Annotated in this window: 46 protein-coding genes, 1 tRNA gene and 1 pseudogene (2 of these 48 cut by a window edge); 21 read left to right on the forward strand and 27 right to left on the reverse strand. The window is 70.5% G+C overall.

Annotated features, from left to right (window positions below; all coding sequences use genetic code 11):
- On the reverse strand, positions 1-49 hold the start of the coding sequence (locus AB0C87_RS05105; protein ID WP_185029805.1) for a hypothetical protein. 185 nt of this gene lie to the left of the window's left edge; 49 of the gene's 234 nt are visible here — the first part of the coding sequence; it begins with the start codon at positions 47-49; the stop codon falls past the left edge of the window.
- A gap of 557 nt (positions 50-606) precedes the next feature.
- Here AB0C87_RS05105 and AB0C87_RS05110 point away from each other — a divergent pair.
- Positions 607-1,113 carry a transcriptional regulator gene (locus AB0C87_RS05110; protein ID WP_353832193.1) on the forward strand — a complete coding sequence of 169 codons (507 nt, stop codon included), beginning with the start codon at positions 607-609 and terminating at the stop codon, positions 1,111-1,113.
- A 688-nt stretch (positions 1,114-1,801) separates the two neighbouring features.
- Here the strand turns inward: AB0C87_RS05110 and AB0C87_RS05115 are convergent.
- On the reverse strand, positions 1,802-2,539 hold the full coding sequence (locus AB0C87_RS05115; protein ID WP_345182830.1) for a VOC family protein: 738 nt from the start codon (positions 2,537-2,539) through the stop codon (positions 1,802-1,804).
- 282 nt (positions 2,540-2,821) lie between these two features.
- Here AB0C87_RS05115 and AB0C87_RS05120 point away from each other — a divergent pair, with 282 nt between their 5' ends.
- From AB0C87_RS05120 to AB0C87_RS05145, 6 genes are all read left to right on the forward strand, one after another.
- A complete protein-coding gene (locus AB0C87_RS05120; protein WP_360576612.1) occupies positions 2,822-3,682 on the forward strand; it encodes a dioxygenase in 861 nt (286 codons plus the stop codon).
- Positions 3,683-4,233: 551 nt separating this feature from the next.
- The gene (locus tag AB0C87_RS05125; RefSeq protein WP_345182827.1) at positions 4,234-4,737 is read left to right on the forward strand and encodes a DUF1269 domain-containing protein; all 504 of its coding nucleotides are present in this window, start codon (positions 4,234-4,236) and stop codon (positions 4,735-4,737) included.
- A gap of 321 nt (positions 4,738-5,058) precedes the next feature.
- Entirely contained in the window at positions 5,059-5,484 is a 426-nt protein-coding gene (locus tag AB0C87_RS05130) for a VOC family protein (protein ID WP_360576676.1), read from the forward strand.
- Positions 5,485-5,634: 150 nt separating this feature from the next.
- A complete protein-coding gene (locus AB0C87_RS05135) occupies positions 5,635-6,042 on the forward strand; it encodes a YciI family protein (RefSeq protein WP_360576613.1) in 408 nt (135 codons plus the stop codon).
- Positions 6,039-7,184 (forward strand): DUF6596 domain-containing protein, encoded by a 1,146-nt coding sequence (locus tag AB0C87_RS05140; RefSeq protein WP_360576614.1) that lies wholly within the window; start codon positions 6,039-6,041, stop codon positions 7,182-7,184. Before AB0C87_RS05135 ends, AB0C87_RS05140 begins: the two co-directional genes overlap by 4 nt.
- Before the next feature lie 100 nt (positions 7,185-7,284).
- Positions 7,285-7,641: a hypothetical protein gene (locus AB0C87_RS05145; RefSeq protein WP_353832199.1), complete on the forward strand. Its 357-nt coding sequence runs from the start codon at positions 7,285-7,287 to the stop codon at positions 7,639-7,641.
- Here AB0C87_RS05145 and AB0C87_RS05150 read toward each other — a convergent pair.
- From AB0C87_RS05150 to dnaA, 10 genes and pseudogenes are all read right to left on the reverse strand, one after another.
- Positions 7,631-7,894: a hypothetical protein gene (locus AB0C87_RS05150; RefSeq protein WP_345182822.1), complete on the reverse strand. Its 264-nt coding sequence runs from the start codon at positions 7,892-7,894 to the stop codon at positions 7,631-7,633. The genes AB0C87_RS05145 and AB0C87_RS05150 overlap by 11 nt on opposite strands.
- A gap of 374 nt (positions 7,895-8,268) precedes the next feature.
- A tRNA-Ile gene (locus tag AB0C87_RS05155) sits at positions 8,269-8,342 on the reverse strand.
- A 91-nt stretch (positions 8,343-8,433) separates the two neighbouring features.
- Positions 8,434-9,393, reverse strand: coding sequence for a DUF3566 domain-containing protein (locus AB0C87_RS05160; RefSeq protein WP_360576615.1), 960 nt, complete (start codon positions 9,391-9,393; stop codon positions 8,434-8,436).
- Between the two features lie 42 nt (positions 9,394-9,435).
- A complete protein-coding gene (gene gyrA / locus AB0C87_RS05165; RefSeq protein WP_345182820.1) occupies positions 9,436-11,940 on the reverse strand; it encodes a DNA gyrase subunit A in 2,505 nt (834 codons plus the stop codon).
- An 82-nt stretch (positions 11,941-12,022) separates the two neighbouring features.
- Entirely contained in the window at positions 12,023-13,960 is a 1,938-nt protein-coding gene (gene gyrB / locus AB0C87_RS05170) for a DNA topoisomerase (ATP-hydrolyzing) subunit B (protein ID WP_345182819.1), read from the reverse strand.
- Positions 13,961-14,317: 357 nt separating this feature from the next.
- Positions 14,318-14,857 (reverse strand): DciA family protein, encoded by a 540-nt coding sequence (locus AB0C87_RS05175; protein WP_353832201.1) that lies wholly within the window; start codon positions 14,855-14,857, stop codon positions 14,318-14,320.
- Positions 14,854-15,996: a DNA replication/repair protein RecF gene (recF, locus tag AB0C87_RS05180; RefSeq protein WP_353832202.1), complete on the reverse strand. Its 1,143-nt coding sequence runs from the start codon at positions 15,994-15,996 to the stop codon at positions 14,854-14,856. The genes AB0C87_RS05175 and recF overlap by 4 nt, the downstream gene beginning before the upstream one ends.
- Positions 15,997-16,206: 210 nt before the next feature.
- A pseudogene (gnd, locus tag AB0C87_RS05185) lies at positions 16,207-17,142 on the reverse strand (phosphogluconate dehydrogenase (NAD(+)-dependent, decarboxylating)); the annotation flags it as partial.
- 99 nt (positions 17,143-17,241) lie between these two features.
- The gene (gene dnaN / locus AB0C87_RS05190) at positions 17,242-18,384 is read right to left on the reverse strand and encodes a DNA polymerase III subunit beta (RefSeq protein ID WP_345182815.1); all 1,143 of its coding nucleotides are present in this window, start codon (positions 18,382-18,384) and stop codon (positions 17,242-17,244) included.
- Positions 18,385-19,037: 653 nt separating this feature from the next.
- Positions 19,038-21,110, reverse strand: a complete 2,073-nt coding sequence (gene dnaA, locus AB0C87_RS05195; RefSeq protein WP_360576616.1) for a chromosomal replication initiator protein DnaA — start codon at positions 21,108-21,110, stop codon at positions 19,038-19,040.
- A gap of 604 nt (positions 21,111-21,714) precedes the next feature.
- On the opposite strand from dnaA, the gene rpmH reads away from it, so the two are divergent.
- Genes rpmH through AB0C87_RS05220 form a run of 5 tightly spaced genes read left to right on the forward strand, consistent with a single transcriptional unit; the run spans position 21,715 to position 24,126 of the window.
- Positions 21,715-21,852, forward strand: a complete 138-nt coding sequence (gene rpmH, locus AB0C87_RS05200; protein ID WP_179845229.1) for a 50S ribosomal protein L34 — start codon at positions 21,715-21,717, stop codon at positions 21,850-21,852.
- Between the two features lie 14 nt (positions 21,853-21,866).
- Positions 21,867-22,235: a ribonuclease P protein component gene (gene rnpA / locus AB0C87_RS05205; RefSeq protein WP_345182813.1), complete on the forward strand. Its 369-nt coding sequence runs from the start codon at positions 21,867-21,869 to the stop codon at positions 22,233-22,235.
- The gene (gene yidD, locus AB0C87_RS05210; protein WP_360576617.1) at positions 22,232-22,600 is read left to right on the forward strand and encodes a membrane protein insertion efficiency factor YidD; all 369 of its coding nucleotides are present in this window, start codon (positions 22,232-22,234) and stop codon (positions 22,598-22,600) included. The genes rnpA and yidD overlap by 4 nt, the downstream gene beginning before the upstream one ends.
- A complete protein-coding gene (gene yidC / locus AB0C87_RS05215) occupies positions 22,593-23,603 on the forward strand; it encodes a membrane protein insertase YidC (protein WP_353832205.1) in 1,011 nt (336 codons plus the stop codon). Before yidD ends, yidC begins: the two co-directional genes overlap by 8 nt.
- A gap of 37 nt (positions 23,604-23,640) precedes the next feature.
- Positions 23,641-24,126: a R3H domain-containing nucleic acid-binding protein gene (locus tag AB0C87_RS05220; protein ID WP_345182810.1), complete on the forward strand. Its 486-nt coding sequence runs from the start codon at positions 23,641-23,643 to the stop codon at positions 24,124-24,126.
- 168 nt (positions 24,127-24,294) lie between these two features.
- Here the strand turns inward: AB0C87_RS05220 and AB0C87_RS05225 are convergent, their stop codons facing one another.
- Complete coding sequence (locus tag AB0C87_RS05225) at positions 24,295-24,750, reverse strand: DUF6458 family protein (protein ID WP_345182809.1); 456 nt, start codon at positions 24,748-24,750, stop codon at positions 24,295-24,297.
- Positions 24,751-24,936: 186 nt separating this feature from the next.
- Here AB0C87_RS05225 and rsmG point away from each other — a divergent pair, with 186 nt between their 5' ends.
- The 3 genes from rsmG to AB0C87_RS05240 all read left to right on the forward strand — a co-directional run bounded on the left by rsmG (position 24,937) and on the right by AB0C87_RS05240 (position 27,760).
- Entirely contained in the window at positions 24,937-25,614 is a 678-nt protein-coding gene (gene rsmG / locus AB0C87_RS05230; RefSeq protein ID WP_345182807.1) for a 16S rRNA (guanine(527)-N(7))-methyltransferase RsmG, read from the forward strand.
- A gap of 344 nt (positions 25,615-25,958) precedes the next feature.
- A complete protein-coding gene (locus AB0C87_RS05235; protein ID WP_345182877.1) occupies positions 25,959-26,774 on the forward strand; it encodes an AAA family ATPase in 816 nt (271 codons plus the stop codon).
- Positions 26,771-27,760 carry a ParB/RepB/Spo0J family partition protein gene (locus AB0C87_RS05240; protein WP_345182806.1) on the forward strand — a complete coding sequence of 330 codons (990 nt, stop codon included), beginning with the start codon at positions 26,771-26,773 and terminating at the stop codon, positions 27,758-27,760. Before AB0C87_RS05235 ends, AB0C87_RS05240 begins: the two co-directional genes overlap by 4 nt.
- Before the next feature lie 2,684 nt (positions 27,761-30,444).
- Here the strand turns inward: AB0C87_RS05240 and AB0C87_RS05245 are convergent.
- On the reverse strand, positions 30,445-31,389 hold the full coding sequence (locus AB0C87_RS05245; RefSeq protein WP_345182876.1) for a D-alanine--D-alanine ligase: 945 nt from the start codon (positions 31,387-31,389) through the stop codon (positions 30,445-30,447).
- 23 nt (positions 31,390-31,412) lie between these two features.
- Entirely contained in the window at positions 31,413-32,705 is a 1,293-nt protein-coding gene (locus AB0C87_RS05250; protein ID WP_360576618.1) for a PLP-dependent aminotransferase family protein, read from the reverse strand.
- Positions 32,706-32,906: 201 nt separating this feature from the next.
- Between AB0C87_RS05250 and AB0C87_RS05255 the strand changes: the two genes are divergently transcribed.
- Positions 32,907-33,524, forward strand: coding sequence for a GNAT family N-acetyltransferase (locus tag AB0C87_RS05255; protein WP_345182804.1), 618 nt, complete (start codon positions 32,907-32,909; stop codon positions 33,522-33,524).
- A gap of 82 nt (positions 33,525-33,606) precedes the next feature.
- Here AB0C87_RS05255 and trxA read toward each other — a convergent pair whose 3' ends face one another.
- Both trxA and trxB read right to left on the reverse strand, forming a co-directional pair.
- Positions 33,607-33,921 (reverse strand): thioredoxin, encoded by a 315-nt coding sequence (trxA, locus tag AB0C87_RS05260; protein WP_345182803.1) that lies wholly within the window; start codon positions 33,919-33,921, stop codon positions 33,607-33,609.
- A gap of 113 nt (positions 33,922-34,034) precedes the next feature.
- On the reverse strand, positions 34,035-34,988 hold the full coding sequence (gene trxB, locus AB0C87_RS05265) for a thioredoxin-disulfide reductase (RefSeq protein WP_360356168.1): 954 nt from the start codon (positions 34,986-34,988) through the stop codon (positions 34,035-34,037).
- 150 nt (positions 34,989-35,138) lie between these two features.
- Between trxB and AB0C87_RS05270 the strand changes: the two genes are divergently transcribed.
- Positions 35,139-35,711 carry a dienelactone hydrolase family protein gene (locus AB0C87_RS05270; protein ID WP_360356171.1) on the forward strand — a complete coding sequence of 191 codons (573 nt, stop codon included), beginning with the start codon at positions 35,139-35,141 and terminating at the stop codon, positions 35,709-35,711.
- 204 nt (positions 35,712-35,915) lie between these two features.
- Here the strand turns inward: AB0C87_RS05270 and AB0C87_RS05275 are convergent, their stop codons facing one another.
- The 6 genes from AB0C87_RS05275 to AB0C87_RS05300 all read right to left on the reverse strand — a co-directional run bounded on the left by AB0C87_RS05275 (position 35,916) and on the right by AB0C87_RS05300 (position 44,134).
- A complete protein-coding gene (locus AB0C87_RS05275; RefSeq protein WP_360576619.1) occupies positions 35,916-36,692 on the reverse strand; it encodes a zf-HC2 domain-containing protein in 777 nt (258 codons plus the stop codon).
- On the reverse strand, positions 36,689-37,312 hold the full coding sequence (gene sigM, locus AB0C87_RS05280; RefSeq protein WP_360576620.1) for an RNA polymerase sigma factor SigM: 624 nt from the start codon (positions 37,310-37,312) through the stop codon (positions 36,689-36,691). Before sigM ends, AB0C87_RS05275 begins: the two co-directional genes overlap by 4 nt.
- A gap of 171 nt (positions 37,313-37,483) precedes the next feature.
- Positions 37,484-39,091, reverse strand: a complete 1,608-nt coding sequence (locus tag AB0C87_RS05285; RefSeq protein ID WP_345182798.1) for an AMP-binding protein — start codon at positions 39,089-39,091, stop codon at positions 37,484-37,486.
- Positions 39,092-39,255: 164 nt separating this feature from the next.
- A complete protein-coding gene (gene murJ / locus AB0C87_RS05290; protein WP_360356178.1) occupies positions 39,256-40,920 on the reverse strand; it encodes a murein biosynthesis integral membrane protein MurJ in 1,665 nt (554 codons plus the stop codon).
- Positions 40,921-40,966: 46 nt separating this feature from the next.
- On the reverse strand, positions 40,967-43,426 hold the full coding sequence (locus AB0C87_RS05295; protein ID WP_360576621.1) for a DUF6049 family protein: 2,460 nt from the start codon (positions 43,424-43,426) through the stop codon (positions 40,967-40,969).
- A gap of 168 nt (positions 43,427-43,594) precedes the next feature.
- Positions 43,595-44,134: a YbaK/EbsC family protein gene (locus AB0C87_RS05300; RefSeq protein ID WP_345182794.1), complete on the reverse strand. Its 540-nt coding sequence runs from the start codon at positions 44,132-44,134 to the stop codon at positions 43,595-43,597.
- Positions 44,135-44,516: 382 nt separating this feature from the next.
- Between AB0C87_RS05300 and AB0C87_RS05305 the strand changes: the two genes are divergently transcribed.
- Together AB0C87_RS05305 and bioA are read left to right on the forward strand one after the other, a co-directional pair.
- Positions 44,517-45,989, forward strand: coding sequence for a CCA tRNA nucleotidyltransferase (locus AB0C87_RS05305; protein ID WP_345182793.1), 1,473 nt, complete (start codon positions 44,517-44,519; stop codon positions 45,987-45,989).
- Positions 45,986-47,299 (forward strand): adenosylmethionine--8-amino-7-oxononanoate transaminase, encoded by a 1,314-nt coding sequence (gene bioA, locus AB0C87_RS05310; RefSeq protein ID WP_360576622.1) that lies wholly within the window; start codon positions 45,986-45,988, stop codon positions 47,297-47,299. Before AB0C87_RS05305 ends, bioA begins: the two co-directional genes overlap by 4 nt.
- On the opposite strand, the gene AB0C87_RS05315 is transcribed toward bioA, so the two are convergent.
- From AB0C87_RS05315 to AB0C87_RS05330, 4 genes are all read right to left on the reverse strand, one after another.
- Positions 47,296-48,615 (reverse strand): MFS transporter, encoded by a 1,320-nt coding sequence (locus tag AB0C87_RS05315; protein WP_360576623.1) that lies wholly within the window; start codon positions 48,613-48,615, stop codon positions 47,296-47,298. The genes bioA and AB0C87_RS05315 overlap by 4 nt on opposite strands.
- 229 nt (positions 48,616-48,844) lie before the next feature.
- Entirely contained in the window at positions 48,845-50,617 is a 1,773-nt protein-coding gene (locus tag AB0C87_RS05320) for an ABC transporter substrate-binding protein (RefSeq protein WP_360576624.1), read from the reverse strand.
- A 171-nt stretch (positions 50,618-50,788) separates the two neighbouring features.
- Positions 50,789-51,868, reverse strand: coding sequence for an inositol-3-phosphate synthase (locus AB0C87_RS05325; RefSeq protein ID WP_345182788.1), 1,080 nt, complete (start codon positions 51,866-51,868; stop codon positions 50,789-50,791).
- Positions 51,869-51,939: 71 nt separating this feature from the next.
- Positions 51,940-52,563: a PadR family transcriptional regulator gene (locus AB0C87_RS05330; RefSeq protein ID WP_179831420.1), complete on the reverse strand. Its 624-nt coding sequence runs from the start codon at positions 52,561-52,563 to the stop codon at positions 51,940-51,942.
- Between the two features lie 1,098 nt (positions 52,564-53,661).
- Here AB0C87_RS05330 and AB0C87_RS05335 point away from each other — a divergent pair.
- Both AB0C87_RS05335 and AB0C87_RS05340 read left to right on the forward strand, forming a co-directional pair.
- Positions 53,662-56,214, forward strand: a complete 2,553-nt coding sequence (locus AB0C87_RS05335; RefSeq protein WP_360576625.1) for a transglycosylase domain-containing protein — start codon at positions 53,662-53,664, stop codon at positions 56,212-56,214.
- Positions 56,215-56,677: 463 nt separating this feature from the next.
- On the forward strand, positions 56,678-57,671 hold the start of the coding sequence (locus AB0C87_RS05340) for a transglycosylase domain-containing protein (RefSeq protein ID WP_360576626.1). Its footprint extends 1,460 nt past the window's final position; 994 of the gene's 2,454 nt are visible here — the first part of the coding sequence; it begins with the start codon at positions 56,678-56,680; its stop codon lies off the right edge, out of view.

A 57,671-nucleotide genomic window follows, 5' to 3' on the forward strand; every position in this document is an offset into this window, starting at 1 on the left:
CCGCCGGGTCGTGCTCGGCTCGGACCGGCTCGTTCAGCAACTGCCCCATGCGGGGAGAGTAGCACGCGTTCGAACAAATGTTCGCAGGTCGGAGCGGCCTTCCTGCCCGGGCCGGCACCGCCTCCGGGCGAATCGGAGCGCGAAAACCACCGTGCCGCCGGGCGTGGCGAGCCGCTCGCCTCCACGGCGCCGAGCCGAGAAACACGGGTCATGAACAGACCAACGGAAAACACCCCGCGACCTCATCCCGATCACACCTGCCGACCTCGCGGGCCCCGCCCCGCCCATCTGGCGATCCCCACCTCGCCGGCTCCCGCGCCCCAGGCATCAACCCTCGACCGCCACGATTCCGCGGCCAGTTCCTTCGAGTGACGACACACCTCCTGCCCTCCTGCGCCTTGCCCACCCCAGCGGACAGAGGTGACCGCGCGCCCCGCCCCACCCCGGTGCCCGCTTCGAGTCTGGCTTCTACGTATTCGTCGCGGGGTGGTCACGAAATGGCCACACGTCAGGGATCGCCTGTGGAACGGTATTGATCAGCCGGCGCTCGGAGCCGGTCGCCCGGGGTCACCCCGGGCCGGTAACTGAAACACCGTGAGGTGAGACATGTCTCCGGACCAGATCGTCACCGCTCTGACCTTCGTGGTCGTTCTGGGTTCGATGCTCGTTGCGCACGCTGTCGGCGACCACTGGGTCCAGACCGATGTCCAGGATCGAGACAAGGGTCTGCACGGCGACCAGATGTGGAAGGGGCGCCTGGCATGCCTGCGGCATGTGGCGTCCTACACCGTCTGCACGTCTCTGGTCGTCGCCATGATGTGGGCGATCCTCGGCCTGCGGATCTCGCTGTTCAGCTTCATCCTCGGGCAGCTGATATCGGCGGTCACCCACTACTGGGCCGACCGTAGGGACCCCCTGCAGCGGCTGGCCGAGTTCATCGACAAGCTCAAGGGCCTCGAGGGCGAGGCCGTGGGCGCCTTCTACCGGCTCGGCGCCCCGCGCGCCGGCAAGGACGACAACACCGTGCTGGGGACGGGGCGGTACGCCCTCGACCAGGCATGGCACTGGTGGTGGATCTTCATCGCCTCCGTCGTGACGGCCGTCGCGGCGTAGGGACCCATCACCCAGGCGGGGCCGTCTTCCGGCATCGCCTCGAGCACCGGCCCTCGTACCCACAGGTACGGGGGCTGTTCGTTCCCTTCGGGCGCGGGGAGGCTCGGCGAGTGCCCCTGGGGGCCGTTATCCACAGGCTGTTGGTAACCGTCGCACACATCTTCCACCTCGTCGCAGCAGGGCGTTCCGGGGTCGCGTCCACAGGTGGATCCCCAGAACAGCCGGGCTTTCCACGGTCCGGACGGCTCGTCCGCCGCCGTCCTCCTCATCATGACCGAGGTCGCTCGTCCGTCCACAGAATCCACAACCTGTGGATAACTATCGTGCACAACCTGGGTACGGCCCCGCGGCTCCGCGTCCACATTCTTCCCCAGCTCGCCCCCAACCCGCGTGCTCACTTGTCCACGTCGTGGAAAAGCCGCTGACCAGCAGGAAAACCCACTCTGCGCGGGCGTTCTCCACACCCCGTTCACACCCTGTGGGCGAATCCCTTCCACAACCTCACAGGACCGGTGGACAGAGTTGCCCACAGTAATCCCCAACCGTGTCCCCAACTCGGCAGTCCACCGGGACACCGCGAGGCGGAACATCGACTCGCCTCCGCACCGGCCGCCGGCCCGGCGATCGATGCGAGGCGATCGACATCGAGTGGCCCTCACCTGCGGGCTTCACCCCCGCGCGGGTCCGGTCAGCGCGTGTCTCCGGAGGGCGGAGTCCGACCGTCGACAGGGATGGCGGCTTCGAGATCGGCCAGGCGGCCGAGGTCGTCGCCCGACCGCGACGAGGCGGGCAGGTCGATCACGCGGGCCTCGGCCGTGAGGGTGCGGACGAGAGGCCATTCCTCCAGGTGGGCGGCGGCGTCGGCGCGCAGGACCAGGGCCTTGAGGCGCTCGGACGGGGACAGCGCCTCGTCGGACCGCAGCAGCCGATCGAGGATCCGGGCAGCGGCGCGATGGTCCCCCTTCGACTCGCCGAGGAGCGCGGCCATGTGGAAGGCCCGGGCCACCGGCTCCTCCGGGATGGGCGCGTGCCGCGTGTCCCCCGAGATGGCCTGGCCGATGCGGAGCTGGAGCCCGTCCGGGTCGCTGAGCAGGAACTGCCGGACCCCGTAGGACATGTCCCGCAACGCGCTCAGTCGAGGCAGCCCCCGGGTCGGGACCCGGCCGAGGGCCTCGCGGAGCCCGCCGCGAAACGCCTCGTACAGGGCGTCGACCTTCGTCGTGGTGATGTAGCACATGTTCATGGACGCGGCCGGGTCGTGCTTCTTCCAGCCGAAGAACTGCAGTTCGACGTCGCCGCGCCGGACCGCGAGGTACGGATTGGGGCGCGTCTGCCAGGTGGTCTGCTCGAAACCGAGCGCGCTGTAGAAGTCCCAGGTCAGCTCTATCGACCTGCACGGAAAGATCGGAATCGCCTTCTCACCCATGGTCGGAGCCTAGGAAGGCCGTCGGCGTTAGTCAAGTTTGACTACAGCCGATCATGCGGGCGCGCCGTTCCCTGTGCGCAGGCCGCGAAGGTGGAGGATGATGTTCGCCATCGCGATCACCAGTGCCGCGATCGCCGCCACTCCCGGAACCATCTACGCGGTCCGCGTGACCAGGGCGGAGAACTCGCGGAGATCGGTTCAACCGCCCGGCGGGCACCACACGGCAAGTGAAGTGGTCCCCATCGCCAGAGTTTTCCACAGGTTGTGGAAAGGGAGGCATCCGTGGACTTCAACGAGCACACTGCGACGCGGGCCGTCCAGGACAGTTTCCGCGGCACTTCCGACCCTCGACTCCGCGAACTGCTGGACGCGCTCACCCGCCACCTGCACGCATTCGTCGGTGAGGTCCGGCCGTCGATCCGCGAATGGGAGCACGCGATCGGGTTCCTTACTGCCGTCGGCCAGACCTGCACCGACACGCGGCAGGAGTTCGTCCTGCTGTCGGACGTCCTGGGCGTGTCCATGCTGGTGGAGACTCTGAACGAACAGGAGGGCGGCACGGAGAGCACCGTCCTCGGCCCGTTCCACATGGTCGAGTCGCCCCCGCGCGCGCTCGGCGACAGCATCGACCTGATCGGTGAGGCGCCGCCGTGCCTTGTGGCCGGTCGTGTCCTCAGCAGCGACGGAACGCCCCTGTCCGACGCCGAGGTGGACGTCTGGCAGTGCAACGAGAAGGGGTTCTACGACGTCCAGCAGCCGGGGGTCCAACCGGCCGGCAACGGGCGCGGCCTTTTCCACACCGACTCCGAAGGGCGGTTCCGGTTCCGGACCGTCCTCCCCAGCCATTACCCGATCCCGACGGACGGGCCGGTCGGACGGTTCCTGCGGGCCACCGGCCGCCACCCCTATCGGCCGGCGCACATCCATTTCATCGTCCGGGCAGACGGCCACACCCCGCTGACCACTCACGTCTTCGTGGCAGGAAGCCCCTACCTGGACTCCGACGCTGTCTTCGCGGTCAAGCAAAGCCTCATCGTCGATTTCACCGAGTCGACCGGCGCTGGGACGGCCGCGCGGAACGGTGTCCGAACGCCCTTCCACCACGCCGAGTTCGACTTGGTCCTGAGCAGAGAGCTCGGTTGACCCGCCCCGCGCTCTGGCTCCCCTCCGCGCCACAGGTCGGCGCCAGCAGCGCCACTCCCGCAGGGCAATGTGGCAGGGTTCGAAGTGAACACCGCCCTCATCGGCATCACCGACCTCTCGGTTATCCACAACCTGTGGAGAACTACCCCTCTTATCTGGATAACCGGCTCCGGGTCGCATAGACCGATGCGCGATCTCAATGCACCGAAAGCCAAGGAGCCCAGGCAGCCGCCACGTTTCCACACCGGGCATGGCGCAACGAGTGGGCGCCCGACTCCCAAAGCGGGTCGGCGCCCATGGCTCCCCAGTGCTATCGGCCATTGAGAAGCCCGCCTGACGCGCCGCCCGCTTACGTCAAGCAGAACCCACGGTTTGTCTTGTCCAGGTCCAAGAGCGCCTCGCTCATGGTTTGCAGTGGACCACGCATTGGGGACTCTCCCGGACATCCCGACATATCGCGCGGGTGATCGGCACGCCGGGAACCGCCGCACACAGCGACCACGCACCCCTCCTGCGCCCGGCAGCGGGCGGGAGACACGACCGGGGGAAACATGAGCGACCTGATCGCCGTCGCCTACGACGACCTGCCTCGCGCCGAGCAGGCGCGCGAGAAGCTCGTCCAGCTGCACAAGGAGCACATCATCGAGCTCGCGGACGTCGTCATCGTCGAGCGCAGGCAGGACGGCAAGATCAAGCTTCACCAGGCCCGCAACCTCGTCGCGGGCGGCGCCCTCGGCGGCGCCGCGTGGGGCGGCTTGATCGGGCTCATCTTCTTCATGCCGCTGCTCGGCATGGCCATCGGCGGAGCCACCGGCGCGGCCATGGGCTCCGCGAGCGACATGGGCATCGACGACGACTTCATGCGCAACCTCGGCGAGCAGCTGCCGCCCGGCGCCGCGGCCGTGTTCGTCCTGATCGACAAGCGCAATCCCGAGAAGGCCGTCCCGGAGATGGCGCCGCTGGGCGGCAGGCTCATCCAGACCTCGCTGTCCCCCGAGCAGGAGGAGCACCTGCGGGAGGCCGTCAAGGCCGCTCGCGCGCCCCAGCCCGCCTGAGAGCCCGGCTCCGGCGGCGCGGCACGCCGCTCACCGGAACGCACCAGGGCACGCCGATGATCCAGAGGCCGGTTTCGAGACCCTCGAAACCGGCCTCTGTCCTGCCGATCCTGAAGGGCGCTGAGCCTGCCATGTGGAGCAGTCTCTTCGGCTCCTCCAGCCTCGACTTCGAGCACGAGCCTGCCCGCCCGCGGCGACGGCCAGGTTCCTGAAATTCAGCACCGTCCCGATGTCGAGAACGTCCCGCCGGCTCCGTCCCAGGTGCACCAGCGGCCATGACGGGCCGCGCGACGAAGGAGGACCACCATGGCGGTTCAGCGGATGGACAACGTCGGGATCGTCGTCGACGACCTGGATGCCGCGGTCGCGTTCTTCGTCGAACTCGGCATGGTGCAAGAAGTGAAGGCGCAGATCGAGGGCCTTTGGGCGGACCGCACCGTCGGACTCGACGGCGTCCGGAGCGACATCGCGATGATGCGGACCCCGGACGGCGACGGCAGGCTGGAACTGGTGAAGTACCACGCTCCCGCGACGGTCGGCGCGGAGCCGGAGAACCCGCCGCCCAACACGCTGGGCCTGCACCGCGTCATGTTCACCGTCGACGACATCGTGGACACCGTCGGCCGCCTGCGCGCCCACGGCGCCGAACTCCTCGGCGAGGTGGCGCGGTACGAGGACAGCCACCTGCTCTGCTACCTCCGCGGCCCCGACGGCATCATCGTCGCGCTGGCCGAGCAGCTCGGCTGACGGCCGCCCGATCCCCCGCAATAGGGACAGCGCGGAAGCTCCGAAAGTCGCTGAGAAATCTCTGGGCGGCATGTCGAGAACGAGCGCGCGGCTCCGTCCCAGGCACTGAACACGGCCACAATGGGCCCGAACCACATCAAGGAGAACACGATGGCCAAGTACCTGCTGCTCAAGCACTACCGGGGCGCGCCGGCACCGGCCAACGACGTGCCGATGGAGCAGTGGACGCCGGACGAGCTCACGGCCCACGTGCAGTACATGCAGGACTTCATCACCCGGCTCGAAGGAACGGGCGAGTTCGTCGACTCCCAGGGGCTCTCCCAGGAAGGGTCGTTCGTCCGCTACGGCGGCGAGGGCCGGCCGCCGGTCACCGACGGCCCGTTCCCGGAGACCAAGGACCTGATCGCCGGCTGGATCACGATCGACGTCGAGAGCCGTGAGCGGGCGTTCGAGCTGGCCGGTGAACTGTCCGCGGCGCCGGGCGCGGGCGGTAAGCCGATCTACGAATGGCTCGAGGTGCGCCCCTTCCTGAGCGAGCCGCCCACGGTGACCGAGTGAACGAGCCGCTGCTGCGGGAGCTGGTGCCCGCGGTGATCGGTGTCCTCGTCCGCCGCGGAGCCGACTTCGCGGCGGCCGAGGACGCCGTGCAGGACGCCTTGGTCGAGGCCGTGCGCGTCTGGCCGGACGACACGCCGCAGGACCCCAAGGGCTGGCTGGTGACCGTCGCCTGGCGCAAGTTCCTCGACGCCGCCCGCGCCGACACCTCCCGGCGGCACCGCGAGGTGCGCGTCGAGACCGAGCCCGCGCCGGGCCCGGGCGAGGCGGCGGACGACACGCTCCAGCTGTACTTCCTGTGCGCTCATCCGTGCCTGACACCGGCCTCGGCCGTCGCGCTCACGCTCCGCGCGGTCGGCGGCCTGACCACGCGCCAGATCGCGCAGGCCTACCTCGTGCCGGAAGCCACCATGGCCCAGCGGATCAGCAGGGCCAAGCGGACCGTCTCGGACGTCCGGTTCAACCGGCACGGTGACGTCGCCACCGTGCTGCGCGTGCTCTACCTGGTCTTCAACGAGGGCTACTCCGGCGACGTCGACCTGGCCGCCGAGGCGATCCGGCTCACCCGCCAGCTCGCCGCCAGGATCGACCACGAGGAGGTGGCGGGCCTGCTCGCGCTCATGCTGCTGCACCACGCACGGCGCGCGGCGCGGACCGGCCCCGACGGCAGGCTCGTCCCTCTCGCCGAGCAGGACCGCGGCCTGTGGGACACCCGCCTGATCGCCGAGGGCGTCGACGTGCTCCAGGCGGCCCTCGTCCGCGATCGCCTGGGCGAGTTCCAGGCCCAGGCCGCCGTCGCCGCGCTCCACGCCGACGCCCAGACGGCAGCCGAGACCGACTGGGTCCAGATCGTCGAGTGGTACGACGAGCTGGTGCGCCTCACGGACAACCCCGTGGCCCGCCTCAACCGGGCCGTCGCGGTCGGCGAGGCCGACGGCCCGCGGGCCGGCCTGGCCGCCCTGGCGGAGCTCGACCCGTCCCTGCCCCGCTACACCGCCGCAGCGGCGTACCTGCACGAACGTGACGGCGACCCGGTCACCGCGGCACGGCTCTACGCCCAAGCCGCCCGATCAGCACCCAACATCCCCGAACGCGACCACCTCACGCGCCAGGCCGCACGGCTCAACGAGCAACTGCGCACCTGATCGTCGGACGCCATGCTCACGGCTCCCGACTCGCGCGCTTCCTGGGGATCACCAGGCCCCGAAGCTGAAAGGGCGAGCGGATCCGCACTAGCCTCGTCGCGTGAGTGACGACGTCCAGCAGATTCAACCGCTCGACTCCGGGATAGCCGAAGAGTGGATACGGAAGACAGATGAGCCGGACCTTCGCGCGGTCTCGGCCTCCAAGCTTCGAGTAGGACCGCTGTGGCATGTCAGCGCCTGGGTGATGGAGTTCGTCCGCACGGACCCTCTCGAATCCGAGTTGCGCCGCCGCATCGCAGACGCGCTCAGCGCCGTCGACGGCGTCTCCAGCGTGGAAGAGGAAGACCGGGAAGTGTGGACGGTGACCGGCACTCCGACAGGCACGGCGCTCGTCGAGGCGGTAGCCCGGGTAGTGGACGACATGGCCGAAGCCGTCACCGTCGCTGTCAGCGGCTGAGAACCGGGGCCTGCCGATCGATCTCACGGCAGAGAACAGTGATCATGTCGTCAAAGACGTCCGCGCCGTGCTTCTGGATGAGAACGCCGTAGAGGTCCTTGCGGCTGGCCTCTCTGACCATCCAACTCAGGGTGCCGTGATGAACCCGGCGACCGGCGGCCAACTCGTCGTAAGCGTCGCGCGTGACCCTCATCAGCTCCGGAAAGGCCGCAGACTCCGCCAGAATCATGCGAGTCGCGTCGGTGAGATTCATGCGAGGAGTCTAGGTCAGCCGCCACCGGCGGACATGTGCCCTCACCAAGTGATCGCGAGCTGGCTTCTGGTCATCTGGGCCCACGATCGCGCGATGAACTGAACGCCACGCAGCAACCCGACCGCTCCACGCAGAGATAGCCAGCGGGCGGTCACCCAGCACCCCGACAGGCAAAGCGTGGGGCGAGGCGGCAGCCTCTGGTTATGGACGACCGGCCCCAAAGCTGCCACGTACCCAAGAACCGCAACCAGCAGGGGGTGTGGGGGCGAAGCCCCCACATCGGGGGTCCGGGGGTCGCCCCCCGGGCAGAAACGACGAAGGAGTGGCGGGGAGGAAGCCCGAAAGGCTTCGACCACACCACTCCCAACTCCGAGTGGGCCTAGGTGGACTTGAACCACCGGCCTCATCCTTATCAGGGATGCGCTCTAACCGACTGAGCTATAGGCCCGAAGTGTGCCGCCGCCCCTGGCGGCGCAACGAGAGGTTACCCCATCTGGGCGGGCAACCGGAAATCGATTGCCGGGCGGCGGCGGGTGGGGCTACTCGGCCTCCTTGAGGGTGACTTCGACGCCGCCCACGAGGTCGGCGGCGAGGTTGTAGATGACGGAGCCGACCGTGGAGAGGGCGGTGATGAGAAGGACGTTCAGGGCGCCGACGAGGACGGTGTAGCCGAACACGCGGACGAAGGAGAACCAGCTTCCGGCGTCGACGCTGCCGGTGGTCTCGCCCTGTTCCTTCGTGAGGCTGTTGACGGTGTCGCTGATCGCGTCGAAGACGCCGAGACCGGACAGGATCACGTACAGGACGATCACGGCGACCAGCAGGACGACGAAGCAGACCAGCGACATGACGAAGCTGAACTTCATCACCGACCAGGGTTCGAGCCTGGCGAGCTGGAGCTGGGCCTTGCGGGCGGGCTTGCCGGACGCGGCCTTGGACGCGGCGTTGGCCGGGGCCACCGCGGTGGACGGACGGTCCTTGAGGACGGTGCCGGCGAAGCCGCGGCCGCCCGAGCCGGACGACCCGCCCGCCGAATTGAACCCCTTGCCGGGCGTGTCCGTACGTCCTGCCGAGACCGAACCGGACGGCTCGGCGGGCCTGGCCCAGCCCGCCGGGCCGGAGCCGGACGCGGAACCGGTCGGCGCACCTTCCGCGCCGCCCGGAGGCGCCGGCCTGGCGGCGGGCTTGGGCGGTTCGGCGGTGTCCCTGACCGGGGCGATCTCGGGGGTGCCGGCCGCCTTGGCCGACGCGTCGTCGACCTGCGTGAGATCGGACCGCGTCTCGTCGGCGCCCTTGCCGGGGTCCGTCGCACCGGTGCCGATGTCGACGGTCGTCTCGTCGCGCCCGGACTTGGCGGAAGCGGCGGCCACCGTCTTGCCCGGCTTCCCCTTGGACTTGCCGGTGGGCTTGGCGGGGCCGGACCTGGCGCCGGGTTTCCGGTCACCACCCTTGCCGGCGGCGCCGGTCCCGTCGTTGTCCTGGCCGGGCTCGGTGCTCACGTGTCCTCCTGGCCTAGCGGCTCGGTGACGATGCAGGATACGTCACTCACCGTCGCCCCCTTCGGCTTCGTCAGAGTCCTCCATGGACTCTACGTTCCTCGCGATGGCCACCACGCTGTCCCCGTCGGCGAGATTCATCAGGCGGACGCCCATGGTCTGCCTGCCGGACTGCTTGATCTCGGCGGCGGTGGTACGGATCACGCCGCCGTTCGACGTCATCGCGAACACCTCGTCGTCCGGGCCGACCATCAGAGCTCCGACCAACAACCCCCGAGATTCCACGATCTTAGCGGTGAGAACGCCCTTCCCCCCACGTCCCTGGAGCGGGTACTGGTCCACCGGGGTGCGCTTGGCGTAGCCGCCGCGGGTGGCCACCAGGACGTCCTGCGAGGAGTCCTGCACGACCAGCATGTTGAGGACCTCCTGGTCCTCCTCGAACCGCATGCCGATGACGCCGGAGGTGGCGCGTCCCATCGGCCGCAGCGACTCGTCGTCGGCGCGGAACCGGATCGCCTGGGCGCCGGTGGAGACCATCAGCAGGTTGTCGTCGGACGACACGAGCCGCGCCGCGATCACCTCGTCGTCGTCGACGAGGTTGATGGCGATGATGCCGCCGGTGCGGGGCGAGTCGAAGTCGGTCAGCGCCGTCTTCTTGACGCGGCCCTTCTTGGTGCCGAGCACGAGGTAGGGGGCGACCTGGTAGTCGCGCAGGTCCATGACCTGGGCGATGTGCTCGTCGGGCTGGAAGGCGAGCAGGTTCGCGACGTGCTGGCCGCGCGAGTCGCGGCCGGAGTCGGGCAGCTCGTAGGCCTTGGCGCGGTAGACGCGGCCCTTGTTGGTGAAGAACAGGATCCAGTGGTGCGTCGTGGTGACGAAGAACTGGTCGACGATGTCGTCCTGCTTGAGCTGCGCGCCGCGGACGCCCTTGCCGCCGCGCCGCTGGGCGCGGTAGTGGTCGGTGCGGGTGCGCTTGGCGTAGCCGCCGCGGGTGATGGTGACGACGACGTCCTCTTCGGCGATGAGGTCCTCGTACGACACGTCCCCGTCGAACGGGATGATCTCGGTGCGCCGCTCGTCGCCGAACTTCTCGACGATCGGGGCGAGCTCGTCGCCGACGATCCGGCGCTGCCGCTCGGGCGAGGCGAGGATCTCGTTGTAGTCGGTGATCTCCGCCATGAGCTTGTCGTACTCGTCGGTGATCTGCCGGCGCTCCAGGGCGGCGAGCTTGCGCAGCTGCATGTCGAGGATGGCCTGCGCCTGGATCTCGTCGATCTCCAGCAGGTTCATCAGGCCCTGCTGCGCCTCCGAGGCGGACGGCGAGCGCCGGATCAGGGCGATGACCTCGTCGATGCGGTCGAGGGCCTTGAGCAGGGCGCGCAGGATGTGGGCGCGCTCCTCGGCCTTGCGGAGCAGGAACCGGGTGCGGCGGACGATGACGTCGATCTGGTGCGCGACCCAGTGCCGGACGAACTGGTCGATGCGCAGGGTGCGCGGCACGCCGTCCACGAGCGCGAGCATGTTCGCGCCGAACGTCTCCTGCAGCTGCGTGTGCTTGTACAGGTTGTTCAGGACGACCTTGGCGACGGCGTCCCGCTTGAGGACGATGACCAGGCGCTGCCCGGTCCGGCCGGACGTCTCGTCGCGGACGTCGGCGATGCCGTCGAGCTTGCCCTCCTTCACGCCGTCGGCGATCTTGAGGGCGAGGTTGTCCGGGTTGACCTGGTAGGGGAGCTCGGTGACGACCAGGCAGGTGCGGCCCTGGATCTCCTCGACCTCGACGACGGCCCGCATGGTGATGGAGCCGCGGCCGGTCCGGTAGGCCTCCTCGATGCCCTTGCGGCCGACGATGAGGCCGGCGGTCGGGAAGTCGGGGCCCTTGACGCGCTCGATCAGCGCTTCGAGCAGCTCCTCGTCGGACGCGCCGTAGTTGTCCAGGTACCACCGGACGCCGTCGGCGACCTCGCGCAGGTTGTGCGGCGGGATGTTCGTCGCCATCCCCACCGCGATGCCGGCGGACCCGTTGACCAGCAGGTTCGGGTACCGGGACGGCAGGACGTCGGGTTCCTGCGAGCGGCCGTCGTAGTTGGGGGAGAAGTCGACGGTCTCCTTGTCGATGTCGCGCAGGAGCTCCATCGCCAGGGGCGCCATGCGGCACTCGGTGTACCGCATGGCCGCGGCGGGGTCGTTGCCGCGCGAGCCGAAGTTGCCGTTGCCGTCGACCAGCGGGTACCGCATCGACCACGGCTGGGCGAGCCGTACGAGCGCGTCGTAGATGGCCGAGTCGCCGTGGGGGTGGTAGTTCCCCATGACGTCGCCGACGACGCGGGCGCACTTGAAGTAGCCGCGGTCGGGCCGGTAGCCGCCGTCGTACATCGCGTACAGGACGCGGCGGTGGACGGGTTTGAGGCCGTCGCGCACCTCGGGCAGCGCGCGCGCGACGATGACCGACATCGCGTAGTCGAGATAGCTCTTCTGCATCTCGACCTGGATGTCGACCGGTTCGATCCGCTCGCCCGGGTGTCCACCCTCTGTGGTCACGTCCGTCACTCTCAAGACCTCTTCTGCTCGATGGGAAGGAAGTACGTCCGCCTCTGGGAGTCAGGCCGGGGGGCCGGCCCTGGCACGTACCTCAGATGTCGAGGAAGCGCACGTCCTTGGCGTTGCGCTGGATGAACTCCCGGCGGGGCTCGACCTCCTCGCCCATGAGCACGCTGAACAGCTCGTCGGCCTGGGCGGCGTCGTCCAGCTGGACCTGCAGCAGGACCCGGTTGTCGGGGTCCATCGTGGTGTCCCACAGCTCGTTGGCGTTCATCTCGCCGAGGCCCTTGAACCGCTGCACCAGGTCGCGGGGGCGGGGGTCGCGCTTGCCGGCGGCGATCCCGGCCTCGATGATCGCGTCCCGCTCGGAGTCGGAGAAGGCGTAGTCGGCCTCGGTGCCCCGCGCGTCCCACTTGATCTTGTAGAGCGGCGGCTGCGACAGGTACACGTGGCCGGCCTCGATCAGCGGCTTCATGAACCGGAACAGCAGCGTCATCAGCAGGGTGTTGATGTGGTGGCCGTCCACGTCGGCGTCCGACATCAGGATGATCTTGTGGTAGCGCAGCTTGGAGATGTCGAACTCGTCGTGCACCCCGGTGCCGAGGGCGGTGATGATCGCCTGCACCTCGTTGTTCTTCAGGATCTTGTCGATCCTGGCCTTCTCCACGTTGAGGATCTTGCCGCGGATCGGGAGGATCGCCTGGAAGTGCGGGTTGCGGCCGCCCTTGGCCGAGCCGCCCGCCGAGTCGCCCTCGACGATGTAGAGCTCGGACTTGGCCGGGTCGGTGGACTGGCAGTCCGACAGCTTGCCCGGCAGGGACGTCGACTCCAGCAGGCTCTTGCGCCGGGTCAGGTCGCGCGCCTGCCGCGCCGCGACGCGTGCGCGCGCCGCCTGCGAGGCCTTGCTGATGATCTCCTTGGCCTCGCCCGGGTTCTCCTCGAACCAGTCGCGGAGGTAGACGTTGCAGGCCCGCTGCACGAACGACTTGGCCTCGGTGTTGCCGAGCTTGGTCTTGGTCTGCCCCTCGAACTGGGGGTCCGCCAGCTTGATCGAGATGATCGCGGTGAGGCCCTCGCGGACGTCCTCGCCGGTCAGGTTGTCGTCCTTGTCGCGCAGCAGGCCCTTGTCGCGGGCGTACCGGTTGACGATCGTGGTGAGCGCCGCGCGGAAGCCCTCCTCGTGGGTGCCGCCCTCCGCCGTGTTGATGGTGTTGGCGAAGGTATGCACCGACTCGGAGTAGGACGAGTTCCACTGCATGGCGATCTCGACCGACATGCCGGTGGTGTCGTCGCTGAAGTAGATGACGGACTCGTGCGCGGAGTCCTTGCGCGCGTTGATGTAGCGGACGAAGTCCTCGATGCCGCCTTCGTAGTGGTACCGGACTACGTGCGGCTCACCGTTGACGTGGTCGGGGCGCTCGTCCTGCAGCGTGATGGACAGGCCGCGGTTGAGGAACGCCATCTCCTGCATGCGGCGGGAGAGGGTCTCGAAGTTCCATTCGAGCGTCTCGAAGATCTCGGGGTCGGGCCAGAACCTGATGAGCGTCCCGGTCTCGTCGGTCTCCTCGCCCTTCTGGAGCTCGATCTCGGGGCCCTGCCACGTGTAGGACTGGAACCAGACGTGGCCGTCGGTGCGGACCTCCGCCTCCAACCGGGTGGACAGCGCGTTCACCACGGCCGAGCCCACACCGTGCAGGCCGCCCGAGACGGCGTAGGACTTGCCGTCGAACTTGCCGCCCGCGTGCAGCGTGGTCAGCACCAGCTCGATGGCCGGGCGCTTCTCCACGGGGTGCTCGCCGACGGGGATGCCGCGGCCGTTGTCGAGGACGCTGACGCCGCCGTCGGCCAGGAGCGTCACCACGATGTCGTCGGCGTAGCCGGCCAAGGCCTCGTCGACCGCGTTGTCCACGATCTCGTAGACGAGGTGGTGCAGGCCGCGCTCACCGGTCGAGCCGATGTACATGCCCGGGCGCTTGCGAACCGCCTCAAGCCCTTCAAGGACAGTGATCGAACTAGCGTCGTACGCCAAAGGAGATCCTCCTGCCGGGGATGTCTGCCGCTCCGCGCCCGAGGGAGGCGCGGTGTGCCCCGTAACACACATGGGGGCACCCGGTCGGTGCTCTGGTCGTGCTGTCAGAGCCCCGGGCACCCAATGGCGGCGCAGCATCCTGAACCCGCATTCATTCTACCGGGTGACGAGGCGAAAAGTGGCACTCGCGAGCGCTGTGTGCGCGTGTGGCGGCCGAAGGGCCCCGGAGACACATCCCCCCATTGGGTCAGGGGGGTTATTTGGCCTACGTGGCGCTCGCCGCTGAACTCGACGACCCATCACCGAACAGATGTTCCCACCCGCCACTGACACATCGGCGCGGTCCGGGGGCTCCGCTCAGCGGGCGCGCCACGCGCCCGTCCGGCGCGGCCCCGACGAGGGCCCCACGACCTTCACGCGGCGGACGGTGCCGTGGCCGAGTTCCTCGTTCAGCCGCCGCACGAGCGTCGACGACAGCAGGCGCAGCTGGGTGGCCCACGTCGTCGAGTCGGCGGCCACGGTGAGCTCGCCGTCCTCGAAGTGGTCGGGCCGGGTGTGCTCGGCGAGCTCCGCGCCGACGATGCCCGCCCAGTTGCCGAACACGCCGCCGACGGCGGCACGCTGCTCCCACCCGCGCGACGCCATCAGCTCGCGGATCGCCGCCCCGAACAGCTTGGGATCGCCGCCCCGCCCGGGGTCGCGCACGCGCCCCCCCCGCCCGGGGCCCTTGCGCTTGCCGCCCTGACCGGGCATGGTGCCGCGCTTGAGAGCGTCCGCCTTGGCCTGCGCGAGCGCCTCGCGGGCCAGCTCGATCCCCGACTTGGCCGGAGGAGCCCCGGCCTCGGGGGGAGGAGCCCCGGCTTCGGTGGACTTGTACACATCCTGTGGATCACTCACTCGCTCGCCCCCTCGGACTCACGAACGACCTGGCCGTCGGAGACGGTATACGAGCCCCCCGTCAGTTCGGCGGGGACGTCGGCGGGGACGGCCGCCGTGATCAGGACCTGCTCGGCCGGCACCACCATCTCGGCCAGCCGGCTGCGCCGCCCGGTGTCGAGCTCGGCGAACACGTCGTCCAGGATCAGGACGGGGTCGTCGCCGTCCGCGCGGAGCAGGTCGAACGCGGCGAGCCGCAGCCCGAGCGCGAACGACCACGACTCGCCGTGGCTGGCGTAGCCGCGCGCGGGAAGCTCCCCGAGGCGCAGCACCAGCTCGTCCCTGTGCGGGCCGACGAGGCTCACCCCGCGCTCCAGTTCCTGCTTGCGGGACCCGGCGACCGCCTTCAGGATCTGCTCGGCCAGTTGTCCACGGTCTGTGGACAACTCCGCGTCGCCCAAGGAACTCTTGTAGATCAGGTCGGCCGCGCCGCTGTGCGGAGCGAGCGCCGCGTAGGCCTGCGCCACGAGCGGACGCAGAGCCGCGACGAGATCGAGCCGGGCCGCCAGAAGCTCCGACCCCATGCGCGCCAGATGCGAATCCCACACGTCCAGGGTGGCGAGCACCTCCGGGCCGGGGGAGCGACGATGGGCGGCCGCCGATTTCAACAGGGCGTTGCGCTGCTTGAGGACGCGGTCGTAGTCGGACCGCACGCCGGCGAACCTCGGCGCCCGCGCGGTCAGCAACTCGTCCATGAACCGGCGCCGCTCCCCCGGGTCGCCCTTCACGAGCGCGAGGTCCTCCGGGGCGAACAGCACGGTCCGCAGCATCCCCAGGATCTCGCGCGGCCTGGGGACAGGGGACCGGTTGAGCCGCGCCCGGTTCGCCTTGCCCGGGTTGATCTCAAGCTCGATCAGCGCCTTGCGCTCGTCCTTCACCACCCCGGCCCGGACGATCGCCCGCGGCGCTCCGTGCCGGACGAGCGGCGCGTCCGTCGCGGCCCTGTGGCTGCCGTGCGAGGCGACGTACCCGATGGCCTCGACCAGGTTCGTCTTGCCCTGCCCGTTCGGCCCCACGAACGCGGTGACTCCCGGCCCCAGCGCGACCTCGGCGGTCGGGTACGAGCGGAAGTCCTGCAGCGAAAGGTGGGCAACGTGCACAACACACGAGCGTAGAGCCTCCCCCGGCCCCCACCACACACCTCACCCACACGCGGGCGCGTGACGCCCGTCCACACGCGGACGTGTGACGCCCGTCCACACGCGGGGCCTGCGCACACCCCGCCCTCCCAGGGGGGCCGACCCCACTCCCAGCCTGGAACACACCGCCGAGAGCCGGGGCCGGAACCCACAACTGTGGATAACCGAGGGTCAGACCGAAGGGGGGTTGACGTCGGCGCCGGGGGAGTCGGCTCCCTTGGAGGACTCGACGGCGTGGCCGCCGAACTGGTTGCGGAGGGCGGCGACGACGCGCATCGTGGGGGAGTCGTCCTGCCGGGAGGCGAAGCGGGCGAACAGGGACGCCGTGATGGCGGGCAGCGGGACGGCGTGGTCGACGGCGGCCTGGACGGTCCAGCGGCCCTCGCCGGAGTCGTTGGCGTAGCCGCGCAGGTCGTCGAGCTCGGGGTCGCCCGCGAGCGCGCGGTTCAGCAGGTCGAGCAGCCAGGAGCGGATGACGGTGCCCTCCTGCCAGCTGCGGAACGTCTCCGGCACGTTGGTGACGATGTCGCTGGCCTCGATCAGCTCGTAGCCCTCGCCGAACGCCTGCATCATCGCGTACTCGATGCCGTTGTGGACCATCTTCACGAAGTGGCCGGCGCCGACCGTGCCGGAGTGGACGAAGCCGAACTCGCCCTCGGGCTTGAGGGTCTCGAAGATCGGCATCAGGCGCTTCACGTCGTCCTCGTCGCCGCCGACCATGAGCGCGTAGCCGTTCTCCAGGCCCCACACGCCGCCGCTGACACCGCAGTCGAGGAACCCGATGCCCTTGGCGGCCAGCTCCTCACCGTGCTTCCGGTCGTCCACATAGTGGGAATTACCGCCGTCCACGACGAGGTCGCCCTGCTCCAGGACCTCCCCCAGCTTGTGGATGGTGTCCGCCGTCGGCTTGCCGGCGGGGACCATCACCCACACGGCCCGCGGCGGGGACAACCGCTCGACCAGCTCCTCGACCGAGCCGACGTCGCTGACCTCCGGGTCGCGGTCGTAGCCGACGACGGTGTGGCCGCCGCGGCGCAGCCGCTCGGCCATGTTGCCGCCCATCTTGCCCAGGCCGATGATGCCCAGCTCCATGAAACGCTCACTCTCCCCTGTGCGTACCGCCTGTGGGTGCCTGCTCTGCCTCGCCCGCGGGGGCGCGGCTCCCCCGCGGACATCGCCACGGTGCCATGCCCCGCAACGTGGTACTTATCCGGACAGACGAACCGGCATGATCAGGTAACGGTAGTTCGGGTTCTCCCCTTCCTGCGGCGGCTTTCCGGTGAGGACGGCCGGCTTGGTCGGGGTGGTGAAGGACAGCCTCGCCACGTCCGAGCCGATCGCGGAGAGCCCGTCGAGGAGGAACCCGGGGTTGAACGCGATGTCGATGTCCTCGCCCTCCAGGGACGCCTCCAGGGCCTCCACGGCCTGAGCCTCGTCGCCCGTCCCGGCCTCCAGGACGACCTCGCCCTGGCTGAAGGAGAGCCGGACCGGGGTGTTGCGCTCCGCCACCAGGGAGACGCGCTTGACGGCCTCGATGAAGGCGGCGGTCTGGACCTCGGCGAGCCCCGCGTACTCGCTCGGCAGCAGCGAGCGGTACTTGACGAAGTCGCCGTCCAGCAGCCGGGACGTGGTGCGGCGGCCGCCGCCCTCGAAACCGATCATGCCTTCGCCGGTGCCGCCCGTCCCTCCGAGCGCGATCGACACCTCCGCGCCGGCCGTCAGCGACTTGGCCGTGTCGGCCAGCGTGCGGGCCGGGACGAGCGCGACGGCGGAGAAGTCCGGGCGCTCGGGCTTCCAGTGCATCTCGCGGACGGCGAGGCGGTAGCGGTCCGTGGACGCCAGCGTGACGGTCTCGCCCTCGATCTCCACACGGACGCCGGTCAGCATGGGGATCGTGTCGTCCTTGCCCGCGGCGATCGCGACCTGGGACACGGCGGCGGCGAACTCGTCGCTGCCCACCGATCCAGCGGCGGGCGGCATCTCCGGCAGCGTCGGGTAGTCCTCCACAGGCATGGTGAGAAGTGTGAACTTCGCGCTGCCGCAGCGGAGCATCACCTTCGCGCCGTCCGTCGTCACCTCCACAGGGTGGGGAGGAAGGCTGCGCGAGATCTCGGCGAGGAGCCGGCCCGACACCAGCGCCGTCCCGGCCTCCTCCACGTCGATGTCCGTGGACACCTGTGCCGAGACCTCGTAGTCGAACGCGGACAGCTTCAGCCGGTCGCCGTTGCCCTCACCCCCGGCGACGATGTGCATGCCCGCGAGGACCGGCACCGGGGGACGGACGGGGAGCGTGCGAGCGGTCCAGGCGACGGCGTCGGCCAGGGCGTCTCTGTCGATGCGGAACTTCAAAGGGACCCGCCTCCTGCAGGTGTCGGACAAGGGTGAGCTGATCTCGTCCGGGCCGGGGCGCTCGGTGCGCGTTGTCCCCAGGCCCTGACTTGAGATGGATCTTTTCTTGGATAGAGATGTAGAGCAGTACCAGTAATAGGGGCCGTGGATAGTGTGGACAGAGGCCGTTGTCGCAGGTGAGACCGGGTTTCTCTGTCCACCGGTGCTGTGCATGGGCGGTGGACGGCGCGGCGGCGCCTGGGGACGGCGAAATCATCCCCACAGGTCGTCCTCATGTCATCCCCCGGTTATCCACGAGTTCTCCACGGGTATACCGCCCGTTCGCCCGCCCTGGGGACGACGGGACCGGTGATCTTCGAGGCCGTCCCCAGGCCGTCCCCAGCCCGTCCACCGGTTTTCCCCAGAAGGCAAGGCGGCGGTGCACACCCGGTCCACACCCGTCCACCGTTCATCCTCAGCTTCTCCAACGGTTGCCCACAGGGTTATCCGCGAAAATCCCCAGAGTTTTCCACAAGTTGTGAGCAGCGCTGCCGATTCTCGGGGGACGCGTGCCTTTTGTCGTTTCTTTGCCCTGGGCAGGGTGTGGACGGCGCGGGAGGGGCTCGTCCACAGGCGTGACGCGGGTCTGTCCACAGTGTGTACGAACAGGGGGATCAGCGCTTGCGGGCCTGGTGCTTGATGCGCCCCGTCAGCTCCGTGACCTGGTTGTATATGGCGCGGCGCTCGGCCATCAGCGACCGGATCTTGCGTTCGGCGTGCATGACCGTGGTGTGGTCGCGCCCCCCGAACTGCTGACCGATCTTCGGAAGGGACAGCTCCGTCAGCTCCCGGCACAGGTACATCGCGATCTGCCGGGCGGTGACGAGCATCCGCGAGCGGGACGGGCCGCACAGGTCGTCGATCGTCGTCCCGAAGTACTCGACGGTCTGCGCCATGATCATCGCGGCGGTGATCTCGGGACCGGAGTCGTTGGGGATGAGGTCCTTCAGGACGATCTCGGCGAGCTTCATGTCGACCGACTGGCGGTTCAGGCTCGCGAACGCCGTGACCCGGATCAGCGCGCCCTCCAGCTCGCGGATGTTCGTCGCGATCTGCGAGGCGATGAACTCCAGCACGTCGGGCGGCGCCGCGAGGCCCTCCTGCCGGGCCTTCTTCTGCAGGATCGCGATCCGCGTCTCCAGCTCGGGCGGCTGGACGTCGGTCGTCAGGCCCCACTCGAACCGGTTGCGCAGCCGGTCTTCCAGCGTCACCAGCTCCTTGGGCGGACGGTCGCTGGAGATCACGATCTGCTTGCTGGCGTTGTGGAGCGTGTTGAACGTGTGGAAGAACTCCTCCTGCGTCTGCTCCTTGCCTTCAAGGAACTGGATGTCGTCGACGAGGAGGATGTCCACATCCCGGTAGCGGCGGCGGAACCCGTCCGCCTTACCGTCGCGGATCGAGTTGATGAAGTCGTTCGTGAACTCTTCGGAGCTCACGTAGCGGACGCGGGCCCCGTTGAAGAGGCTCTGGGCGTAGTGGCCGATCGCGTGGAGCAGGTGAGTTTTCCCCAGGCCCGAGTCGCCGTAGACGAACAGCGGGTTGTACGCCTTGGCAGGCTGCTCCGCCACCGCGACGGCGGCGGCGTGCGCGAACCTGTTCGACGAGCCGATGACGAACGTCTCGAACGTGTACTTCGGGTTGAGCCGTGCATGCTCGGAAGCGCCAGCCTGCTGCGCCGGTGCCGGCGCGGGCGCACGGGGGTCGGACTTAGGAACCCTGGAATCGGAGCCCTCCTCGTCGCGGAAGATTCCTTCGCCCCTGTAGGACTGCTCACCGCTTGAATACGACTGTTCGGCCCCTGGGTAGGACTGCTCACTCTTCTGGAACTTGTCGTCCGAGTGCCCGAGAGGGCCTTCGTTCCCGGCGTGCTGCGGTTCCCTGCCTTGGGCCTCTGGACGGCCGCCAGGGCGCAACGGGCCGAGCGTGCGGTCATTGAGATGGGAGTGCGGCGGCCGTCCTTGGGATTCGCCGCCGTAGCCTTCCTGCCCGCCGTAGCTCGGGTAGCCGCGCCCTTCGTAGGGGGCGGGACCGCGCCCGCCGGGGCCCGCACCGTACGCCGGTGGACGGGGAGCAGGCGGGTACGATCCACGGTCGTCGTCCTGAGCCTGTGGATAACCTCCGGGCGAACCGGGGTTGTGGGTAACTCCCGACTGCGGCCGGTATCCCTGGTCTGTGTACGGCTGCTCCGGATAGGGGCGCTCAGGACGTTCCGCGTAGGACGACTGGTCTCCGTACGACTCTCCGTACGACTGCTCCCCGTAGGGCTGCTCCGTATAAGAACGGTCTCGGTCTCGGTCGCGCTCGTCGTGCGTCCGCTCGCCGTAGGACTCCCCATAAGAAGGGGCGGGCTCGTGCATGCCGAGGCCTACGCCCGGACCCGGAATCGGCGCGGACAAGGGCTCGCCCCCGCCCTGCCGAGCACCGCCTGGGGGCTCCGGCTGGACGGTCACCGCGACCCGGATCTCCCTGCCGAGTTCACGGGAAAGTGCCTGCGTGATGAGGTTGCGCAGGCGCGTCTCCAGCGCGTCCTTGGCGAACTCGTTGGGGGCGGCGAGAAGCGCCGTTCCCTCGACGAGTGCCAGCGGGCGGACCATGGGCAGCCATGCGCGGTAGCTCGGCGACAGATCGCTCTCGGCCAGTGCGGTGAGGGTGCGGGCCCAGACCGATCCGAGATCCTGACCGTCCATGCGCAAGGTCCCCTCCCCACAACTCCGCCGAACGGAGCACCTGACTGCCCGGCTTTCCCGCGGGATGTCACACGCCTCGCAGGACACAGCCGCGACGCGGAAGACTTACTCTCTCACGAGTTGTCCACAGAGTTGTCCACATGCTGTGCATAGGCATGGGGACCCTGTGTAAAACCCACGAGGCGGGTTCAGGGATATGCGGTCGACAAGGGGCCGGCCTTCATGAGGGCCGGTAAGCGATGGTTCTCGAACGGGGGCTCAGGGGCTGAACGCCGACATCGGATTCGTCGAAGGAAGTGTCGGCTCGCCTCGTCGACCTTAACCGCTGCCGGGCACAGCCGCAACACGGTCACCATCGATCCCGCGCGTCCATCGGAGGCCCGGGGCGGGGCCGTGCGGCGGCCGCCTCCGTTTGACCGGCCCCCCGGATACCCCGTAACGTTCTGAGGTCGAGTCGCATCGACGGAGATGCCGCGTGCCCGCCGGCAGCCCCTCAGGCAAAGCTCGGGTGGGCCCCCGCTGCGGGGGACCGTACGCGGCCCTCGGTGCGAGCCTTCGAGCGTCAAGTCGTCAGACGAACCGACCGCAGCACTGGAGCCTCAAAGTGAGCAAGCGTACCTTCCAGCCGAACAACCGTCGTCGCCACAAGAAGCACGGCTTCCGGCTGCGCATGCGCACGCGCGCGGGCCGCGCGATCCTGTCGAGCCGGCGCAGCAAGGGCCGCGCCCGCGTCGCGGTCTGACCCACCCCTTCATAGTGCTGCCGTCCGGGAACCGGATGCGGCGGCGGGACGACTTCTCGTTGGCCGTCCGGCGCGGTCGTCGCGCCGGACGGCCAACTGTCGTCGTTCACCTGCTGGGCCCGGAAGAGGTCCGACCGGCGGCGGCGCGGCCGCTGGTCGGGTTCATCGTGGCGCGCACCGTCGGCAACGCCGTGGTGCGCAACACGACCCGGCGCCGGCTCCGCCACCTGATGCGCCCGCACCTCGACCGCCTCCCAGCGGGTAGCCTGCTCGTAGTGCGCGCCAACCCCCGTGCGGGAGCGGCGCGACCAGACGAACTGGCCGCGGATCTGGAGTCGGCGCTCGACCGGCTGCTGCGGCCCGCGTCCAAGGGGCGAAGATGAGGAGTCCGCAGGGGACCGAGTTCCCCGCGCAGCACAGGACGGGCCGCCCGGGTCCCGTCGCGGCCGTGCTGATCCTTCTCGTCCGCGCCTACCGCCGCTTCTTGAGTCCCCTGCTCGGGCAGCAGTGCCGCTTCCATCCCAGCTGCAGCGCGTACGGCCTGGAGGTACTCCAGGTGCACGGGGCGCCGCGCGGCACGTGGCTGATCGTCCGCCGGATCGCCCGGTGCCAGCCTTTCCACCCCGGCGGTCACGACCCGGTACCGCCGAAGAAGACGCCGGAACAGCGCGCGGCGGCTTCCTCGAACTCCGGCCGCGAGGAGAGCGGCCCCGCCCTAGCAGAGCCCAAGGAGCTGCCCGGTGCTTGACTGGTTGTACGAGATCGTTTCTCAGCTCATCGTGTGGATCCACACGGGGCTCAGTACGGTCGTCCCCAAGGACAGCGGATGGGCGTGGGGCGGTTCGATCATCCTCCTCACCGTCCTCCTGCGGCTGCTCCTCGTCCCCCTCTTCGTGAAGCAGATCCACGCGTCGCGCAAGATGCAGGAGCTGAACCCGAAGGTCCAGGCGCTTCGCAAGAAGTACAAGAACGACAAGCAGCGCCTCAACCAGGAGGTCATGAAGCTCTACCAGGAGAACGGCGCCAACCCGCTGTCGGGCTGCCTGCCGCTCCTGGTGCAGATGCCCATCTTCATCGGGCTGTTCCAGACGCTGAAGCGGATCTCGGACGCCAAGCCGGGGCAGAGCGTCTTCGCCGTCTCGTCCGACCTGGTGTCGAGCGCCCAGAACGCGAACATCTTCGGCGCCCACATCCCGGACACGTTCCTGAACGCCTGGGGCACCGACCCCAAGAGCTGGACGGCGATCATCATCACTGGCATCGCCGTGGTGATCAGCTCCGTCACGACCTTCTTCACCGTCCGGGCCAGCATGAAGCGCCAGCCCGTCGCGGACGACGCCAACCCGATGATGCAGGCGCAGAAGATGATGGTCTTCCTGGCGCCGCTGTTCGGCCTCTTCGGCCTCGGCTTCCCGCTGGGCGTCCTCATGTACTGGGTGACGTCCAACAGCTGGACCCTGGCTCAGCAGCACTACATCTACAAGCGGTACCCACCGCCCGGCACGGAGGGCGAGGCCGCGGCCGCCGCGGCCAAGACGGGGACGAAGACGGGCCCGAAGACCTCCGGGTCGAAGCCCGCCGGCTCGAAGACGGGCGCCTCCAAGAACGGCCAGGCGGCGTCGTCCGGCATTAAGGCGAAGCTGAAGAAGGAGCCGGAACCGGCCCCCGAGCCCGAGGAGAAGCCGAAGGTCGCGCGCAACCAGCCGACCCGCAAGTCGCGCAGCAAGCGCAGCGGTACCCAGAAGCGCTAGTTTGGACCCCCAGCATGTGCCGGAGAAGGAGACCCCGTTGAGCCAGACCGACACCACCGAGGTCGACGTCCAGGCGCTCGAACAGGAAGGCGAGATCGCCGCCGACTACATCGAGGGCCTGCTGGACATCGGTGACTACGACGGCGACATCGACATGGACGTCGAGGGCGAGCGCGCCATCGTCGCCGTCGTCGGAGGTTCCCTGGACGAGCTGGTCGGCAAGCGCGGTGAGGTGCTGGAGGCCCTCCAGGAGCTCACGCGGCTCGCCGTCCACCGCCAGACCGGCAACCGCACCCGCCTCATGCTGGACATCGGCGGCTACCGCGAGCGGCGCCGCGCCGAGCTGACCAAGCTCGGGACGGACGTCGCGAACGAGGTCAAGCAGTCCGGCGAGCCGAAGCCCCTCGCCCCGATGACCCCGTTCGAGCGCAAGATCGTCCACGACGCCGTCGCCGCCGCGGGCCTCAGCAGCGAGTCCGAGGGCGAGGAGCCCGACCGCTACGTGGTCGTCTCCCCCGCCTGACCCCATGGCCTCACACGGCCCCGACCGGTCCTCCGGTCGGGGCCGTCGCCTTTTCCGGAGGGAAGCGGCTTCCCGGGCATGAGAGGGCCCCGCGCCCTGGCCGGCGCGGGGCCCTCTCGGGAGCTCGGTGTGCACCGCCGCCCTGGCACACCGAGCAGGTTCTCGGTGCTACCGCCGGGCGGTCCGGCGCCAGCGGCGGCGCTGGACGTCACCGCCGCCCAGCGAAGTGGTGTTCTGCACCGCGGGGTCCTGCGCGTTCGCGGGATCCTGCGCGTAGGCCGGGTCCTGAGGATGGCCGTGCGTCACTCCCGTGTCCGCCGGGTGCTCGACCACGCGCTCGACCCGTTCGGCGGGACGGCCACCGGGCGGCGGCGGGTCCTCGATGATGTGCTCCTCGCGGACCACCGTTCCCGGCTCGTCGCCGTAGGCGGGGTCGGCGCCGACCACACGTCCGGCGGCGCGGCGCGGCCGCGTGTACTTGAGCGTGAACCCCAGGCTGATCAGACCGACCAGGATGAGGATCCATCCGACCATGTGGATGTCGAGGCCGCTCAGGTCAACGCGGATGGCGAAAGCCAGGATCGCCCCGAGGGCGATGAATGCGAGACTGACTCCGATTCCCATGTGTCGGAGCTCCTTCCGGAGGGACGGACGGGCGTCACGGCAGCCTGTACCCGACCCTCGGCGAATATGCGGAGGGGTCATGTGGTTATCGCCATAACGCAAGGGTCGTCCCACCCCGGCGTCCTGTTGTTCACAGGAACGTTTCGCGTGCACGGCCCCACCGGGTTTTGTGGAACGATTCGTCTGGTGGGGACTGCACGGGAGGTTTTCGGTGACGCACTGCCGATCGCGGAGCGCTACGCGGCGTTTCTCGCCGAGGCCGGGGTCGAACGCGGGCTCATCGGGCCGCGCGAGGCCGACCGGCTTTGGGAACGCCATCTGATCAACTGCGCGGTGGTCTCGTCGGCCATACCGCGCGACGCCCGGGTCGTCGACATCGGCTCGGGCGCGGGGCTCCCCGGCATCGTGCTGGCCATCGTCCGGCCCGACCTGCGGATCACCCTGCTGGAGCCGCTGCTGCGGCGCACGACGTTCCTGAACGAGTGCGTCGAGCTGCTCGACCTGCGGAACGTCGAGGTCCGGCGGGCCCGCGCCGAGGACGTGACCGAGGAGTTCGCGGTGGACGTCGCCACGGCACGCGCCGTCGCGCCCCTCGAACGCCTGGCCCGGTGGGCACTGCCGCTGCTGCGCCCGGGCGGCGAGCTCCTCGCGCTCAAGGGCGAGCGGGCCGCGGGCGAGCTGGAGGAGGCGGAGCCGGTCCTGAAGCGCTTCGGGGTGCGCTCGACGGAGCTGCTGCAAGTCGGGCGCGGTATGGTCGATCCGCCGACAACACTCGTCCGTGTGGTCGCCGGCCGAGAAGAGGTTGTCGGGCGACGGCAGCGCGCCCCCCGGCGCGCCAAAGGGTCGAGGAAGAGGTCTTCATGAGCACGGGACCAGGACTGGGCAGGCCTGACCGCGCCGACGAATCCCCCGACGAACAGCCGTCCGGCCCGGGCGGGCCCGGCGCGGACGAGGGCGCCCCGGCGCCCGCCTCCGGGGGGACGCGGCCGGACCCGGGATCATCGCCGGGCACCGCTCCCTCCGGGCACGCGATGTGGGGTAACACGACGTCCGGTACCGCGGAGAACGTCGGCTACGTGCCGACCAACGCCGGCGCGCAGCCGCCGGTGTCGCGGAACGGACCAAACCAGGGGGAGTCGGAACTCGTGCGAGAGGCGCTGCGGGACGCCAAGGTTTCACATGAAACAGCCGTCACCGCGCTCAAGGCGATGTCGGGCCGCAGGGAGCGGGAATGGCCGCGGCCCGACCGATGCCGGGTCATCACCATCGCCAACCAGAAGGGGGGCGTCGGCAAGACCACGAGCTCGGTGAACATCGCCGCCTCCCTCGCCATGCACGGCGCGCAGGTGCTGGTGGTGGACCTCGACCCGCAGGGCAACGCGTCCACCGCCCTCGGCATCGACCACCACGCCGAGGTGCCGTCGATCTACGACGTGCTGATCGAGGACATGGCGCTGTCCGACATTATCGTCCCGGCGCCGGAGATCCCCAACCTCTTCTGCGCGCCGGCCACCCTCAACCTCGCCGGCGCGGAGATCGAACTCGTCTCCAAGGTGGCCCGCGAGTCGCGCCTCCGGCGGGCCCTGGACGCCTACGACATCGAGAAGTTCGACTACGTGCTGATCGACTGCCCGCCGTCGCTCGGTCTGCTCACGGTGAACGCCCTCGTCGGGGGCGACGAGCTGCTCATCCCGATCCAGTGCGAGTACTACGCCCTCGAGGGCCTGGGCCAGCTCATCCGCACCGTCGACCTCGTGAAAGCCCACCTCAACCCGAAGCTCAGGGTGTCGACCATCCTGCTGACGATGTACGACGCCCGGACCCGCCTCGCCGCGCAGGTCGCCGACGACGTCCGGAGCCACTTCGGCGACGTCGTCCTCAACACGGTGATCCCTCGCAGCGTCCGGGTGTCCGAAGCGCCCAGCTACGGGCAGTCCGTCATGACCTACGACCCCGGTTCGAGCGGCGCCCTCGCCTACAGCGAGGCCGCCTCGGAGATGGCCCACGGAGGAGCTGTCCAGTGAGCCAGCAACGACGCGGACTAGGCAGGGGCCTCGGCGCCCTCATTCCCACCGCCCCGCCCATGCCGACGTCCGCCGAGCCGAACGGCGCGGGAGAGCCGGGCTACCCCGGCGGCCCCGTCCCGGGCGGCGCGGCCGCTCCCGCACCGTCGCTCGAACCGGTCGCCGGAGCCCATTTCGCGGAACTGCCCGTCCGCTCGATCACGGTCAACCCGCGCCAGCCCCGCGAGCATTTCGACGACCAGGCTCTGGAGGAGCTCGCCGAGTCGATCGGCATCGTCGGACTGCTGCAGCCGATCGTCGTCCGCAAATCCTCCTCGGAGGAGCACGACTACGAGCTCATCATGGGCGAGCGCCGCTGGCGCGCGTCGAAGATGGCCGGGCTGGACGTCATCCCGGCGATCGTCCGCGACACCGGCGACAACGACCTGCTCCGTGACGCGCTCATGGAGAACCTCCACCGGCAGCAGCTCAACCCGCTGGAGGAGGCGGCCGCGTACCAGCAGCTGCTGCAGGACTTCGGCGCCACCCACGAGCAGCTCGCCACCCGGATCGGCCGGTCGCGTCCGCACATCACCAACACGCTCCGCCTGCTGAACCTGCCGCCCGCCGTCCAGCGCCGGGTGGCGGCGGGCGTGCTGTCCGCCGGTCACGCCCGCGCGCTGCTCTCCCTCGAAAGCGTCGAGGCCCAGGAGCACCTGGCGCAGCGGATCGTCCAGGAGGGCCTCTCCGTCCGCGCGCTCGAAGAGATGATCGCGCTCCGCGAGGTGGAGGACGAGCCGAAGACGCCGCGCCAGGGCCGCCGCCAGAAGCCGGTGGCCCCCGGCCTCAAGGAACTGGCCGACCGCCTCTCCGACCGCTACGAGACCAGGGTCCGCGTCGACATGGGCCGCAACAAGGGCAAGATCGTCGTAGAGTTCGCCACCCTGGAGGACCTGGACCGCATCATCAAGTCCATGGCCCCCGACCCCGAGGCGGACGACTCCTAGCCCGCGCACCCCAGCGCCCCGGACGCCCAAGGCTCCGGGGCGCTTCTCATTCCCGCCCAACGTTTCCCGTGAAACATCCCCCGAGAACCACGCGCCCGAAGAAGCGAGAGCCGTCGCACGTAGTCGCGGCTCCCCCCACACTCGCCGCCGCATCCCGCCACACGCCCTCGCCCGCAGCGCCTGCCCACTGCGGCCCCTGTCGACAGTCCCCCGGATCGCCGATGCGAACGCGGTCCGCGGCACCAAGAGAGGCACGATGATCGCCGCAAAGGGATCTGGCCACCCCAGCGAGCGTCGGCGTACCGGCTCACCCGCTGAGCGCAGGGCCGCCACCCACCGCAGGCGTCCCATACAAACCAACCACGCCCACAGCGATGCGCCTCTTCTCCCCGTCGCGCTCAGCTCTATGGAGCGCACAGTAGACCGCCTACAGCAGCGCCCCGGGTAAACCGGCCACGCCGACGATGCTCCGCCCGGCCGTCCTGCCGCGCCCCCGTGCTTCGCGGTCGATCAAAACCAACCGCACAACGGACAAGCCGACCGTGTCGACGCTGACCCACCTGCTGTTCCTGCCGCGTCCCCGCGATACTGCACGGCCGGCCGCAGACAACGGCGTCCTGGACGAGCCGTCACGCGGACGGTGATCCGGAAGGTGGCCCCGTCGCGCCCTCCGATGCTTCGCGGTCGGCCACAGACACCCGGCGTACCGGCCAGACAAACGCGGCAAGGGCGGCTCAAATAGCCCCCCGTCGCCTCCATCCTCTAGGGAGCTAGTTGGCCCCAGAGCGGCGCCCCCGGCAGCCCCGCCAAGTCGACGGTGACCCGCTCGGCGACCCGTTGCGCCCTCCTGCTTCGCGGGTGCCCACAACCCACGGCGTACCGGACAGACCTGCCACGCCGCCGATGATGCGCCCCGCGACTCGTCTCGCCCAGCATTGTGCCCCGCGGTCATGCGCCACCAACGGCACCCCGGACAGGCCGGCCGCGCCGCCACTTGATCCGCCTGTTGTTCTCGTCGCACACAGCCCTCTGCCATGCGGTCGGGGCGCGCCGCGCATGCGGGCCGCGTCTACGGTGAGCGCAGGTGTTCCTGTCGCGTCGAGCTCCATGTGACGAAGTCAGTCCGCCACCAACGGCGTCTCGGGCAGGGGCTGGCTGCGTCGACGGTGACCCGCCTGGTGACCCAGTTGCGCCGTCCTCGTGCTTCGCGGTCGGTCGCGATCGACGGTCTATCGGATACACCGGCCGCATCGACGGGTGATCCGCCTGATGGTTCTGGCGGTCCCGCGGCGGCCGTGGACAACGGCGTCCTGGACGAGTCGGTCGCGTTGACGATGATCTCCTGTGGCGATCCCTTCGCGCACGTGAGCCTAGGGGAGGTCGCAGACAACGGCCGGGCGGGTCAACCGCGCCGACGGTGATGCCGGAGTACGGGTTCTCGCGCCCTGCCCCTGGGGATGCGATGGTCGCCCACAGCGGCGTCCGGGCATGGTGGTGGAACGTCCGGCCCACCACGGCGTGGTTGCAACGCCCGAGGGGGCCGTTGGCGGTGGGTGTCCGTGTGGACGCTGTTGTGGCACCTCGATCCCGCGCTCGCCGGAGCAGGTTTCACGTGAAACTGTCCGCCCTGTAACCCGTGGAAATCAGGAGTAGACGGACTCATGAAGCCCTGAGCGTCGGTGTAGGAGGCCGTTAGGTCCGCCCGTGGGGCTGAGCGTCAGGGACGAGCTGCGAAGCGCGGGGGGTCGACCGAGGAGCGGGTGACCGTGTGGCGCGTGCGCGGGTTCGTCGTGTGCGGTTGGGGCTCTCGGCTGCCTCACCGCTGTGGGTTGCCATGGGCCTGGGGAGGGCTCCGCTGGGCGTCACCTACGCGAGCGCGGAGTTCGCTGTTTCACGTGAAACGAGGGTCAAGGGTGCTCGGCGGGCAGGGGGCAGAGGAGGACTGCGCCTTGTCGTGCAGTGCCATTCGGGGCCCTCAGGGGGCGTTCTGGCGCCTTTGACCTTGCTCGCAGACATGCGGCCTGGGCGCCCGAGGCAGGGCCTAGGGCGATCCCAAGTTGGATCGCGGTGGGAGCGGTCGGAGCGAGCGATCGACCCGGGCCTTGATACCGCCCTCGCCGCTTGTGCGACCTTGCCCTGGTCGGCCCGTACGAAAGCCGATCGACGTTCTTCCCGGCGCGAACGAGGCTGAGGCGCGGCCCTGTGTGGGCGGTGGGGTCTGTGTGCCGTGGCCCCTGCTGTCGAACGCCCTCGGCTGCACCTCGTCTGCTAGTGAGCCGTCGTGATCGCGGGCCGAGTGTTCCGTGGGCCCGTCCTCCGGTGATCTCTTGGTCAGCCGATGCCCTTGTAGATCGCTCTAGTGCCAGGAGGCGGTCGAGTGTGGGGCAGGTCGAGATCAAGTGCCGCTTCCGCCCGACGGGGGCTAGGGAGCAGATCTAGGCCCATCTGCGGGCCTCGCTCGGACGAGTTCAGCCCGGAGTCTTCATGGCGGGCGATTAGCGGCGGCTGCCGTCCGCGGCGGCACCTGAACGGGGTGGTGTAGGCGGTTCAGGGTGACTTGCTAGTGGGAACTTCGGCGAGCACTTGGAAGGGCACGCGGTCGATCGCCTTGCCGTCGTGCGCGGGGCCGTTGCGTTGTGCGCAAGGGGGGTCACTGTGGCGAGCCAGCGGGTTCCGCTGTGGGGTCAGCGGAGGTGGGAGCGGAGGAGGGATTCGCATACTTCGCCCAAGTCCAGGTCGGCGACGCTGACGGCTCGGGGGAGGAGGCTGGTCTCCGTCATGCCGGGGGCGACGTTGACCTCCAGGAAGTGCACCTCGCCGTCGGGGGAGACGATGAGGTCGGTGCGGGAGAGGTCGCGGAGGCCCAGGGCGCGGTGGGCGGTGATCGCGGCCTCGGCGGCGCGGGCGGTCGCTTCGGGGGTGAGGCGGGCCGGGGTGACGAACTCGGTGTCGCCGGCGTCGTAGCGGGCCGTGTAGTCGTAGCGTCCGCCGGGGGCGACGATCTCCACGGCGGGGAGGGCGGTCGGGGCGCCGTCGCGCTCGATGACGCTGACCGCGACCTCGGTGCCCTCGATGTAGCGCTCGACGAGGGCGGCGTCGCCGTAGGCGAAGCAGCCGACCATGGCGGCGGACAGCTCGGACGCCTCGTGGACGACGGAGGTGCCGAGAGCCGAGCCGCCGCGGGTCGGCTTCACGAACAGCGGCAGGCCGAGGCCGCGGACGATCTGGTCCAGGACGGACGCCGCGCCGAGGTCGTGGAAGACCTCCTTCGGCAGGGCGACGGACTCGGGCGTCCGCAGACCCGCGCGCCGCACCACCGACTTGGCGGTCGGCTTGTCCCAGACGACGCGGCACGCGTCCGGGCGGGCGCCGACATAGGGGACGTCCAGGAGTCCGAGGACGTCGCGGATCGAGCCGTCCTCCCCCGCCGCGCCGTGCAGGACGGGGAAGACGACGTCCGGCGGGTCGTCGGTCAGGGAGTCCAGAAGGGTCGCGTCGGCGTCGCGGAGCTCGACCGGGATGTCGCGGGCGCGCAGCGCGTCGGCGACCCGCCTGCCGGAACGGAGCGAGACCTCCCGCTCGTAGGAGAGCCCTCCGGCGAGAACGACGACATGCCCCAGTTCCAAGATGCTCCTCGTTTCACGTGAAACAGTCAGACGATGCCCGGGCCCGGCGTCTGGACGCCGGTGGACGTCCCGCCGCGGGGGCTCCCGAAAGTGTCCCGGAGACGGATCTCCTGTTCCACCACGCCCGCCAGCCGGCGGACGCCCTCGCGGATCCGGTGCGGCTCGGGGAAGCAGTAGGACAGGCGCATGTGCCGGTGGCCGGTGCCGTCCGCGTAGAAGCCGGTGCCGGGGACGTAGGCGACGCGCTCGGCGATCGCGCGGGGGGCCATCGCCTTGGCGTCGAGTCCCTCGGGAAGGGTGAGCCAGACGAAGAAGCCGCCGGCGGGGCGGGTCCAGGTGCACCCGTCGGGCATGAGCTGGTCAAGGGACTCCAGCATCGCGTCACGGCGCGCCCGGTACAGCTCCCGGAAGTCCTTGATCTGCTCCCGCCACGGCTGCGTCGCGAGGTACTCGCGGACGGCGAGCTGCGAGAAGTTCGACGGGCAGAGGATCGCGGACTCGGCGGCCAGCACGAGTTTCGCCCGCACCGCGTGCGGCGCCAGCACCCAGCCGACGCGGAGCCCGGAGGCGATCGTCTTGGAGAACGAGCCGAGGTAGATGACGCGTTCGGCGTCGTCCGCGCGGAGGGCCCGCATGGGCTCGCTGTCGAAGCCGAGGAGCCCGTACGGGTTGTCCTCGATGACCAGCACGTCGTACTCGGCGCAGATCTCCAGGATCTGGGCGCGGCGGGCCGTGGTGAAGGTGACGCCCGCGGGGTTCTGGAAGGTCGGGACGGTGTAGAGGAACTTGACCCGGCGTCCCTGGGCGCGGAGGCGGGCGAGGGTCTCGCGCAGCGCGGACGGGACGAGGCCGCCCTCGTCCAGGGGCACGTGCACCACGTCGGCCTGGTAGGAGGCAAACGTGCCTAGCGCGCCCACGTAGGACGGGGCCTCCGCCAGGACGACGTCGCCGGGGTCGACGAATATCTTGGTGATGAGGTCGAGCGCCTGCTGCGCGCCGACGGTGACGACCACGTCGTCCGCGGACGCGTGGACGCCCTCCAGGGACATGACCTCGCAGATGTGCTCGCGGAGCCGCTCGTCGCCCTGGGCGGAGCCGTACTGGAGGACCTCGGCGCCCTTGCCGGCGACGAGTTCGCCGATCATCCGGCCGACGGCGTCGAGGGGGAGCGCTGAGACGTAGGGCGCGCCTCCCGCGAGCGAGACCACCTCGGGGCGGGAGACCATCGCGAACAGGGCCCGGATCTCCGACGGCACCATGCCGGCGGCACGGGCGGCGTAGCGATCCGCATAGGCATCCGTACGCGAGTGCTGTTCCACGAGGCACCTCCGGGGCGATTCGGCTTCCCTGCAAACTACGTCATGACCGCCGCGGCGGGGCGCTCGGGTGTGGCGTGCCGCGGCATTGGGGAAACTCCTGTCCGATACGATGCCCGCGGGTCCCGGATGGTTTGCCGGGAGCTTCCGCCGTCACGGGTCCCAGGCCGGCGGGCGAGGATCGCAACAGGGGGTGCCGACCCGGTGTCGCGTCGTCTCGTCAACATCACGCTGGACAATCTCGATGATCTGCCGCACCGCTGCCGCGGGTGCGTGTTCTGGGAGCTGGATCCGGTGAGCCGGGACCGGGCCCGGGAGAGCGGCGACGCGGGCCTGGAGAAGGAGGCGTGGATCTCCTCGACCCTCCTGGAGTGGGGCAGCTGCGGCAAGATCGTTTACGTGGACGACGTTCCGGCGGGGTTCGTCATGTACGCGCCGCCGCTGTACGTGCCGCGGTCGGTGGCGTTCCCGACGAGCCCGGTGAGCGCGGACGCGGTGCTGCTGATGACGGCGCACGTCCTGCCGGAGTTCGCGGGCGGCGGCATCGGCCGGATGCTCGTCCAGGGGGTCGCGAAGGACCTGACGCGCCGCGCCGTGAAGGCGATCGAGGCGTTCGGCGACCTGAAGGGCGAGGAGGGCGGGTGCATGGTGCCCGCCGACTACCTGCTGTCGGTCGGCTTCAAGACCGTCCGGCCGCACCACCGGTACCCGCGGCTGCGGCTGGAGCTGAAGTCGGCGCTGTCATGGCGTGAGGACGTCGAGGTGGCGCTGGAGCGGCTGCTGGGATCCATGACCCCCGAAGGGGCCCTGCGGCCCGTCTGAGGCGCTCTGAACGGCGCGTGGCCCGCACTCCGGGTGGAGTGCGGGCCACGCGTTCGCGCTCGCCGCGGGAGGCGGTGCGGGTTCAGATGAACTCGGCGAGATCCCTCAGCAGGGCGGCCTTCGGCTTGGCGCCCATGATCTGCTTGACGACCTCGCCGCCCTTGTAGACGTTCATCGTCGGGATCTGCATGACGCCGTACCGCTGCGGAACCTGCGGGTTCTCGTCGATGTTCAGCTTGACGATGTCGAGCTTGTCGCCGTGCTCCTTGGAGATCTCCTCCAGGATCGGCGCCACCATCCGGCAGGGGCCGCACCATTCCGCCCAGAAGTCGACGAGAACGGGCTTGTCGTTCTCCAGGACCTCGGACGCGAAGTCGGCGTCGGTCACGGCTTTCATCGGTCTCCTTCGGTTCTCGCGTGGGGCGGGGCGCTCCCCCGCCCGATGCAGCCCACCGCCGCGGCGCCGGCCCGGCGCGTGAGCCGGGCGGCGCCGCATGGCCGGTGGGGCGGTCAGGCCTGCGGGACGGTCTCGGCGGCGTCCCGGTCCTGCAGCCAGCGCTCGGCGTCGATGGCGGCCGAGCAGCCGCTGCCCGCGGCGGTGATGGCCTGCCGGTAGATGTGGTCGACCACGTCGCCGCAGGCGAACACGCCGGGGATCTTCGTCTTCGTCGTGGGGGCGTCGACCAGCAGGTAGCCGTCGGTGTCGGTCTCCAGCTGCCCTTCGAACAGCTCGCTGCGCGGGTCGTGGCCGATCGCGATGAACAGGCCGGTGATCTCCAGGGCGGACTCCGCGCCGGTCCTGGTGTTGCGGATCGTCACGCCGGTCACCCGGTCGTCGCCCTGGATCGCGGCGACCTCGCTGTCCCAGAGGAACTTGATCTTCTCGTTGGCGAACGCCCGGTCCTGCATGATCTTGGAGGCGCGCAGCTCGTCGCGCCGGTGGACCACGGTCACCGAGCGGGCGAACTTGGTCAGGAAGATCGCTTCCTCCATCGCGGTGTCGCCGCCGCCGACGACGGCGATGTCCTGCTCGCGGAAGAAGAACCCGTCACAGGTGGCGCACCAGGAGACGCCCCGGCCGGACAGCCGCTTCTCGTCCGGCAGGCCCAGCTCGCGGTACCCGGAGCCGGTCGCGACGATCACGGTCTTGGCGAGGTAGGTCTCGTCGCCGACCTTCACGACCTTCGGGTCGGCGGTCAGGTCGACCTCGGTGACGTCGTCGGTGATGAGCTCGGCGCCGAAGCGCTCGGCCTGCTTGCGCAGGTTGTCCATCAGGTCGGGGCCCATGATCCCGTCGGGGAAGCCGGGGAAGTTCTCCACGTCGGTGGTGTTCATCAGCGCACCGCCGGCCGTCACCGAACCCTCGAACACCAGCGGCTTGAGGTCGCCGCGGGCCGCGTAGACGGCGGCCGTGTAGCCCGCGGGACCGGAGCCGATGATGATGACGTTACGGACGTCGCTCACAGTTCTTGCCTCTCCTCGTTGGCCGCCGGTGCCGCTCGACCGGGCCTCACAGTCGCGTCAACCGATCCTAGGGCCCGCAGATTCCCCGGTACGCGGCGCCGGGCCGCGCACCGCCGCCGAGGGGCCCGGAGGCGCTCTAGGCTGGGCCCCATGGCACGCATTCTCCTCCTCCACTCGATGTACGGGCTGCGGCCCGCGGTGCTCCAGGCGGCCGACCGGCTCCGTGCCGCCGGGCACGAGGTGCACGCCCCCGACCTCTACGACGGGCGCGTCGTCGACGACGCCGAGGCCGGGATCGAGATCAAGGAAGAGATCGGGCGGGACGAGCTGCTGCGCCGCGCCGTCGTGGCCGCCGCGCCGCTGACCGGGGAGGGCGGGCTCGTCTACGCGGGGTTCTCGCTCGGCGGCTCCATCGCCCAGAACCTCGCGTTCGCCGACGAGAAGGCGGGCGGGCTGCTGCTGATGCACGGCACGTCCGACATCGCGGAGGACGCGTCCACCGACATCCCGGTGCAGCTGCACGTCGCCGACCCCGACACCTGGGAGCCCGTCGACTGGCTCAACGCGTGGTACCTGCAGATGCGCAAGGCGGGCGCGGACGTGGAGGTGTTCCGCTACCGCGGCGCGGGTCACCTGTTCACCGACCCCGACCTGCCCGACTACGACGCCGAGGCGGCCGAGCGCGCCTGGGCGATCGCCCTGGACTTCCTCGCCTCGCTCTGAGCACGCCCCGGCGGACGCGACGCGACGGGATGGAAGATCGCCGTCACCGCTGCCGACGCCCCACGAACTTCGCCGGAAAAATGGGCGTCATAGAGAGAACAGGACGTCTTGGGCAGGCCATGGCCTCACGTGAGCGGCCATGGACGGGATCGGCCGTCCATGGCCCTCAGGTGTGCGCGAGTGCCCCGATCAGGGCGTGGCGGGTCAGACGTTCTTCAGCTGCTTCAGCAGGTGATGGGCCTGCGGGGAGCAGTCCGGTTCGACGACCCAGATGTTCCGCCTGCCGGGGCGGTCGCCGTTCACGGCGATGATGATCGCGGGTCGTCCTTCGTATCTCGCCTGGTCGACAAGGAGGAGCTTCTGCTCGCCGGCGACGCCGGCGACGCAGCCGCGGAGCCGGGCGTCCGGCGCGGCGGTCTCGGCGCGCATCTGCTGCTCGCCCGCCACGACACCGCCGACCTGCTCGCCCAGCGTGCCCGACCGGTAGTCGGTGCCGCTCTGGGCGACCTTGAACGTGGGGTCGGAATCTCCGGGGGCCGCCTTCGGCACCCCCGAGCCCGAGCCCGGGTCGGTCAGGGAGCGGTGCGGCGCCGGATGCCGCGCCGCGCTGTCACTGCTGCTCGCGCTGTCCAGCGCGATCTTGCCGACCGTCGCTCCGCCGCCGAGCACGACCACCGTCGCCGCGGCCGCCGACAGTATCCGCCAATGCCGCCTTCCGCGCCGTTGCTCCAGGCTCGCCACGGTGGCGGTGTGCATCGATTCCGCCGCGATGGCGGTGTCGATGCGCTCGGCCAGTTCGGCGGGCATGGACGGCACCGGGGCCTCCGCCAGGATCCGGGAGACGTCCGCAAGGTCGGCGGACAGCTCACGACAGTCGGCGCAGGTGTCGAGGTGTGCGTTGACGGAGGCGGCTTCGTCGTCTTCGAGAAGTCCCTCGGCCAGGTCGGCCAAGACGTCGTAGTCAAGGTGCGCGGGGTTCACTTGGGCATGCCACCTCCTTCCACACCTCCGACGTTCCTGGGCTCGCGTCGGTTCCGGTGGTGGACGAGAAGGGGCGCGAGCCGGGCGCGGCCCCGCGCGCACCGGCTCTTGATCGTTCCGGGTGGGACCTCCATGACCTGTGCGGCGTCGTCGACGGAGTAGCCCATCATGTCGACGAGGATCAGGGCGGCCCGCTGCTCGTACGGCAGCTGCTCCAGCGCGGTGCGGACGTCGAGGGAGACGCCGTGCGCGTCGGTGGGGTCGGGCATCTTGGGCGCGACGGCGTCGAACGTCGCGTCGTCGCCCATCGGCGTCGCCGGGCGGACGGACTTGCGCCGGACGCGGTCGAGGCACGCGTTCACCACGATGCGGTGCAGCCAGGTCGTGACGGCGGCGTCTCCGCGGAAGCGCCCGGCGGCGCGGAACGCCGAGAGGCACGCGTCCTGCAGCGCGTCCGCCGCCTCCTCAGGGTCGCCGAGCGTGCGGAGCGCGACCGCCCACATGCGGTCGCGGTGGCGGTGCACGAGTTCGGCGAAGGCGTGCGGGTCCCCCTGGGCGTGCCGGGCGAGGAGCTCTTTGTCGGGCACTTCGCCTACGCGACGCATGCTCACCGACGTCATGAGCGACCGCCTTCTCTTTCGGGACGCCCGGTTGGCGCCGGGCATCCGCGGCCGGCTGCTGAGGAAGGCACCACGTGATCCTGGGGGCGAGGGGACAAACTGCTCACAGGCACGATACAGACATGCGCCGCTCCACGTCACAGCCCATATCTGCCCGCTGCCGGAACGTGATCAGCCGGTCGCGCCGTAGACGGCGATCTCGCCGAGCCGCCCCTTGAACGGCCCGCCGGGCAGCTGGGTGAACCAGACGAGCACGAACCGGCCCGTGGCCTGCGGGTTCACGGCGAAGGCGACCTCGCCGCCGTTGGGAGTCTGCTCGCCGACGCGCTTCAGGTCGGTCGGGGACTGCGAGTCGCCGACGCGGAGCTGCAGCACCCCGCCGCTCACCGGGGAGTAGACCTTCACGTTGGCGACCTTGACGGGCTTGCCCATGTCGAGCAGGACGCCGAGGCCCTTGGAGTACCGGCCGAAGTCGGCGTCGGCGTAGCTCTGGGTCTCCCAGTCGCCGCTGGGCTTGCCGTCGACGACGGACGCGAGGTTCTTGCTGATCGCGCCGTCGGTGTGACCGCCCATGGGGAGTTCGGCGGGCAGGGGACGCTGCGGGGTGAGCTTCACGACCGTCGGCTTGGGCGGCGCGCTCGTCTGGGCGTTGTCGGTGGGGCCGCCGCCCTTGGGCTTGTCGTCGCCGACGAGGCCGGTCAGCGCCCAGGCCCCGAGCCCGACGATGACGGTCAGCGCGGCCGCGGCGACGCCCATCAGGGCGCGGTTGGCCGGACGTTTCGGGCCGCCGTGGGTGTGCGCGGGCGTCGTCCGGGTGGCGGAAACCGGCGGCGGGGGCGGCGGTGAGGCGTGCCGCTGGGCGCGCGCACGCGGCGGTGGGACGTGCGAGGCCGCGGGCGGTTCGGGGGCGGGCTGCCGGTGCGGCTGCTGCGGCGGAGCCGACTGCGCCGCGGGGCGCCTCGGCGGCGTCTGCCGCGGGGCGGCCGGCGGGGCGTTGCCGAGCCCGGCGAACAGCGGCAGCGGGGTGCGCGGGACGCCGCGCAGCGCCTTGGCCAGGTCGGCGGGGGACGCGAGCGGTTCGCCCGTGCCGATGCCGAGGCAGCGGCAGACGATCGCGTCGATCGCGTGCGAGATGCCGGCCTGGACCTGGCGGGGCGCGTGCGGGAGGCCGTCGGACGCGGGCGCGGCCGGCAGGGCGGACCCGTCCTCGTCACCGGGCCAGTGGGCGGTGAGCGCCGCGTACAGCATCCGGCCGAGGCCGCGCACGTCCTCGGCGGCGGAGTCGTCGGACTCGCGGTCGCACAGGACGGCGTCGGTGGCGACACCGAGGATCTTGACGGTGCCGCCGGTCGTCCAGACCAGGTCGCGGGGGGTGAGGCAGAGGTGGGAGAGCCCGGCGGCGTGCGCGGCGGAGATCGCCTCGGACGCCTCGTAGAGCAGGGTCGCGGCGCGGCCCGGCTCCAGCGGGGCCTTGGCGAGCATGCCCTCCAGGGTCTCGCCGGCGACCCATTCGCTGACGATGTAGGCGCTCTCCCCCGAGTCGTCGGCGTCGAACACCTGGGTCAGGCGGGGGTCGGTCAGCCGGCTGGCCGACCGTGCCGACGTGACCGCCTCGGCGATCCGGGGGAACTCGGGGTCGAAGGTGCGGACGGCGACCGCCCGCGCGAGGATCTCGTCGATGGCCTTCCAGAGCGACGAGCCGCCCGAGTCGCTGATGCGCTCCTCGAGCCGGTAGCGGCCGGCGAGACGGGTGCCGGGCTCGATGACTGACGTGCTCACGGCAACGTCCTGCACAGGTGGTCAGATCCCATGTTCGTGGCGTGGCAGCTTACGCCTCCGACCCTCCTCTTTGCGTTCCCCAGGGTGTCGCCCCGCAAGCCGTAGTCCCCCACATGGTAGTGGTTACTCGCGCGAGTGGCCGCCTTATCGCCGCGCGTCCTTTTTTACTTTGCCCGCCCCGGCAGCCGGCGGGCGAACGTCGCGATGGTCGTCTGGATCTCCTCCACCCGCAGCAGCTTGGCGAACAGCACGTACAGCAGCCCGCCGCCGACGGATCCGGCGATCAGGGTGGCCAGCGCGGGCACCATCGTGTCGATGCCGCCCAGCGCGTCCGCGACCGTGTGCGCCGCGTAGGCGAAGCCGATCAGCGGCCAGATCGCGACGAGCAGCTTGAGGTGGCCGCCGACGACGCGGCGCCCGTCCATGCCGCCGAGCTTGCGGCGCAGCACCAGCCAGCAGGTGACCGTCCCGACCACGTTGCTGATCGCGAACCCGCCCGCGATGCCGACCACGATCCACTTGAGGCCGAGGACGTTGTAGGCGGTGAACGCCATCGCGATGTTCGTGGAGGTGACGACGAGGCCGATCAGCGCGGGCGTCCGGGTGTCGCCGTAGGAGTAGAAGACCCGCAGCATCAGCTGGTAGATCGAGAACGGGACGAGCGCGATCGCGAACATCTGCATGACCCGCGCGATCACCAGGGCGTCGTCGGCGTTGGTGTTGCCGTGCGCGAACAGCACGGTGGTGATCTCCGGCCCGAGCACCAGCATCAGCGCCGCCGCCGGCATGATGATCACGGAGGAGAGCCGCAGCCCGCTGGAGAAGGCGGCGCGCACGTCGGCGGTCTTGCCCTCGGCGGCGAACCGGCTCATCCGCGGCAGCAGCGCGGTGATCACCGAGACCCCCACGATCGCGTAGGGGAGCTGGAAGAGCTGGTAGGCGTTGAAGTACGGGGTGTACCCGTAGCCTTCGCCGAGCCCCTGGACGTACGCGTGCTTCCCGGCGCTGTTCGTCAGCGCGGTGACGACGGCGAACGCGGCCTGGGCGGCGACGACGTACAGCAGCGTCCAGCCCGCCATCCGCCCGACCTCGCCGAGCTCGCCGCGGTGGAAGTCGAGCCGGGGCCGCCACCGGAACCCGACGCGGCGCAGCGACGGCCACAGCGCGACCGTCTGCAGGACGATGCCGCCGGTCGTGCCGATGGACAGCAGCATGAGCTGCTGGTCGGTGATGCTGGACGGGTCGACGCGGCCGGTGGTGATCGCGAGGAACGCGCCGCCGACCGCGATCACCACGATGTTGTTCAGGACGGGCGCCCACATCGGCGCGCCGAAGCTGCCGCGCGTGTTGAGGACGGCCCCGGCGAACGCCCCGACGCCGTAGAAGAACAGCTGGGGGAGGAAGAACCGGGCGAACAGGATGGCGACCTCGCGCTGGTCGCCGCTGTAGCTGCCCGCCAGGATGTCGATGAACAGCGGCGCGAGCAGCACGGACACGACGGTGAGGACGCCGAGCCCGATCACCGCGAGGGTGAACACGCGCTGCTCGTACTGCTCCCCGGCGACCCGGTCGCGCTGCTTGGCCCGCACCAAGAGCGGGACGATGACGCTGGTGAGGATGCCGCCCAGCAGCAGGTCGTAGATCTGGTTGGGGATGGTGTTGGCGGTGTTGTAGGAGTTGGCGAGCAGCCCGGTGCCGAGCGCAGCGACGATCACGGCCGTGCGCAGGAAGCCGGTGACGCGGGACGCGAGGGTGCCCACCGCCATGATCGCGCCGGACTTCAGGATGCCGGACGAGCCCTTGCCCTCCTGCGCCGGAGGCGTGTCCACGACCGTGGTGTCGGAGTCCGGCGGGCTTCCGCCTGGAAGGGGGATGTCAACCACCGTCTCGGCGGCCGTGTTGGCCGTGCCCGGCGGCCGGCCCGTCGGCGGGCCCGGGTACTGCTGCGGGGTCCTCGGGCCGGGGGTCTGCGGACCCGGCCGCATCCCCGGCCGGCCCTGCGGCATCGACCCCTGCGGGCGCGGTCCCTGGGGCGGCGGGCCCGGCGGGTACCCCTGGGGGCCGCCCTGTGCCGGGTAGCCCCGTCCCGGGGGTCCCGGAGTATTCGGCGGAGGGTATCCCGGGCCCTGGGAACCCGGCGCCGGGGAGCCCGGCCCCTGCTGCCCCTGCCCTTGGCGATCCCATTCCGGTCGACCCGTCACCGGCTGCCTCCGCTTTCCGGCGGCGCCTCGCTCTGATGGCCCGCACTCCGACGCCCACGAAGAGTACGGCAAGTCCGCCGCCCGTGATGAGCAGGGCGAGCCGCCCGTACCCGGTCGTGGTGACCGTGATGGTCTCGCCGTCACCGTACGTCCGGCCGCCCGCGCCGGGAATCTGCAGATTGAGGCGAACGCCGAAGTTGCCGTTGCCGGCCGCCTGCGCGGGGATCCACCGCTGGGCACGCTCCCCGGGCCCGAGCTCGATCACCGCGTCGTTCGGTTCCAGCTCGCCCAGCTTGAGCTTGGCGGTGTTCTCCGAGGTCACGACGAGCCGGACCCGCACCGACTGGTCGGGCAGCGTGTTCTCGACCAGGACGGGAAGCTTGCCCGAACTGCCCCCCATCAGGACGCGCCTGTTCTTCGGGGGGACGACGCGGACCAGGTCCATGTCGCCGCGGAGCTCGTCCTCCAGCGCCTTGCGGGCCCGCTTGGCGCGTCCCGGCGACGTCCGCCAGCCGACCGACTCCAGCCGCAGCACGGCGCGCTCGTAAGAGATTTTCACCGGGCCGGTCATCACGGCCTTGAACGTCGCCGCGCGCTTCGCGATCGCCCGGGTCTGGTCGAGGTGGACGTCGCCCAGCTCGAACTTCTCGTAGCTGTCGGAGTATCCGTGGAAGACGCGGTTCTGCGGCTGGGCCGCCTCGATCGTGCGCAGCGGCATCTCGCGCATCCAGGACGCGGCCTTGGTGTAGGTGAGCAGGTTCTTGGCGAGCCCGTCGGCGGGGTCCCACAGCCGGTCGGGGGCGACGACGACGGTGCGCTGGACGCTCGGCGCCTCCGCCGCGACCATCGCGGTCTCGGCGAGGAACCGCTGCTCGCTCATCAGCGCCCGGGAGGCGGACCGCGCCCCCTCGTTCAGGATCTGGGTGATCGTCTGGTCGTAGAGGAGGGCCTTCTTGGCGCCCAGGTGCGTCTGGAGCGCGGTGGTCGCGTTCGGCTGCGCGCCCGTCACGGGGTTCTCGAACTGCGAGCTGCTCATCAGGAAGGACCCGCCGTCCTTCAGGGCGTACTTGGCGAGCTGTTCGAGCGTGCCGGGCCCGCCGACGCCGGACGCCGGCCAGGCGACGTGGGCGTCGGGCTGGCGTCCGAGGATCTGCGCCACGAAGGCGGTGTTGCGCGCGTCGAAGGCGACGCCGATGTCCCCGGTCGTCTTGCGCCGGACCAGCGCGGTGACGTCGGGGTCGGCGTAGGGCAGGACGAAGTACGGGTCGCCCTTCGAGGCGTTCTTCAGCGACGTCAGCCACGTCGCGGCGACCTTGCTCTTCTCCTTGCGGACGGCCTTCGCCGCCCCGGGCGGCTTGACGAAGTAGTCGCCCGACGCCATCTGCCGGACGTCGTCCAGCAGCGCCGGGTCGATCGCCCAGGTGACCGGCGTTCCGGTGGTGGAGGCCGCCTCCACGATCCGGTGGAGCCGGCCGCCGGGCGCCAGCTCCTTGGCGAGATCGTCGTCGATGAACGTGCGGTCGTTGGCGCGGTGCATCCGGTCGATCAGCGGCAGCACCCAGCCGACCGCCACCGGCTTGAAGCTCCGCTGCTTCGGCATCATCGTCAGGAAGGTCGTCAGGCCGCCGACGACCTGCTGCGCGGAGTTCAGCACCTCGACGCGCATCGGATAGACGCCGGGGGTGCCGGTGGGGGCGCGCAGGCCCAGCTGCTGGGCGGTGGTCCGGAAGCTCCAGCCCTGGGTCACGCCGGGCCTGGTCGCCTGCGCGAGCGACTGCTGCTGCGGGGCGACGTTGGGCAGCGCGGTCTGCTGTCCGGACGCGAGCTGGTCGAGCTGGCTCCGGCTGGTCACGGGCTGGGCGCTGTAGCGCAGCCGCAGGGTGAGGCCGGCCAGCGCGCGGCCGCTGCGGTTCCGCGCCGCCCCGGAGATCTCGATCCTGGAGTTCGCGGCGAGGGTCTTCGGGGTGACCTTGGTGAGCGCGAGCGCCACCTGCGCGCGCGCATGTGCCGCCGCCGGGGCGCCGGCGGGGGCCCTCGCCGGGGTCCGTGCCGGGGACGCCATGGCCGGGGAGGCCGCCATCGCGAGACAGGGCAGCATCGCGGCCAGCGCCAACGCGCGTCCGACCGCTGTCACGCCGTGTCCGCCCTCACGCCGTGCCCGTCCAGAGCCCGTCCGGCGGCGCGAGGACAGGCCGAGGACGGCGGGCGTCGTTTTCCCGCACCACGGCCCCGATGTTAGTCCGTCGGTGTTCATGGCGTTGCCGGGTGCCACTCGCCGGCGGGGCCGCGGCGGGCGGGAGGCTCAGGTCGTCACGTGGTCGCGCCCGGGGGCGGACGCGGCGCTGAGCGGGGCCAGCAGGTCGACGGGCTTCGGGCGGCAGAGGGAGTACAGGACGCTGGCCTTGATGCCGAGCGCCGTGGACGCCTCGCCGGTCGCCGTGTAGACGACGCCGTGGGCGTGGAGCCCGTCCACGAGTTCGCGGTCGATCAGCAGGGGCATCGACTCCGGCAGGAGCAGCGGGCAGACCAGGCCCGCCGCGTACTCGGTGACGGCGTTGACCACGTCCGCGTGCGCGGGCCGGACGGCGCGGGCGCCCACGGCCGACCGCACGGCCTCGGTGGACGGCCGCCGGCCCGCCGGGACGATCGCCCCGGCCAGGAAGGGACGGCCGCGGTGGGCGCCCTCGCAGGAGTAGACGCGCGTCACCAGGCACCGCTCCGGCGGCAGGCCCAGCGCCCTGGGCAGCTCGTCGGCCCGGGTCATCGCGAGGGGCAGCCGCACGATCTCGTGCGCCGTCTCCCAGCCGAGAAGCGCGCGGTGGATGGTGAGAGCGTCCTTCATGTTCGGCTCCATCCCGCGGGGCATGCCCCGCTCACCCCCGGATCCGGTTTCCCTGCGGCCCCGTGCGTCGCACACCCTGCGGGGGGAGACCCCCACATACCCGGAACGGCAGGTCTCATCCCTGCCGCGCCGCACGGCGAACCCCTCGCGACGCGCCTCAACCGCACGTGCGGCGGACCGTGGCCCTTTTGGATCCCGCTACCGTTGTCGTACGGGAGGCTCACCGGGTCGCGCGGAGCGTCGTCGGGTGCCCGAAACGTAACCCGGGGATCGGGGCGTGTGAAGGGCCCCGTCCTTCTTCGGCCCCGAAAAGACTCCCGCGCGGACCCCGGCGCTCGCCAGAAAGTCCTTTGTCAGCCCGTCAACCAAGGAAATACGCTCGATGGCCGTGCCTGACCAGAACGTGACCCCAGAGTCCTCGCGGCGCACCGCGATCGCCGAGCTGCTGCGCGGGATCGCGCCCGTCGCCGACGAGCTCGGCGCCCGGTTCGCGGCGGCCGGTCACGAGCTGGCGCTGGTCGGCGGGCCCGTCCGGGACGCGCTGCTGCGCCGTCCGACCAAGGACGTGGACCTGACCACCGACGCCCCGCCCGAGCGCACCCTGGAGATCATCCGCGGCTGGGCGGACGCGCACTGGACGATCGGCATCGAGTTCGGCACGGTCGGCCTGCGCAAGGACGGCGTCGAGCTGGAGATCACCACCTACCGCAGCGAGTCCTACGACCCGAAGTCCCGCAAGCCGGAGGTGTCCTACGGGACGTCCCTGGTCGAGGACCTGCGCCGCCGTGACTTCGCCGTCAACGCGATGGCGGCGCGGCTGCCCGGGCACGAGTTCGTCGACCCGTTCGGCGGCCTCACCGACCTGCAGCGCAAGGTGCTGCGGACGCCCGGCCGGCCGGAGGACTCCTTCAGCGACGACCCGCTGCGGATGATGCGCGCCGCCCGGTTCGCCTCCCAGCTCGGCTTCACCGTCGCGCCCGACGTCGTCCGCGCGATGAAGGACATGGCGGGCCGCATCGAGATCGTGTCGGCCGAACGGGTCCGCGACGAGCTGTCCAAGCTGCTCTGCGGCCTGTACCCGCGGGAGGGCCTGGCGCTGCTGGTCGACACCGGCCTCGCCGCGCACGTCCTGCCCGAGCTGCCGAAGCTGCGGCTGGAGATCGACGAGCACCACCGGCACAAGGACGTCTACGAGCACTCGCTGATCGTGCTGGAGCAGGCGATCGCGCAGGAGGAGGACGGCCCCGACCTCGTGCTGCGGCTCGCGGCGCTGCTGCACGACGTCGGCAAGCCCAAGACCCGGCGCTTCGAGGCCGGCGGCCGGGTCTCCTTCCACCACCACGAGGTCGTCGGCGCGAAGATGGCCCGCAAGCGGCTGACCGCGCTGCGCTACCCGAAGGACGTCATCTCCGACGTGTCCCGCCTCGTGGAGCTGCACCTGCGGTTCCACGGCTACGGCACCGGCGAGTGGACGGACTCGGCCGTCCGCCGCTACGTCCGCGACGCCGGGCCGCTCCTCACCCGCCTGCACAAGCTGACCCGCGCCGACTGCACCACCCGCAACAAGCGCAAGGCCGACCGGCTGCGCCGCACCTACGACGACCTGGAGGTGCGGATCGAGCGGCTGGCTGAGGAGGAGGAACTGGCCGCGATCCGCCCGGAGCTCGACGGCAACGAGATCCAGGAGATCCTCGGCATCGCCCCCGGCCCCCTCGTCGGGCGCGCCTACAAGTTCCTCCTCGAACTCCGCCTGGACCGCGGCATGATCGGCAAGGAGGCCGCGGCCGAGGAACTGCGCCGCTGGGCCGCCGCCGAGGGCGTCGGCGCCCCCGCGGACGAGGGGAAGGGCGAGTGATCCCGCTGCAGCTGGGGCGGATGAGCCCCCGCGAGACCGAGCGGATGCTGGAGTTCGACCGCGAGCACATCTGGCACCCCTACGCGCCGATGCCCGCGGCGGCGCCCGCGCTGCCGGTCGTGTCGGCGGACGGGGTGCGGCTGACCCTCGCCGACGGCACCGAGCTGATCGACGGCATGTCCTCGTGGTGGGCGGCCGTGCACGGCTACAACCACCCGAAGCTGAACGCGGCCGTCACCGGGCAGCTCGGCAAGATGGCGCACGTGATGTTCGGCGGGCTCACGCACCCGCCCGCCGTCCGGCTCGCCGAGCGGCTCGTCGAGCTCACTCCGGAGCCGCTGACCAAGGTGTTCTTCGCCGACTCCGGGTCCGTCGCGGTCGAGGTCGCGATCAAGATGGCGCTGCAGTTCTGGCGCTCGCAGGGGCGTCCGGAACGGCGCCGGCTCCTCACCGTCCGGGGCGGCTACCACGGCGACACGTTCGGCGACATGGCCGTCTGCGACCCCGTGAACGGGATGCACCACCTGTTCGCCGACGTCCTCGCCCAGCACGTCTTCGCGCCCCCGCCCCCGCTCGGCTACACCGCCGAACCCGACGAGACGTACCTGGACGGGCTGGCGGAACTGGCCGCCGAGCACGCGGGCGAGCTCGCCGCGATCATCGTGGAGCCGATCGTGCAGGGCGCCGGAGGGATGCGCTTCTACGCGCCCGAGTACCTGCGCGCCCTCCGCGACATCGCCGACGAGCACGGCCTCCTGCTGATCCTGGACGAGATCGCCACCGGGTTCGGCCGGACGGGCGAGCTGTGGGGCTGCGACCACGCCGAGGTCGTCCCCGACATCATGTGCCTCGGCAAGGCCCTGACCGGCGGCTACATGACGATGGCCGCGACCCTGTGCACCGACCGCGTCGCCCACGGCATCACCTCGGGCGAGGCGGGCGTCCTCATGCACGGGCCCACCTACATGGCCAACCCGCTGGCCGCCGCGGTCGCGTCCGCGTCCATCGACCTGCTGCTCTCGCGCGACTGGCGGGACGAGGTCGACGCCATCGAGGCGGTCCTGACCAGCGAGCTCGACGGCGCCGCGGAGTTCCCCGGGGTGGCGGACGTCCGCGTCCTCGGCGCGATCGGCGTCGTGGAGGCGCGCGAGCCGGTGGACGTCCCGGCCGTCCAGGAGATCGCCATGGCGCACGGCGTCTGGCTGCGGCCCTTCGGGAAGCTCGTCTACACGATGCCGCCGTACGTGTGCACGGAAGACGAGGTGCACCACATCGCCGCCGCCATGCACGCCGTGGCGGAGTCGCTCTAACGCAGGGCGTGCGCGGGCCGGCGCATGCGGGAGGCGGCCGTCCGGTAGGCGACGGCGCCCGCCGCGTAGGCCACGACCACCGCGAGGAGGGTGAGGTCGGCGCGCCCGTCCGCCGGCAGCCACGTCGCGGCAGCGGCGGCGGCAGCGGCGAACGTCGCGTTGAACAGCATGTCGTAGACGGCGAAGACCCGCCCCCGGTACTCGTCGTCGATCGACTCCTGCAGCGTCGTGTCGACGCACAGCTTCACGCCCTGTGACACGACGCCGAGCAGGAAGGCGCCGACCGCCCAGGGGCGCTCCGCGAACGGCATGCCGAAGACGAGCAGGCTCAGCGCCGCCCCGCCGAGCTGCCACGCCACCCACGCCTGCTTGCTGATCCGCCGCACCACCGGCGGCGTGATCAGCGCCGCCGCGAAGTACCCGGCCCCGGACACCCCCAGCATCAGCGCGAACGTCTCCAGCCCACGGTCGGGGTCGCCGGCGAACCGGTTCCGGCACAGCAGCAGAGTCATGATCAGCACGACGCCGTACAGGAACCGGTGAAACGAGATCGCGCCGAGCGCCAGCGCCGCCTGCGGCCGCCGCGCGATGTGCCGCCCCCCGTCCACGAGCCCGCCCAGGACCCCCCGGACCACCTCGACGACCCGGGGCGCCTCCGCCACGGCGGGCTCCCCCGACGCGGCCTCCGCCGACCGGTGGGGGCCGAGCAGCCCCTTCGGCAGCGTCGTCGCGATCAGCCCGGCCAGCAGGAACAACCCCGCCGCCGCCACGAGGATCAGCGCCGTCCCGTCGTGCCCGCCGCCGAACACCCGCCGGAGCCCGTAACCGAGGCCCGCGCCCGCGAACGCGATGACCGTCCCGGAGGTCACGCTGAACGCGTTCGCCGTGACCAGCTGGTCGCGACGCACCACGTGCGGGAGCGCCGCCGACAGCGCCGCGAGGAAGAAGCGGTTCACGCCCAGCACCACGAGCACGCCGAGGAAGAAGCCGAGCCCGTCCTGCCCGCCCGCCACGAGCCCGGCGACGAGCAGCACGAGCAACGCGCGCAGCACCGGCGTCCACACGAGGATCTGCCGCCGCCGCCACCGGTCGATGAACACCCCGGCGAACGGCCCGAGCGCCGAGTAGGGCAGCAGCGTCACCGCGAACGCCGCCGCCGCCTTGGCCGCCGTCGTCTGCCGCTCGGGCGAGAAGAACACGTATCCGGCGAGCGCCACCTGGAACAGGCCGTCCGTCAACTGCGAGGCGAGCCGCGTCCCGTAGAGCCGCCGAAAATCCCGCCCGCACAGAACCCCCCGCAACTCCCCAGCTCGCATCAGATCAGAGTATGTCGTGCTTATTGCGTTTCTCTCCTCCTTCGGGCCTTGGCGGCCCTCCATCGTCGAGCACAGCGGGCGATCGCTGGCATCGCTCCGACTCGCCCAGAGGCTCGCTGCGCGATCAGGTTCTCGCAAGCTCGAAACCTGCCTTCGGACGCGATCGCAAGCGTTGCGGCCATTGCGTGGTTGCTGCGATGGCTGAGGTGCTCTGCGGCCCGCCTCACCACTACGCGATGAAGACTCTCGTTAGGTCGTAGCTGGCTGTTGTGGGGAGGAAGTAGGCGCCGTGGACCCGGGAGGAGCGGTAGGTGGTCTGGGCGCGGTCCAGGAGGGGGACGATCGCGGCGTCCTCCATGATCTTCTGGTCGGCCTGCTGCCAGTAGCCGGCGGCGCGCTGGGTGTCGGGGGCGGTGAGGGCGGCGTCGATGAGGGCGTTGACCTGCGGGTTGTCGTAGCCGCCGTAGTTGGTGGAGCCCGGGCCGTAGGCGCGGCCGTCGAAGAGGGGCTGGATGATCGAGCGGCCGTTGTTGCCGTACCAGTCGGGGACCCAGCCGGGGGCGGCGATGTCCCAGCTGCCCTCGCGGGCGCGGGCCGGGGTGGACAGGGTGCTGGAGTAGAAGGAGCCGCCCGAGTCGGGGGTCAGTTCGGTTTCCACTCCGCAGGCGTCGAGGTTCTGGGCGAGGGACTGGGCGATCAGCTTGTGGACGCTGTTCGTCCGGTAGGGGAACTTCAGCGTGAGGCCGGTGCGGCCCGCCTTGCTGAGGAGCTCGCGGCATTTGGCGGGATCGCCGGACTCGCCGGGCGTGGGGTAGTGATTGACGGCCGCGTAGCCGGAGTTGCCCGGCGGGATCACCGTGTGCAGCGGCCTCGCCACCGACGGCCCGCCGACGATCTTGATGAGGGCGCTGCGGTCGACGGCGTACTCCAGCGCCTGCCGGACCGCGGGGTCGCCGAGCGCGCCGCGATTGCGGGGGCTGCGCGTGTTGAAGACCAGGTACGGGCTGTTGTTCGGGGTCTCCCTGATCGCGAAGCGCGGGTCGTCGCGCAGCCGCGGGATCGCCGACGTCGGGACGGGCTGGTCCCACGCGAGGTCGGCGGTGCCCTGCTCGATCTGCTGCTGGACGGTCTCCGGCGAGTCCTGCCCCAGCGTGATCTGGATCTTCGCGACGTGCCGCTCGCGCAGCGGGTCGGAACCCGCCTGCCATGCCGGGTTGTGGGTGAGCAGATAGGAGATGCCCGGCTTGTAGTCGGTGATCTGGTAGGGGCCGTCGGAGACGGTGTGCTGCCGGAAGTCGGCGCCGTCCGGGACGTACCGGTCGTACTCCTGCGGCGCGGCCGCGGTGACCGGCAGCGACAGCAGGTTGAGGAAGTCGCTGGCGGGACGCTTCAGCTTGAACACCAGCGTCCGGTCGTCCTTGGCGCGGACGCCCTCGAACCCGTGGTCGCGCTGGTAGGCGGCGATCGCCCGCGCGTCCTTGGCGTTCACGGAGCCGAAGCCGCGGCAGAACGCGTCCATGCCCTTGAGCGTGGAGACGAAGTAGCCCTTGGCGGCGGACGGCGAGGCCGGGTTGCACAGCCGTTCGAAGCCGCGGACGAAGTCCTGGGCGGTGACGGGGCGCGGGGGGGTGGTGTTCCACCGGACGCCGTCGCGCAGCCGGACCGTGTAGGTGCGGCGGTCCTTGCCGACGTCGCCGTTCTCGCGCGTCGGGATCCGTTCGGCGACGTCGGGCCGCACGGGGACCGTCTCCTGGAAGTCGTTGGACGCCCGGTTCCCGAACAGCGTCCGGGCGAACGTGCGGACGAGCCCGTACGCGCCGACGCTGGCCACGGACGCGGGGTCGAGGTGCTCGACGTCGGAGGACCCGACGACGCGCAGCGTGCCGCCCTGGCGGGACGCGCCCTCCGCGGTCGCGCCGTCACCTCCTCCGGCGCATCCGGCGAGCCCCACCACGAGACCCGCCACCCCCGCCGTCACCTTGATCATTTCGCGTGCCGCCACGGTGTCACCTCACTGACTCAGAGCCTGGCGCGCTAGTCACCGGCGGTGTCACAGTAGGGCCAGAGCGTGACAAAGAGCCGGTACATCACCGTTTCTCTACAGAAGTAAGGACGCCCTGACAGTGGGATGTCCACTGTCAGGGCGTCCTCAGGGCGCTCTGTGATCAGGCTCTCAGCGCTCGATCTCGCCGCGGATGAACTTCTCCACCGCGTCGTGCGCCTGGTCGTCGTTGTACTGCTCCGGCGGCGACTTCATGAAGTAGGAGCTGGCCGACAGGATCGGGCCGCCGATGCCGCGGTCCTTGGCGATCTTGGCGGCGCGGACGGCGTCGATGATGACGCCGGCGGAGTTCGGGGAGTCCCAGACCTCCAGCTTGTACTCCAGGTTGAGGGGCGTGTCGCCGAAGGAGCGGCCCTCCAGGCGGACGTAGGCCCACTTGCGGTCGTCCAGCCACGGCACGTGGTCGGACGGGCCGATGTGCACGTCCGCCTTCGCCATCTCGTGCGGGATCTGCGAGGTGACCGACTGCGTCTTGGAGATCTTCTTGGACTGGAGCCGCTTGCGCTCCAGCATGTTCATGAAGTCCATGTTGCCGCCGAAGTTGAGCTGGTACGTGCGCAGCAGCTCGACGCCGCGGTCCTCGAAGAGGCGGGCCATGACGCGGTGCGTGATGGTGGCGCCGACCTGCGACTTGATGTCGTCGCCGACGATCGGCACGCCCGCGTCGGTGAACTTCTGCGCCCACTCGGGGTCGCTGGCGATGAACACGGGGAGCGCGTTCACGAACGCGACCTTGGCGTCGATCGCGCACTGGGCGTAGAAGCGGTCGGCCTCCTCGGAGCCCACCGGCAGGTACGACACCAGGACGTCCACCTCGGCGTCCTTCAGCGCCTGCACGACGTCGACCGGCTCGGCGTCGGACTCCTCGACCATGTCCAGGTAGTACTCGCCCAGGCCGTCGAAAGTGTGCCCGCGCTGCACGGTCACCCCGGTGGGCGGCACGTCGGCGAACTTGATCGTGTTGTTCTCGCTGGCGTGGATGGCCTCGGAGAGGTCCATCCCCACCTTCTTGGCGTCCACGTCGAACGCCGCCACGAACTCGACGTCGCCCACGTGGTACTCGCCGAACTGGACGTGCATCAGGCCGGGAACTCGCGTGTCAGGGGCCGCGTCCTTGTAGAACTCGACGCCCTGGACGAGCGAAGAGGCGCAGTTGCCCACACCGACGATGGCTACGCGCACGGAACCCATCCGGTCGCTCCTTCTCTGTTGCGGAACATGTGGTGGAGACTCACCCGTCCCCGAAGGCACTGGGCCACCGCTCAGCGGCCCTCGTCCCGAGGCATGTCCTGGTCAATTCGCTTAGCTGACTGTGCTTGCTGTTCCTGCTCGGCCCGCTCGCGCCCGATGAGCTCGTTGAGCCACCGGACCTCGCGCTCGACGGACTCCAGCCCGTGGTTCTGCAGTTCCAGGGTGTAGGAGTCGACTCGTTCGCGGGTTCGCGCCAGGGCGGCGCGAACGCTCTCCAGGCGCTCCTCCAGCCGGCTGCGCCGGCCTTCGAGGATCCGCAGCCGGACGTCGGCACGGGTGTGCGAGAAGAAGGCGAAGTGCACGCCGAACCCCTCGTCCTCCCACGAAGCCGGGCCGGCCTCGGTGAGGAGCAACTGCAGGCGCTCCTTGCCGTCGGCGGTGAGCTTGTAAACGATCTTCGATCGGCGGCTCTGCAGCGCCAGCGGCGCGTTCGGCTCCTCCGGCCGGTCCTCCATGATCAGCCCGTTGGCCAGGAGCTGCTTGAGGCACGGGTAGAGCGAGCCGTACGAGAACGCGCGGAACATGCCCAGCAGGGTGTTGAGCCGCTTGCGCAGCTCGTATCCGTGCATCGGGGACTCGTGCAGCAGCCCGAGCACGGCGAGCTCCAGCACGCCCGCGCCCTTCTTGGCCGCCATCCCGGTCCCTCTTCCGCAGAAGCCGATGTCTCGATCCGATGTATCGAGTGAATGTATCGACTCGATACATCGACAAGATACGTAGCCCGGCTCGTCCTGGCAAGTGGCGATCTACCTGGGACGCCCCGGATGGCCCCACCGGCCCGTATCGCGAATGTGGCGATTTCAGGGTGTATGTGGTGGAAATGTGTCAAAGTTGCGTCCTGGAATCACCTGGCCGCGTCGCACGACCTCGATCCCGGGACCGCCCGGAACGGTGAGCACGTGAGGAGGAGCACCGACCCCTCGGGGCGCGGACCGGCCGGGGCGTCCTTCGCCGAGCACACGCTCCCCCCGCTCACCAGCCCGCACAGTACTCTTCGGACGGCGCACGAGCCGCAACAAGGGCCGGGAGCCACCCGGCCCTCGGCAACAACCGTTGTCCCCTGTTGATGAGGTCGCGTGAGTAATCCAAGCCAGCCCCGACCGGAACCTGGGTCGCAGAGGCCGGGCGGGCACCAGAATCCCCGACCCGGTGACTCCGGCGATCCCGGCTTTCCGAGCGCCCACGGTGAGCCCGCCGGAACGAACCCCGCGGGCTCCTCTGGCATGCCCCAGAACCCCGCCCCGCCGGGACCGGCGGGAGGGCCCGGTCACATGGGCGCTCCTGGCGCGAGCCCGGGTCCGCTGGGCGGCCCGTCGAGCCCCGTCCCTCCGCCCACCGGCCGCCACGCTGCTCCCGGCGCGCCAGGCGGACCGGTCGCCCCGGACGGACGCAACGCTCCGGGAAACGCGGTCGTGCCGACCGGCCAAGGCGGGCCGGGCGGGCCGGGCGGTATGCCTGGCCAAGGCGGCTTCGGCGGCAACGGTGGGTTCGGTCCTAACGCGGGCCCCGGCGGGCCGCCGCCCGGTCCAGGTGGTTTCGGCGGTCCCGGTGGGTTCGGCGGACCTGGTGGATTCCAGCCGCCAGGCGCCCCCGGCATGCAGGGCGGTCCCGGAATGGGAGGCGGACGTCCTGGGATGGGCGGACCCCCCGGCGGCCAGGCGGCTCCGGGAATGGGGGCGCCGGGAGGTCCCGGCTTCCCGAACGCGCCCGGCATGGGGCCCGGTGCGGGGGGAATGGGGCCGCCCGCGGTGTTCGGGTCGCCGGGGATGCCCGGCGCGGCCCCGAAGCCGGGCGTGCGCGAGAAGCTCGGTGAGCTCGGAAAGGCCGGACAGGGACTCGGCGCGAAGGTGACCGCGAAGTTCCGCGGCGGCGGCGTCCGCGCGGCCAACCGCACGGGCGGCCCTGCCGGCCCGGGTGGTCCCCTCGGCCCTGGAGGACCCGGCGGCCCCGGCGGCCCCGGCGGTCCGGGTGGTCCCGGCGGGCCAGGACGGCATGGGCCGCCCGGCAAGAAGGGGTTCCTCGGCCACCTGCGCTCCCGCGAGACCGGCTGGCGGCGCTTCATCCCGTCCTGGAAGGTCGTGGGCGGTGTCTGCGGCCTCGGCCTGGCGGCGTTCGTCACGCTGATCTGGGTCGCCTACGCCAACACCCCGACCCCCAAGGAGCCGACGGTCGCGGGCGTCGAGGACCAGGCGTCGATCTTCTACTACACCGACGGCACCGAGATCGGCCGGATCGGCAAGAAGCGGCAGAGCGTCGAGCTGGCCAAGATCCCGCCGAACGTCCAGAACGCCGTGCTGGCGGCCGAGAACCGCAGCTTCCGCACCGACCCCGGGTTCTCGGTCAAGGGGACGACGCGGGCGGTGTGGAAGAACCTGACCGGCGGGTCGGGCGGCGGCTCCACGATCACCCAGCAGCTCGCGAAGAACTACTACTCCGACCCGAACAACCGGACGGTCAGCCGCAAGTTCCAGGAGCTGTTCATCTCGCTGAAGCTGGAGGACGAGCACTCCAAGGACGAGATCCTCAAGCTCTACCTGAACACGATCTACTTCGGCCGCGACACCTACGGCATCCAGGCCGCGTCCCGCGAGTACTTCGGGACGGACGTGTGGAAGCTGCGCCCCGACCAGGCGGCCCTGCTCGGCGGCATCATCCAGAACCCCAACCGGGACCCGGGGGACAAGGCCAGCCAGGCATGGGTGACCGGCAGGTACCAGTACACGCTCAACGGCATGGTCTCGATGGGCAAGCTCAGCCGGGCCGACGCCGACAAGTACATCAAGCAGGGCCCGCCCAAGCTCCGTAAGGCGGGCACCAGCAACCAGCTCTACGGCGGCCAGCGCGGCTACATGCTGATGCGCGCCAAGCTGGAGCTCGACCGGCAGGGCATCGACACCAAGGAGCTGACCACCCAGGGCCTTCGGGTCTACACGACGTTCGACCGCAAGAAGATGGCGATGGCCAAGCGGGCCGCCGAGCAGACCGTCCCGCAGGTGGACCCGAAGAAGCTCGCCAAGAAGAAGATCCGGGTCGGCCTGGTGTCGGTGAACACCGCGAACGGCGAGGTCGTCGCGTTCTACGGCGGTCCCGACTACCTGGCCCAGTCCTTCGACAACGTGTGGCAGGGCTCGGCGCAGGCCGGGTCGGCGATGAAGCCGTACGTGCTCGCGACGGCGCTGAAGCAGAACTACAGCCTGAAGAGCCTCGTCGAGGGCCGGTCGAAGACGCCGATCGGTCCGGACGGCAGCGTGGTGTCCAAGGACGACCCGAACGCCGTGATCGTCCCGAACAGCCACAACGTGGGCCCGGCGATCAACCTGATCACCGCGACGAAGGACTCGGTCAACACCGCGTTCATCCAGCTGATGGGCAAGGTCGGCATCGAGGAGGCGATCAAGACCGAGACCGACGCCGGCATCGCGTCCGACCTCCTGGAACCGCACAAGTGCTGCCTGAACCTCGCGCTGGGCGTCAACAACATCCGGCCCATCGAGCAGGCGGCGGGATACGCGGTGTTCGCCAACGGCGGCACGTACCACCAGCCGCACGTGATCCGCGTGGTCAAGAAGTCGGACGGCAAGACGGTGCGGCTGCGCCCGGACTACGAGAAGCGCCGCGTCTTCAGCCCGAAGGTCGCCGCGGACGCGACGTACGCGATGCAGCAGGTCATCAGGAGCGGGACGGCGACCGCGGCCGCGCTGCCGGACGGGCGCCAGGCCGCGGGCAAGACCGGTACGACCGACCGGAACGTCTCGTCGTGGTTCGTCGGGTACGTCCCGCAGGTCTCGACCGCGGTGACGATCTACAACGACGCGGTCGGCCCGGACGGCAAGAAGAAGTCGGTGATCCTGCCGCAGATCGGCGAGGTCGAGGGCGGCACGATCCCCGCCCGCATCTGGCGGTCCTACATGGCGAACGCGGTCCGCGGCATGGACGCGCAGGCGTTCCCGCCGCCCGCATGGGGCGGGATCGAGCAGAAGTGGGCGAAGCCGCCGGAGAAGAAGAAAAAGGACGACGAGGGCAAGCCGCCGTGGTGCAACACCCCGGTGGGCAAGTTCGACCCGCGCTGCCAGGACGACGGCGGCGACGGCGGCGACGGCAAGCAGCCGTGCCAGTCCCCCTTCCAGAACGGCAACTGCGACCCGAACAAGCCGCCGAGCAACCCGCCGCCGCGGTGGTGGTGCCAGATGCACCAGGGCGACCCGGCCTGCCGCAACCGGAGAGGCGGGCGGGCCGCCCAGACCGAGAGCCTGCGGCCCCTGCTGCTGGCCAGGCCGCCCGAATGAACCGGCCGGCCTTCGCGAACCGAACCGTCCACTGGATATGGGGGTGTGACATGGAGCATCCTGGCGATTCGCCGCACGTCGGCGCCTTTGAGCGCATGCGCCCGCCCCTTCCGACGAAGGTGAGCCTTGCCTCAGCGGCCACCTCCGCGCCGGGGGCACAGTACGCTCGGACGACGCAAAGCCGTCCCCCAGTTGATGAGGCCGCGTGAGTAACCCAAGCCGATACGGACCGGATTTCGGAGAGGGCTCTGGCCGGAGGGGCTCCCCCCGTCCCGGCTCTTCCGGTATGCCCTCGGGCGGGCAGCGCGGCGCGCCGGGCGGTCCGCCGGGCGGCTCGCCCCCGCCTGGCAGGACGCCGCGCCCCGGCGGCAGGCCGGGCGGGCCCTCGCGGGCCGGCGCCCCGGGCGGCGCGCGGCGCCGCGGCGCGCCCGCGGCCCTGCGTTCGGGAGGCGGCGGCCGGCCCATGCGAGGCGGCCCCGGAGGCCCTCCCGGCGGACCGGGGGGCCCAGGCGGACCGGGTGGTCCAGGTGGTCCCGGCGGCCCTGGCGGGCGCGGCGGCTCCGGAGGCGGCGGCGACGACTTCTGGGGTGACGAGGGACGCGGCGGTGGGCGCGGCGGACGCGGTGGGCGCGGCGGCGGCCGCCGCGAGCGCAAGCGCACCGACGAGGCGGGCCAGAAGAAGACGGGCTGGAAGCGCTACGTCCCGAACTGGAAGATCGTCGTCGCCGCGGTCAGCGTGATCATCCTTGGCCTGGCGACGCTCGTCATCGTCGCCTACGCCAACACTCCGATCCCGAACGAGAAGCAGGCGGCCGCGGCCGCCCAGGAGTCGGTGATCACCTACTCGGACGGGTCGCCGCTGGCGCGCATCGGCACCCACCGCGAGGACATCTCGCTGGACAAGGTGCCCAAGCACGTCCAGAACGCCGTCCTCGCGGCGGAGGACCGCAACTTCTGGCACGAGCCGGGCATCTCCCCGATGGGCATCCTGGGCGCGATGTACCGGGCGGGGACCGGCGGCGACGTCGCCGGCGCCTCGACGATCACGCAGCAGCTCGCCCGCAACTACTGGGCGAACCTCAGCCAGGACCGCACGGTCAGCCGCAAGTTCAAGGAAATCCTCATCTCCATCCGGATGGGGAAGGAGATGGACAAGGCGCGCGTGCTGGAGCTGTACCTGAACACGGTCCCGTTCGGGCGGCACGCCTACGGCATCCAGGCCGCGTCCCGCGCCTACTTCCACAAGCCCGTCACCGAGATCAACGAGTCGCAGGCGGCGATGCTCGCGGCCATGATCCAGCGGCCGGGCTACTTCGCCACCTACGGGCCCGACTCCAACCCCGCCAAGAAGGCGCTGATCAGCCGCTGGAACTACGTCCTCGACGGCATGGTCGAGAAGAACTGGCTCGACTCGGGCAAGCGCGCCCAGGCGAAGTTCCCCCAGACGCAGAAGAACT

Origin of the sequence: Actinomadura sp. NPDC048021 (genome assembly GCF_040653135.1) — a bacterium.
GTDB lineage: Bacteria > Actinomycetota > Actinomycetes > Streptosporangiales > Streptosporangiaceae > Spirillospora > Spirillospora verrucosospora.

Coding starts and splice junctions, on each gene's coding strand:
- AB0C87_RS05110 (WP_353832193.1), top strand. CDS start 607: ATGTCTCCGGACCAGATCGTCACCGCTCTGACCTTCGTGGTCGTTCTG.
- AB0C87_RS05115 (WP_345182830.1), bottom strand. CDS start 2,539: ATGGGTGAGAAGGCGATTCCGATCTTTCCGTGCAGGTCGATAGAGCTG.
- AB0C87_RS05125 (WP_345182827.1), top strand. CDS start 4,234: ATGAGCGACCTGATCGCCGTCGCCTACGACGACCTGCCTCGCGCCGAG.
- AB0C87_RS05130 (WP_360576676.1), top strand. CDS start 5,059: ATGGACAACGTCGGGATCGTCGTCGACGACCTGGATGCCGCGGTCGCG.
- AB0C87_RS05135 (WP_360576613.1), top strand. CDS start 5,635: ATGGCCAAGTACCTGCTGCTCAAGCACTACCGGGGCGCGCCGGCACCG.
- AB0C87_RS05150 (WP_345182822.1), bottom strand. CDS start 7,894: ATGAATCTCACCGACGCGACTCGCATGATTCTGGCGGAGTCTGCGGCC.
- dnaA (WP_360576616.1), bottom strand. CDS start 21,110: ATGGACGGTCAGGATCTCGGATCGGTCTGGGCCCGCACCCTCACCGCA.
- yidD (WP_360576617.1), top strand. CDS start 22,232: ATGAGGAGTCCGCAGGGGACCGAGTTCCCCGCGCAGCACAGGACGGGC.
- AB0C87_RS05225 (WP_345182809.1), bottom strand. CDS start 24,750: ATGGGAATCGGAGTCAGTCTCGCATTCATCGCCCTCGGGGCGATCCTG.
- AB0C87_RS05235 (WP_345182877.1), top strand. CDS start 25,959: ATGTCGGGCCGCAGGGAGCGGGAATGGCCGCGGCCCGACCGATGCCGG.
- trxA (WP_345182803.1), bottom strand. CDS start 33,921: ATGAAAGCCGTGACCGACGCCGACTTCGCGTCCGAGGTCCTGGAGAAC.
- AB0C87_RS05270 (WP_360356171.1), top strand. CDS start 35,139: ATGGCACGCATTCTCCTCCTCCACTCGATGTACGGGCTGCGGCCCGCG.
- sigM (WP_360576620.1), bottom strand. CDS start 37,312: ATGACGTCGGTGAGCATGCGTCGCGTAGGCGAAGTGCCCGACAAAGAG.
- AB0C87_RS05300 (WP_345182794.1), bottom strand. CDS start 44,134: ATGAAGGACGCTCTCACCATCCACCGCGCGCTTCTCGGCTGGGAGACG.
- AB0C87_RS05305 (WP_345182793.1), top strand. CDS start 44,517: ATGGCCGTGCCTGACCAGAACGTGACCCCAGAGTCCTCGCGGCGCACC.
- AB0C87_RS05315 (WP_360576623.1), bottom strand. CDS start 48,615: ATGCGAGCTGGGGAGTTGCGGGGGGTTCTGTGCGGGCGGGATTTTCGG.
- AB0C87_RS05325 (WP_345182788.1), bottom strand. CDS start 51,868: ATGGGTTCCGTGCGCGTAGCCATCGTCGGTGTGGGCAACTGCGCCTCT.
- AB0C87_RS05330 (WP_179831420.1), bottom strand. CDS start 52,563: ATGGCGGCCAAGAAGGGCGCGGGCGTGCTGGAGCTCGCCGTGCTCGGG.
- AB0C87_RS05335 (WP_360576625.1), top strand. CDS start 53,662: ATGGGGCCGCCCGCGGTGTTCGGGTCGCCGGGGATGCCCGGCGCGGCC.